Raw genomic sequence first — 57,671 nt, 5'->3', positions numbered from 1 at the left:
CCAGTCAGGCGCTTGACTATCAGGCCGATACCTTAATCTTGGAAAATGTCCAGGACCCTGGCAATGTCGGCACCCTGCTACGCTCGGCTGCTGCAGCCGGCATCCAGCAAATTGTCTGCACCAAAGGCTCCGCCTCGTTATGGTCACCACGGGTATTACGTGCCGGGATGGGTGCGCATTTTTCTTTGCAGACCTTTGAAAATATCCAGCTCGAGGAGATTCTGGAACAGTTTAAAATTCCGGTCTATGTCACCAGCTCACACCGTTCCACCAGCCTGTATGCCAAAGACTTAAGCCAGCCATGCGTATGGATTCTCGGTAATGAAGGTCAAGGTGTATCGGATTACGCACTAGCACATGCCGAAGCCGTTACCATTCCACAACCGGGCGGACAGGAATCTTTAAATGTCGCGATTGCCGGTTCAGTCTGTTTCTTTGAAATGGTACGTCAACGACTCTAATACGTTAATTTATATTAAATAGGCTGGCCCTATTAAAAAAATAGATTACACTAGAAAAATAATAACTTGTAATGTCAACCGAACCATTATTCTTAACGTTAATAGTGCCATGAAGTTAAAAATAATGGTGGGTATCCAATGACAGGATTTTCCATCTCTATGGATTTAGCACCCAAAAAGTCTCAACCTGAAAGTTTGAGTACTCTGAAGAGTACGGCTGAACAACGCCTGAAAACTTTTATGCACGAGGTCACCGGGCGCGCCTTAGTGATGATGGAAAGTGCCACTCAGGGACAGCATGGCATCGCGATGGATCTGGTTCAGGAAGCCTTTATTTCCCTGCACAAATCCTATGCCGATAAAAGCACAGATGAGTGGTATCCGCTGTTCTACACCATTTTAAATAACAAATTACAGGACTGGCGACGTAAAGAAGCCCGTCGTGCACAACCCTTTTCATTTTTCCGCAAAGTCAGCCTGGATGACGATGATGTCGAACAAAATGATCTGGTCGATGAACGTGCACTCAATCCTGCTGAGTTTTTGGACCAAGCCATGACTGCTGAAGAAATTCAGGAGGCAATCGCCAAACTTCCGGTGCGTCAGCAACAAGCGTTTATGCTGCGGGCCTGGGAAGGGTTCGATACTCAGACCACTGCCCAGATTATGAATTGTTCTGAAGGCAGTGTAAAAACCCATTATCATCGTGCTATTCAGGCTTTACGCCAGACCCTGGCACATATGAATCCATATCTGGGAGGATCATCCGAATGAAACAAGATGATTTCTTAAAACAAGTGACTTCCAAACTTGATGGACTCGCCCACCACCACAAAGACAAAGCTGTGGTGATGAATCATGTTCTGGATCAGATTCAGGACCAGCAGACATCACGCTATGGCCTGTGGAAAATGTCCGGTTTTGCACTTGCGGCTGCCATTGCAGGGTTCGTCATTTTACCAAATTCGGTAGAAATGACCGCACAACCGCAAAATCAGGTGGTGGCTACGCCAAAACTTTCACCGCAAATGATGGAAGATCTAGAAATGTTATTGGTGCTGGGTGAGGATAAAGTTCAACATGGCAGCTAAACGTTTAGCATTCGCCTTCTGTGCGCTGGGCTTTTTGCAAACCAGCTTTGCTGGCTTTGAGCGTTTCTGGATTTTCTCCAAAGATGCAGACACAAAAATTGTTGAAAGCTGGGAAACCCTCTCAGATGAAGAACAATTGGCCTTAATCAAACGTTATCAGAATTTAAAAGAACTGCCGTCCGATAAAAGTGCTTCTTTGCAACAGCGTATGGACTGGTTTATTCAGCTACCCGATGCAGAAAAGCAGAAAATGCGTGAAACCTGGCAAAAAATGAGTACCCAGGAACGCAAGGAACTGGGCCAAAGAATGCAGAAGGCCACGCCTGAAGAACGCGTACTGATTCGTGAAGAATATATCAATAAATATATCACGCCGACGGAATACTAAGCGGTTAAGCCAAGCATCAACCCAATGCTGGTCCATAAAAAAGCCTCTTGAAAGAGGCTTTTTTACACTCACTGAATTCATGATTTAGGACTTAAACTGACGGCGTACACGATATACCGCCATGCCCAATAAACCAAATAATCCAGCAAGCCCTAGACTTCCACCACCGCTTCCTTCAGTATTGCTGTTTTTCGCGGTATTGATCAGGCTGATGGTCGCCTCATTAGACAGCTCCTGTTCAGCATCAAATACCGTGTATTTCAGCTCATAATCAAACGGGCTATAGCTGTTACGCACCTGAATCTGCAGGTTTCCGCCATAACAAGTTTCACGCACATAATCCCCTGGACATGGACCACTCCGGTCTGCCGTGACCAGTACACTTGAAGGCACATTGGTTAAACGGATTGGCAATTCAAGTCCATTGCTATCGGTATAAAAGGCCGGTTTATTTTGTCCAGACAGCAGTGTATTGACAGGTCCATCGCCATCATCACTGTCATTTTCCAGCGGATTAACATTAATTTTCAAATCCGAACCATATTCAATGGTGTAGCGGTCGGCTTTGGCAATCGGTTTGATGTTCATGAATTTTGCTTCAAGCAAACCACTCGACTGAACAGTTGGATCCGTCACCGACGTAATGGTATAGGCACAATAGGCAGAATCAATATTCTGGGTCACCTGATCATCGACCCGATAGAACAGAATCCGTTTTACATCGGCATCCCATTCGCATTTCAGGTTTGGATCATGCAGCAGTTTACTGCGGTCAAAGGCCACATCTTCTAAACCACCGCCAATACCATAGACTTCTGTACTGATATTAAAGTGTTCCGGTTTTAGTTCCAGCAATTGTGCCACGCTACCATCGGCATTTGGTTCATCATGCTTGAGGGCCAGTGCAAATGGATCGATATAAATAGTCCGATACTTCTGTTTTTGCTTGGAAAATTTAAGTAAATTTTCATAGTTTTGCAGATCTGCCTGATGTTGGGCCAACAGCTCTTTATTTTTCTCTGGTGCCTGAACCAGCGCTTTTAAACGGTCAATCTCCTGCTGATAGCTGTCAAACAAGGTCACATGCGACACGTTTTTCAGATTGACAATATCTGCTGCGGTCATACGCATGAGTTCAACCGAACCAATTTCACAGCTGTTTTTCTGTTCTGGATCTAAAATCAGGGTGCCATCAGTCACACGCTGTAAACCACGCTGATCTGACACTTCACAGCCAAATCCTTCGACATTGACCAGGTCCGCATCATTGTCCAGATTTTTTGGATAATATAACGGCAGGAATAAGTTATAGGCTGAAGCCGGCTGCATTGGATAGAGCACATCACTTAACTGCTTGCCACTTAAATTCACCGAGCTCATTGAGTTTTCTTCTGTGCTCGCGAGCGTTTCCGGCAGGTCACATACCCCCTGCTCTACACTTTGTGCATTCGGGAAAATTAGCGCATTGCGTGATGAGCTGATATTCGGTTGCCGCTCGGTTAAATTGCCATTATTCAACGCATAACGGCATGATTTTCCGGTATTAAATGCCAGCACATTAAATCTTAATACTTTGATGCCTGAATCATCATAATAGAAGGTGCTGGCGGCCTCATTTTCGACAATGGTATTGTTATTTAAACTGAAGACCGATTGCGTACTGAGGCGGTGCTCCGGGCCATTGGCCAGGTTAAAAATATGCCCCTGCGTTAAGTTCGCTTTATTTTTAGCCACTGTGGTATTGGTTAAAGTCAGACGCGGCTTGCCACAAAAATCAAAGCTACTCAGGCTGTTGCTGTTGCCATTTTGAATGACACTGCTTTGCTGAATGGTGATATTGGCCTGGGTATCTGCCAGATTTGCCGTACAGTCCATCGCCAGCACACTGCCGACACTGGCGCTGTTCCCCTGAATCAGGCTATTCACCACCGTAATTGGCTGTTCCTGATTATGGGCAGCAATATACAGTGCACCACCCCGCGCTGCCTGCGAATCCAGAATTGCGGTATTGGTCAAGGTCAACGGTCCGGCAACCAGTAAAGCCCCGCCCAGCCCATCGCTATAGCCATTTTTAAGGGTCAGATCGTCAAACATGACATTGGCCTGACTGTCGAGCGTATTAACAATACGATGCAACCCCTGGCCGTTAATAATGGTCTGATGTGGTATCAGCGCCGGATAACGGTGGGTGATAGGATCTTTCTTGCTGTAATCAAGCGGTGTCGCCCCCATAATCCGCACATTGGATTGCGGGCGTAATTCAGCATTTAACTTGTATTCACCCGCTTGCAGACGGATATAGTCCACTGCAATATAGTTGGTATTGCCGACACTACAGCCCCCAAATGCTTTGTTCTGTTTGGCCGCCACCAAGGCTTCACGTAGCGAACATTTATCCGGGTTTTCACCATTTTCATCGGCAAATGTGGTGACATAAATAGTACGGTCTTCTGCGGCCATTAATGACATGGCACTGACAATCATGACTCCCAAGAGTGCTTTTTTATAATTTTTCATTCCCTTTCCCTGTTTTTATTTTTTACGGCGCCAAGCTGCCAGTAACATCAACATGAGCACGCCATAGCCAGCCACTGCTCCGCCAGATGTTTTAATTTTGTCACTGTCCATGTGGTTTTCAGGTGCCTGAATCACTTGTACACGAATTTCCACATACGGTTTGGTGGTGTTAAAACGTGTACTGCTGGTCACCAGTTTAATTTTAAAAACATCTGCGCCATGCCAGGCAGAATCCGGGGTATAAATAATCTTGCCCTGCTCATCAATCGTCAGTTGACCCTTGGAACTGGTCTGGGTCTGCTCAATCTGCACACAGCCGGCTTGCCAGGCTTTCCCGGTCGGATTGCTGCTAAACAGGCTATCACAGAACTCGGCTGGTACCAGATCACTATCACCAATTAAATCACTGACCGACATTTCGGCAATTTCACCGGCCAGAATATCCCGACCAATGAGACCTGAGGCATCAGGTACGGTAATTTCAATTGCACCACGGTCACACAAGGTATTATCCGAAGCTCGGTTCACCCCGCGCTGATCTGCCGAGGCACAAGTAACCTGCTCAGTGGTGCCCACTTGTGCATAGCCTTTGTTGACGATTGGAGAATCAGCCAGGGTCTGGTAATTCAGTAAAATACGTGGGCGAATATAGCCCAGGAACTGTTCTTCTTTAACCTGATACGGGCAGAATAATGCGTCCTCATCTTCACTCAGCACCTTACAGGCGCCTTCCAGGATATTCCCGCTAAAAATATGGCTACCCTGCCAGATCTGGTTCGGGTAATTGGCATCGCCCGTTCCACATTCTTCAGAGACCAGATTGTTTTGCAGCACGCTTTGATCGGCTGCCTCTTTGCTACAGTTAGCAGACTGCGCCGTCACAGGATGTGGATTGGCCAGCAGAATACTGTTGGCAATATAGCCTTTTCCTGCCGGGGCTTCTAAACGTACCCCTGCGCTATTGCCCATTAAAGTGACGTTATTGACCCCGATATTGTCTCTCAGGTTCAGCACATAGCCTTCATTGCGGTTAAAGGTCGTACTGCTGATGGTATTGGCAGCGGCCAGCAGCTTGAGATTTTCGACATCTTCTGTAGGTAACTGGGTGTATAGGTTGGCAGATGCCAGATCGCTGGTTTTGTTGTCGCTAAACACCGCTGCATAAATCCGGAAGCTTGGCAGTCGGCTATAGATGGCGCCACCCTCGGTGGCATGGTTGTGCTGGATTAAACTGTTTTTAATTTCAATAAAGGCTGGCGCGATATTCTCTCCCACTTCAGCCAGATTATAGATGGCACCGCCCTGGTTGGCTCGGCCCTGACTCAGCTTGACATAATCCAGCACCAGGTATTCATGGTTCAGAATCAGGCCGCCCTGATTGGGACGGCAACTGTCGCTGCCACAGCCTTGCAGACTGACTTCGCTCAGGTTGACCTGAATACGTTTATCATCACTACTTTCAATATGAAAAATACGTTCATTACCGGCCATTTCGATAATGGCATTGTTCAGGCCTTTGATATTGTTTTCTTTCAGGCCGGTGTCATAGGTGGTTTTAATGCTTAAGGGTTGGGTGATTTTTAACTGCTGATTAAGTTTATAAACGGCGTGTTTTTCTAACAGAATGACATTGGAGGAATTTTCGCCACCGCAGCCATTATGGCCTTCTTCCGGCAACCCCAAATTAATATACTCGACTGCTTCGCGCAGTGAACATTCTTTATCATTGGCTTGAATATCTTCAGTGATGGTGACAACAATATTGCTACTATAAGCATGTCCCGCAATAAACAGCATACCAATGCCGATGCTCCGCTTGAGCATAAGCTTACTCCTTAACCTATTTATTCATTTTTATTTTTAAGTTGCAGCTTCCTTGCAACTAAGACTTATTTTGAGTGTAATTTGTCATAGCTAGAGTAATTACTCAAGTTTTTTTGTATTTTACCGATATTCGTCAATTAATGCGTAGATCTGACGCAAATTCGCACCGCTCAGTTTGATTTTTTCGCCTTTTAGCAGCTGAATCAGTTGTTGCAGGCTTTGTAACAGCATTGAAGTCTGCTGCGGACCATGTAACAGCAAGTAGTCAATAATCTGCTGATCAATCTGAATACCTTTACGTTGCAGCACCGAAGTTACCAAAGCCTGACGGTCGGCAAACAGGCTGCCGGTCGGCACTTTCACACTCACAGCCTGAGTTAAACGGGACTGTAAATCGGGCAATTCCAGTTTCAGTTCAATCGGGGCAAAACGTGATGAAAACACCAATTGCCCGCCCATTTCATTGCTGTAATTGATTAAATGAAATACCGCGCGCTGCCAATGCGGCACGCCGCTAATCGCCTCAATATCATCCAGACAGACCAGATCAAAATGATCTAAAGAGGTAATGGCTTCGGTCGGGGCATCCAGAAGTTCCAGCAAAGAGACTTTAATCGCGGATTTGCCAATTTCCAGATAAGAATCGCAAATCGCCGAAAGCAGATGGCTTTTGCCGGTACCCGCACCGCCATAAACATAAAAACGGTTAACCAGCCCCGCATGCAACTGGCGCACTGCGTCAATTACATGGCCCCAGCCCGGACCAGAAAAATCACTGATTCGGGCATCGAGTTGAGGTTCTATATCAAGCTGCAGTTGACGCATATACAGAATAGGCCTTCGTTAAACATCTTTAGGATCAAGAGGATTCATCTTACTCGATTTTTCAGTCTGTTGCAGTGGCTTTGTCTGATCTTTCTCAAGATCAATATCGACATCCACCTGATCAGTTTCTATGCTGATACTGCCCGTTTGCTGGTCATGATGAATGATAGCCGTCGACTGTCCATACCACTGACTGCGTTCATAGCAATCCCGGGCATGACGCAGCAAGACCACAATTACCGCGGCAACCGGCAAGGCAATTAACATCCCGAGGAAACCGGCCAGTTGCGCACCAGCCAGTACAGCAAATACCACTGCTACCGGTGACAGTCCAATTTTATCGCCCAGTAAAAACGGTTGCAGCACGTAGCCTTCTACCGCCTGACCAATCATAAACACCACCAGCACCAAGAACAGTTGCATCCAGTCGATACCGAACTGCAATAAGGTGGCAATGACCGCAGCAATAATCCCGACCGCAAAACCTAAATATGGGATGATACTGGCCAGACCTGCCACCATCCCGATAATCAGGCCAACGTCCAGACCAATCAGTTGCAGACCGGTGGCATAGACCACACCTAGGAGGATCATCACCAGGAACTGACCTTTGACAAACGCGCCTAATACGTTATGGCATTCATTCACAATATGCAGGGTGCTGCGCTCATACGGACGTGGAATTAAACGGCGCAGACTGTCCAGCATACGGTCCCAGTCGAGCAGAAAATAGAAGGCAATAATTGGAATTAAAACAATGGTCCCGCCAATCTGGATAAAGTTCAGACCGGACTGCGCCACCCGTAAAATCATGGCCTGAATGCTGTCGGCGCTGTAATTGGTCTGCACATAGTCCATGATAATGGTTGACATATGCGTGGTATCAATTTCCATCTCATCGACATTAAAGGTTTCAGAAATCCAAGGCAAAAAGGTGGTATTGATCCAGTTAATTCCGACCGGAATACTGTCGCGGGCAATCATCAGCTGTTTCCAGACCAGCGGAATGATGTACCAGACTGCCACGGTCAGTAGAATCCCGATTCCGACAAAAACGATGCTGATGGATAACCAGCGCGGCACCCCGACCCGATATAAAGTATCAACCAGCGGACTGAACAGATAAGCCACAAGAAAGGCGACAATAAATGGAATAACGACCGGCTTGAGTAAATATAAAATCCAAAAAATTAAAGCTATCCCGGCAAGGATAAAAATGCGACGTAAAGTACGATCTGCCATAGAATCTCGCCTTTTTGCAGTGTAATCGTTATATAAAGTAAAATATTTTAATAAAGATAGCATTTTAGCGCATAAATAACATAAGAGTTTCGTATATTCGGGTTATAATCCCCCGCGCGAATGCGGAGACTTCATTATGAGCAACTCAACTTCTAACCCTACCCCTGGTTTAAGCTATAAAGATGCTGGTGTCGACATCGAAGCCGGTGACGCGTTAGTCGATCGAATTAAATCTGTTGCGAAACGCACCACTCGTCCTGAAGTGATGGGCGGATTAGGCGGCTTTGGCGCACTTTGTAAAATTCCTAAAGGTTATGAAGAACCTGTTCTCGTATCAGGCACAGACGGTGTTGGTACAAAATTACGTTTAGCCCTTAATTTAAACCGTCATGACACCATTGGTCAGGATTTGGTGGCCATGTGTGTGAACGACCTGCTGGTTTGTGGCGCAGAACCACTGTTCTTCCTCGACTACTATGCAACGGGTCACTTAAACGTTGATGTTGCAGCCAATGTAGTTACCGGGATCGGTCAAGGTTGTGAGCTTGCGGGCTGTGCACTGGTTGGCGGTGAAACTGCTGAAATGCCTGGCATGTATGAAGGCGAAGATTATGACCTTGCAGGTTTCTGCGTAGGCGTGGTTGAGCAAAGCAAAATTATTGATGGCTCTAAAGTCAAAGCGGGTGATGTTCTGATTGGTGTTGCGTCTTCAGGTGCACACTCAAACGGCTATTCTCTGCTTCGTAAAATTCTGGACGTGAAAAACGTTGACCTGACTCAAATCGTAGATGGCCGTCCGCTGGCAGATGCAGCGATGGAGCCAACCCGTATTTATGTCAAACCTATTCTTGAATTACTTAAATCTGTTGATGTTCACGCAATGGCGCACATCACCGGTGGCGGTTTACCTGGTAACTTACCACGCGTTCTGCCAAATGGTGCGCAAGCGGTAATTAACGAATCCTCTTGGGAATGGCCAGAACTGTTCAAACTGCTGCAAAAAGAAGGCGGTGTTGAACAATTCGAAATGTACCGTACCTTTAACTGTGGCGTTGGTATGGTATTGGCAGTGGATGCAGCGGATGCTGACAAAACTGTTGAATTGCTGAACCAGTTGGGCGAAAAAGCCTGGGCAATGGGTCACATTGTTGACAATGCAGAATCTGTTGAAGGTGCTGACGAAAAAATCCGTGTGATTTTTGCGTAATTGTCTATGTTGAAAATTGCTGTACTTGTTTCAGGCAGTGGATCGAACTTACAGGCCCTGATTGATGCCCGTCTTTCGGGACAAATTGTCGGGGTCATTTCCAACAAACCTGGAGCCTATGCGCTGGAACGTGCCCAAAAAGCCGGTATTGCCACTGCGGTAATTGAACACAAGCAATACCCAGACCGTGAAAGTTTTGATGATGTGATGCATCAACAGCTTTTAGACTGGGAGGTTGATCTGGTGGTGCTGGCAGGCTTTATGCGCATTTTAAGCGCCAAGTTTGTTAAAGCCTGGGAAGGGAAAATGCTGAACATTCACCCTTCTCTGCTGCCGCATTACAAAGGCATGCATACTCATCAACGGGTGTTAAACACGGGTGATGTCTATCATGGCTGTACGGTACATTATGTGACTGCCGAGCTGGATGCCGGTCAGGCGCTGGCCCAAGGGGTACTTACTGTATCGCATCAGGACAGCGTGGAAAGCTTGGCCAATCGTGTGCATGTGCTGGAACATCTGATTTATCCGCAAGTGGTGGAATGGATTTGTAGTGGTACGCTGCAGCACACACCAAACGCGGTGCTGTATCGTGGTCAGGTGTTAGCGCAACCGCTACAGTTCTGTCAGCGCTAAAATAAAAAGTAATATCTATAAAAAAACGCATCCTCGGATGCGTTTTTTTATGACCTGATTTTTCCCAAAAGTAATCTTAAGGTGCCTGATCCTTTAATAAGGATTTAATCATCTGTGCCACTTGCTCAGGCTGTTCCAGTGGGAACATATGACCGCCCGGCGCAACATGAAAAGGAATCCCGAATTTCTTCTCAATTTGCTGCGGAAACTTGCGGGCCAGAAACGGACCTTTCTCGGCCACTACCAATTGTGCCGGCACCTTCAGCTTGGCCTGTGGCAACCACCATAAAGATGGATTGGTACGGAAAATCTGTACTTCATCCATTTTAGGAATGGTAAGCGTCACTCCACCACGTACAAGATCTTCTGTCAGTGCATGGTCGATATAAGCCTGAAAACAGTCCGGATCAAAATCTTGATAAAAGCCTTTGGGTCTGAGCAGCTCGGCAGCCTGCTGACGTGACTCCCAATGATCACGGCGGCGTTTAGACAATCCCGCCGGTGACATTTTATCGAGGGCTTTCAGCTTCAACAGTTTCGCTACATGCATCACTAAGGCTTCTTTACCCATGATCATTGGCGGATCCAGCATGATCAGCTGGGAAAACAGTTCCGGGCGTTGCTGCGCGGCCTGAAAGCTCAGCACCGAACCAAGTGAATGACCCAGTGCAATCACCTTGCGGCCTTGTGCCTGCCGCACAATACTGTCAATCACCTGCTGGGTCAGACTGTTCCAGTGATTATCGATTGGATAACGTTTATCTGGCCCGAGCAAAGGCACATCAATCACGTCATAATCATCTTGCAGATGCTGAAATAGTTTTTGATAGACCCGTGACGGTACGCCATTGGCGTGAGCAAAATGGATTAATGGTTTCATTGTAATTTGGTACTTTGTTCAGATTGAATCTGCTGCGATACAGCGCTGGCCATCCCCTGACCTACCGCAGTGCCCATACGACCCAGCATCGAATCTAGCGGATTATATTCAATGGTATAGTTGACGGTTTTGTCGACTTTTAATTCACGTTTTAACGTATTCATACTGCCCAGACGGTCAATAATCCCCAGTTTCAATGCCTGATCGCCGGTCCAGAATAAGCCGGAAAACAAGGTTGGATCATTGGCTTTTAACTTGTTGCCACGGCCCTGTTTGACTGCAGTAATGAAATGCGCATGCACATTATCCAGCACACCCTGAACATGGGCTTTTTGTGCCGGATCCACCGGTTGTGTCATCGACAGCAGCGCCTTATTTTCACCGGAGGTCATGGTGCGATCTTCAACACCCAGCTTTTGCATTAAGCCACTAACGCCATAATTCGGCATAATCACCCCAATCGAGCCAACCAGACTGGATGGATTGGCAATAATTTCATCGGCAGCTGAAGCAATATAATAAGCGCCTGAAGCGCCGGTATCGCCAATCACCGCATACAGTTTTTTATCCTGATGCTGCTGTTTTAAATACTGGATTTCCTGCCAGATTTCATCGGACTGAACCGGTGATCCGCCCGGTGAATTAATATTTAGCACCACCGCCTTACTGCCGCTTGCTTCATAGGCTTTACGCAGTGATTTAATGGTATTTTCACTATTGACGCTCTGTTTATCCGCTGCGATGGTGCCCACAATATCGACCACGGCAATATGCGAACTGCTGGTCACGGCCGTAGCAGAATTATTGCTACAGCTTTTACCCATAATCACCAGCAGAATAAAAATATAGGCAAAGGTCAGGAACTTAAAGAAAATTCCCCAGCGTCTGGCGCGGCGCTGTTCTTCAACAGAGGCTAAAACCGCTTTTTCCAGTAACTTCCATTCGTTTCCTGTCGGTTGTTGTGCTGTGGGTGGATGGCTATTCTTGATTTCATTTTCTGGTTTAGGCGGCCAATCGGACATAAAAACAATCCAAAACTCGAGTTAATTTTCCTCCATTATATACGCCGAAAAACTGATTGCTGTCTAAATTGAATGTTTTCCCCTATAATATTTTCATTTTTAACCTTTTCTTTAGATTTCACTATACTGAATGACTGATAAACTCGCCCCAACGACTATCTCTCGTTTACTTCATTTTGTCAGTCGACAACCCCTCAGCCTTTCACGTTGGGCGGCCCGCGTGTTGGCGGCATTTTTGAATGTCTTTCAGCTCAGCAAGACCTCTCAGGTCATTCGCCTCAATTTAAATATTGCCCTGCCGCATTTAGATACGACCCAGCGTGAACAGCTGGCGCGTCAGGCCATTCGCAATGAACTCACCTCTTATTTTGAGTTTTTTAATATCTGGGGCGCAGAAAACCACAAGAATATTTCCCGCATTCATCAGGTGCATGGCGAACAGCTGTTACATGAGGCACTGGCTGCGCAAAAAGGCGTGGTACTGATTGTGCCGCATTTTGGCACCTGGGAAATCATGAATGCCTGGGTGGCGCAGCACACCGAAATGACCATCATGTATAAACCGGTGAAAAATCCATCGGCTGATGAGTTTGTCCGTAACGCTCGCAGCCGTGAACAGGCCAATCTGGTGCCGACCAATGACAGCGGTATTCGTCAGATTTTTAAGGCACTGAAACAAGGTGGAACCACAGTAATTTTGCCGGACCACACCCCGCATTTGGGGGGTGAAATGATTCACTATTTTGGCCTGCCACTTGAATCCAGCAACCTGAGTGCCAAGCTGATTCAAAAAACTAAAGCCGCTGCCCTGTTTCTGTATGCACTGCGCAATGAACAGCAAGGTTTTGATATTTTCATTGAAGCCATGGACGCACGGCTCTACGACTGTTCTGCCAATGAAGGCACCGCAATGATTCACCAGAAGATTGAACAGCTGATTGCCCAGCATCCGGAACATTATCACTGGAGTTATAAACGCTTTAAGGCACATCCAGCCTTAAGACGGATTTATGATATTCCTACGGATGAAGCCTTGGCGTTAATTCAAAATACCAAAGCTAATTCCGCTTAATCACGCCGCAGCCAAACCCGCATATGCCGATACGGTAGCACCTCATTCTCAGTGGGATAAAACTGGATGCTACCCTGCTGCGCGGTCTGCCATAAGGGAATTTTTAAGGCGTTCAGTCGGGCTTTTACCTGCGTGCTCGGATGGCCATAACGGTTATTCAGCCCCGCCGATGCAATTGCCAGTTTAGGCTCCAGCTGTTTTAAAAACTGGTAAGATGAACTGTGCCGGCTACCATGATGGCCAAGCACCAGCACATCCACTTTTAAATCCGGATAATCCTGTAATAACTGATATTCAGTCGGCCAGCCTGCATCGCCCATCAATAAAAAGCGTGAATAAGGCTGAGCCTGTGCAAACTCAACCAGCAGCACACAGGAACTTTCATTTTTCTGCTGTTCTACAGGATTTAACTGCTCCGGTTTCGGAGAGAGTACCTGTATCTGGATGCCCGGTTGCCACTGCCATTGCTGTCCCTGCCGGCAATAGTCAAAGCGACTGTCCGGATGTACCTCAAGCTGAGCATTGGCATAGACCTGTTGCACCTGCAACTGTGGCTTTAAGGTCTGATAGGCACCGCTATGATCCTGATCCAGATGGGTCAACCATAAATAATCTAACTGCTGCACGCCTTTGACACTTAAAAAGGGCTGGATAATCTGCCGGCCGATACTCCATTTCTGTTCATCATAATGACCGCCCATATCAATCATCATACTGTGTTCACGATAGCGTAAAAAGATCGCCTGCCCTTGCCCAACATCCAGCACACTAAGTTCCACCTGCCGAGAAAACTGATCCTGAAACAGCAAAGGCAACAAGCACAGCGCTGACCAGGCTTTAGGCACTAGACCTGCGGGAAGAAATAAAATCATCAGTCCCAGCACCAGACTCAGCAGCATCGGTGGGCTCAGCGCAACCGGAATCAGTTGCGGCACAAACAGCAAATCCAGCAACTGCAAACAACCCAATAACAGACTTAGCGCCAAGTCATTGAGCTGAAACAGCAACTGGCTCAGCGGTTCCGCCAGATAAAAACTTAAACCGGCCAGAATATCCAGCGGTACAGTCACCAGACCGATCCAGGGAATGGCCAATAGATTACTCAGCGGCGCAATCCAGGCAATCTGCTTGAAGAAGATGATCATCAGCGGAAACAGCGCAATAAAAATTTTCCATTGCGATTCAAATAACAGCCGGAAGCCCTGCCACAATTTCTGCATCAACGTCTGCTGCGGATGCACCGGTTGTTGCCGGAGGGTCTGGTAAATCCTTAACAGCACAAAGCAGGCGCCATAAGACAGCCAGAATGCCGCCGACAGCACACTCAACGGATCAAGCAGCAGCAATAACGAAGCACTACCAATCAGCAAAGACAGCGGCTGTATCGGCTGCTTTAGCAACAGGCAGGCGCCTGCCACCAGACAAATCAGTAAAGTCCTGAGCGCAGGAATTTCAAACCCAACATAGGCACAATATACAAATACACAGCCCATAAACGGCAGCAACAGCAGATAACTTCGGGGCAATTGCGCATATAATTCGGGCCAATAGCGAGTGACCAGGCGCTGCAGCACAAAACACAGCATGGCGGCAAAAATCAGCACATGCGGCCCGGAAATCGCCAGCAAATGACTCATCCCGAAACGCTGAAACTGCTGCTCGGTGGCTTCATCGAGTAAACTTTTATCGCCAGTCAGCAGTGCCAGTATTAAGCCGGGATGCTGCAATGCCTGCTGCTGGATAAAGTCACGAATCTGTAAACGCTGTGTTTCGATCCACAATTTAAATTGCGGCCAGAGTTGCTGATGCTGTCTTAAATGTGCCCCAAATCCCAGCCGATACAGTTCCGATTCAGTCAGTTCCACAATCGACTGGACCTGAAAGCCGCTCATGATATTTTGCTGGAGATACCACTGCTCTACATCAAACGCACCCGGAACGGCAAAACTGTGCGCCGGCAAGGTCTGCCCCTGTAAACGATAATAACGCCCCAGCTGTAGTTCCTGTTCAGCCGGCAGCAAGGCCAGCCATTGCACCGGCTGGCTATGCCGGTTCAGCACCTGAACCGGTTGCCGGAGCTGGCTGCTACCCAGCTGATTGATTTGCTGGACATAGACCACCACCTCTGCCGGCTGGCGGGTCAGTTCACGAAATATCAACCGCTCTTGCAACTGGTTTTGGGCAAAATTCAGCCCCAACAAAAATGTAATGACAAATGCCACACAGGTATTAATCAATTGGATGCCCAGATGGGACCAATGTAAAGCAGCTATTTGCTGTAAAAGCAGGATAATCAGTAACAGGCCTGACAACCAGAGCGGGAAATCCAGCATCGGCCATAGCGTTTTGCCCATACAGGCAATGCCTAAAATCCAGCCGGCACCCATGATTTTGAACATGTCGTTTTCTGTCTTATTTTTATTTTGAGCAAGCATAAAGCCCACCGGAGTGGGCTTCAAGGGTCATTGATCTGATAATCGGGTTTTAGTCGGGTACCCAGATGCCATCCTGCATATGCAAAATGGTATCGGCCGATTTGGCCAGCTCTTCATCATGGGTCACAATTAGCATGGCCATATTAAACTCACGGCGCAGCTCGCGTAACAGCTCAAAAATCTTGATGGCGGTTTTACGGTCCAGGTTCCCGGTCGGTTCATCAGCCAGCATGACTGCCGGCTTGGTGACAATGGCACGCGCCAAGGCCACACGCTGACGTTCACCACCCGACAGTTCACCCGGTTTATGGGTCAGTCGATGCGATAAGCCCACCCGATCCAGCAGATATTCGGCCTGCTGTTTCACTTCTTTAAAGTTACTTTCCTTACGCAGCATCAAGGGCATCGCCACATTTTCCAGCGCACTAAATTCAGGTAACAAATGGTGGAACTGATAAACAAAGCCCAGATACTGGTTACGCAAATAACCACGCTCAGCTTCGCCTAAATTGTCAAAACGCTGGCCATTTAAATAAACCTCGCCCTGACTTGGACGATCAAGCCCACCAAGGACGTGTAGCAAGGTACTTTTACCCGAACCACTGGCGCCGACAATCGACACAAATTGTCCCTGTTCGATTTTTAAATCGAGGCCGCGCAGCACATCTACTGTGGTTTTGCCATCAGTAAAATGTTTGGTGACCTGTTTGGCTTCTAGTACAGTTTTATTCATAACGAAGCGCCTCTGCAGGTTGAATTTTCGCCGCGCGTAACGCCGGATAAATTGTGGCCAGGAAACTTAAAATTAAAGACAGGCTGACAATGACCACGACATCTTGCCATCTTAAATGCGATGGTAAGTAGTTAATGAAATAGGCATCAAACAGATTCAAGCCCAAAACATTGTTCAGCCAGGCAATAAAACCACTGATGCTGGAGGCAAAAATAATTCCAAGAATCGCGCCGGAGACTGTCCCGATCACGCCAATCACGGTCCCTTGCACCATAAAGATTCGGGTAATCGTGCCCGGAGATGCACCTAAGGTCCGTAAAATTGCGATATCGGCTTTTTTGTCAGTCACCACCATCACCAGAGATGAGACAATATTAAAGGCTGCGACCAGAACGATTAAGAACAGTAACAGGCTGACCATGGCCTTTTCCATCTGAATCGCACTGAACAGGTTACCATGGGTATAGGTCCAGTCTGAAGCATAGAAATTGGCTGGCAGTTCACTCACAATGTCGTTGGCAACAGTAGGTGCGGCAAAAATATCGTCCAGCTTCATGCGTACGCCTTGTGCGCCATCCGGCAGACGTAACAGGGTCGAAGCATCATTCAGGGCGATATAGCCCATCATCGAATCAACTTCGGCACCAATGCTGAAAATCCCCACAATGGTAAAACGTTTAAAACGTGGCACCACACCGGCCGGTGATGGCGTTGCTTCAGGCAAGACCAAAGTAATACTGTCATTTAAACTGAGGCCCAAGGCATCGGTCATTTGCTTGCCCAGCACAATCCCAAACTCGCCTTTTTTCAGGTTATCAATGCTGCCTTCCACCATATGCTGATGAATAATCGAAACTTTCTTCTCATATTCCGGCTCGATACCGGTCACCATAATGCCGGAAACCTGACCGTGTGCGGTCAACATCCCCTGTAATTGGGTAAACGGTGCAGCACCTGTAACATGCTCATGTTGCTCAACTTTTTTTGCAAGTTCAGGCCAATCTGTTAAAATCTGGGTAGATGAAACAGTCGCTTGCGGAATCATCCCCAAGACCCGGTTCTTCAATTCACGGTCAAATCCGTTCATCACAGATAACACTGTAATCAGAACAGCAACACCTAAAGTGAGACCGATCATTGAAACCAGAGCAATAAAAGAAATAAAGTGATTACTGCGCCGAGCGCGCGTATATCTCAACCCTATATATAGCGAGATTGGTTTAAACATACCATCTAGTCCGAGGTAATACATTATGGAAAATTTACAGCATCAAAACGCTCAAAATGAACGTCGCGTGATGTCACGTATCGATGCTGCGTTGAGAATCAACTATCAGCTTATTTCTGATCAAGTTGCTCTTAATGATCCTTACGATCCTAATTTTATGTTGCCGCGTTATTTTCTACTACTCGCTGAATTAGATCAATTTGATCATGCGCTTAACTACGAATTAGAACAATTATCTGAAAAAGATCAACAAATTGCTCGAATCTTATCCTTATTCAACCAAAAATTAAACCTGATTACCGGTTCTTTATACGATGCAATTGTACAAAGCATGTTACCTGTACCAGAACAGGTCAACTTTTCCGAAAGCGGTTTAAGCTTCTACAGCGAGCGTGAAATTGCCGATGGCAGCTATATTCACGTGACCTTAAGTCATCCGGAAAATTTCTTTCATATTGCTGCAACTGCCCAGGTGGTCTATAGCAATGCCGAAGATAATGGCCGCTATCGTACCGGGGCCTATTTTATTACTTTACACCCGCAAGACCGCAGCAAACTGGCCGAAGTCATCCAGCAGTGTCAATCTAAATAAGTTTCAGGATGTGCCTGTTTACGTGCCAACGCCCGGCTTGCACGTAAATCATGGAAGAAATATAAGAACAAGCCAAACAATAAGACCAAAGCTCCGATCAGCACTGTCAAGCTCAGGGCTTCCTGATTCAGAAATGCACCAATTAGCAGGGCCAGCATTGGGGTCATGACAGTGGTCAGTGACAATGTGGTCGCCTGAATATTCTGTACCAGCTTAAAATAACAGAACATGGCAATCAGTGAAGCCATCACCACCGTATACAGTAAAGAGAATAAAGCCTTGGTTTCCGGAATTTCAGTCGGTGCATAAGGCCAGATTATTGGCAACATCAAAATTGCCATCAAGGTTGAAATCAGGATTGAACCAGTGGCCTGTGCCACAGGTTCCACCTTGGCATTCACTTTTTTGACCCAGAAAATGGACATGGCATAAATCAGCACGCTCAGCAGCATCAGACCAATCCCGACCGGCTGTACATGCTGGTTTTCTCCGCCCAGACAGATAATACCCAGTCCCAGCACTGCAACCAGCATCCCGAACCATTGCAGTTTTTTCAGACGCTGCTGAAAGGCAAAACGCCCAATCAGGCCGGCAATAATCGGCGCCAGACCAAACATCAGTGCAATCATGCCCGAACTTAAATAGCTGGTGGCCAGATAGGTAAAAATCTGGGAACCAAACAGGCTGCAGGAACCGGCCACATAACTGTGCAATGCCGTCTGATCAACCGGAAAACGCACTTTGAGTAGCAATAAAAAGACAAAGGCCAGCGGCAAGGCAATAAAAAAACGTAAAGCCAGCGCCCACAGCATATGCAAATCCGACACACTCCAGACAATCGCCAGCGGTGTCGAGGCCCAGATAAACACCAGCAGCATATAAGTCAGGGCAATATTATTTTTTGAAGGCATGTAATTCAGCCGGTTTTACGTTTTTGTTTTTGAATGGTCTGATCCAGACTGCTGGAAAATTCACGTTTATCGCGCTCAGAAATTGGCGGTGGCCCACCGGTCTGCACGCCAGCGCCGCGTAGAGTATCCATAAAATCACGTAAATGCAGCCGCGCTTTAACATTGGCAGTGGTATAGATTTCACCACGTGGATGAATCGCAATACCGCCCTTTTCAATCACCTGCGCTGCCAGTGGAATATCCTGAGTTACCACAATATCGTTGGCCTGCATCCGCTCAACAATTTCCTGATCGGCCGCATCTGCGCCGCTCATGACCTGCAGGGATTTAATCCGCACCGATGGAGTAATGCCCACATTCTGATTGGCTACAAAAATTACTTCGAGCTGATAGCGGTCAGAAGCCCGGATAATCACATCTTTTAAAATTCTTGGTAAGGCATCGGCATCCACCCACAGCTTAAATGGCAGCACTTTCAATTCCGGCAATTTTGATGTCCCTAGTGTAGCAAAATTCACTCAACGCCGCGGCGGGAAATACAGGCTTTTTCACCAAGATGCTGCTAGAGTAATAACACGCTGGATCAGCTGATTGTGCTTAAGCAGCTTAAGCTCATCTTTTGACTTTTCTCATCATTTCGGGCATTTTCAAAGGAGAAATCGGTGCCCAGACTTGAAAAATTTAAAACACCCTCGATTAAATAGATTAAGGCCACTCGACATTCTCTTAACGTGCTTATGAAAAATCAGAACAGACCAGACATCATTACCATTGAAGATCAAAGTTTTGGCAGCCATGTAGAGCATTGGACGCTGCTCACCGATCAGCCGAATGTTGATGTTCCCAAATGGTTAGGTCAGGCACTGGATGCACCCATCATGCCAATGGGGCTATGCGCACAAGAATGTGATATGGATGACAGCACCTGGCTGATTCAGGGTCCGGTCAAACAGCCGATTCAACTGGCGCAGGTCATTGCCGTAGAGGCCAATCAGCCGAAAGCGGTTAAAACGGCCTTTCCATGTTTTGAAAGCCCGTATAAAACCCCGGTGACCATTGAACGGATTATTAGCTGCCCTTCCAATACCCAGGCGGTTTTGGGATTAAATCTGGGTGAAAACACCACGGTCTATGCCTTTGACAGTCTGTATAGCGTCAATCACCACCAGTACCAAAAAGACCAGACTTATATCGCGCATCTGAATGGTTGGGCTTACGAGCTGGAAGCCGTGGCAGAAGATGAGCAACTGATTGTTGATGATCCTGCCTCGATTAAACATCACCGTGCCTTAAATGATATTCTGGCGGCCAATAATGGTGTTGCCCCGGCCAATTTGCAGGAACAGATTGACGCCTGGGAGCCAAAATCTGAAGAAGATAAAGCCCCGGTGACCGTGAATTTCTCCAAAATGGTGGCCTATTTATATGGTGAAGTCTTAGGACAGGAAGATGAAGCCTGGTTCCAGGGCAATGTGGTCGGTAAAACCCAAGCACAGTTTATGAATCAGGATTACACCCTGTATGATGTCTGCCTGATTCATGAAGACAACCAGCCAGCCACTTTAATCCGTATTGCGACCAAAGAACCCAAGTTTGCTGATTTTGAAATTGGCCAGTTCATTCGCGGCAATATCTGGATTCAGGTCAGTATTTACGCGAAAAAACAATAATTTATATTTAAAGAAAGACCTGCTTCAATATGAGCTTTCAGCTTGAAGCAGGTCTTTTTTGTATCTTTTGAATTTATTTGATTATATTTTATCCACAGTTTTATTCTAAATAGCACTATTTTAAATTCAAAAATCACTTATTTATCCACAGTTTTAAATTTTAAAGCTTATTATTTAATCTCTATTGATTTTCATAGACTTAGATTAAATCTGTTTAAAAATTGAATATTGAATAAATCCGGTCAACAGAATGAAGAGATGATGTTCTGATTTTAAATCGGCTGAAAAGTTTATTAAGGAAAATGTATTTAGTACTTTATTTAACCAATTTTTTATGTTAATAATATGTGACAAATCGAAAGTATCAACGATAAATAGATCACTGGAATATAATATCTATGAAAATCGTGCAAGAAGAAAACTTACAATCTGTTGAACATCAAATGGGTCAGCGTTATCGTCTGGATAAAATGTCCTGCCTGTTTTTTGTTCTGGGCATGATGATTTCTGCCTACCTGCTGCATCAATTTATTTTTTAATCCGTATTCCATATCCCATAAAAAAAGCCCATCCTGATGATGGGCTTTTTCGTATACGCTGGATTAGCCGTTGCGTTTGGCAAAGTCATCCATAAAGTTAACCAGTGCCTGAACACCTTCAAGTGGCACGGCATTATAAATGCTGGCACGCATACCACCAACTGAACGGTGACCAGCCAGATTCAACAGATGATTGGCTTCCGCTTCTTGCAGGAACTGTTTTTCCAGATCGGCATTGGCCAACGTAAATGGTACGTTCATGATCGAACGGTTGGCTTCAACAATCGGGTTGGCGTAGAAATCGCTTGAATCGATATAACCATAAAGCAGTTTGGCTTTTTCAAGGTTGGTCTGATGCATGGCATCAACCCCACCATTTTCCAGTAACCATTCAAAAACCAGACCAGATAAATACCAGGCATAGGTCGATGGCGTATTCACCATTGAACCATTTTTCGACTGATCTGAATATTTCAGGATGCTTGGAATTTCCGGCTTGGCCTGATCCAGTAAATCTTCACGGATAATCACCAGGGTTAAACCTGCCGGGCCAATATTTTTCTGTGCACCCGCATAAATTAAACCAAACTTGCTAACATCTAGCGGTGCAGACAGAATGCTAGATGAATAGTCACACACCAACGGCTTGTCGGTTTCAGGAATGCTGGCAAATTGCAGACCACCAATGGTTTCATTGTCGGCATAATGCACATAAGCTGCATCTGCAGATAAATCCCACTCGCTTTGCGCGCTAATCGCATGTTTACCATCAATCTGAATACCTGCGTTCACGACATGAATATCGCCATAACGCTGTGCTTCTTTTAATGCTTTTTCAGACCAGATACCGGTATGGATATAATCGGCCTTGTTATTTTTACCGAGCAGGTTTAATGGAATTGCCGAGAATTGTAAGGATGCCCCACCCTGCAAGAACAGTACTTTATAGTTCTCAGGAATGTTCATGAGTTTGCGTAAATCGGCTTCTGCTTTTTCTGCAACCGCAACATAATCTTTGCTACGATGGCTCATTTCCATGATCGAAAGGCCTTTGCCGTGCCAGTCCAGCATTTCTGCTTGAGCTTTTTCTAATACGGCAGTGGGTAATGCAGCAGGGCCAGCACAGAAGTTGTACGCGCGCATGATTTTTCCTTGTCAAGGTGAAACACAATAAAATAGGCATTTAACCACATCTTGCTCAGGCTTGCACAAAATTATTTCAATCTTGGCACGCAGATACAGTCGAAAAATCAATATAGATTCACAAGATAATTTGAAATTTTCCAGCAGATTGGAAACCTATCTCACTCTATATCTAGCCCAATGTGGATGACCTCTTTCTATTACTTAAATACATTTTGCACTGATCTTGAATATATATGCAGTAATACGCAGCGATCTGGTAAAGCTTAGTAAAATGTAGTGATTAAGAGTGCACTCACTCACCAAATACCTGAATATTCAAGTTGCGGATTTTACTGCTACCGCCCGGCTGGTCAAAGCTGACGTCATATTGCACCAGATTTTTCGGATATGCATATTCATAGCTAATCTTGTACTGACCCGGCTGATTACTACCGGTTTCAATACTTTTGGTCATTAGGGTACGCGATTTATATTCGCCTTTTGGAATCACCTTGGCAAAGCGTTTCATGACTTTCTGGTTGTCCTGAAAATGGCTTTTGAGTTCTGGTTCGAGATGATTCAGAAACTGCTCGAACTCGCCATCACGTAAATTGTCATAGGCCGCCTGTGCCACCTGTTCCTGCTGCGGACTCGGATTTGGAATGGCGTCCATGGCTTTTTGACCCAGCTGATCACATCCGGCCAAAGCCAGAACACTCAAGCCTATCCATAATTTAAGCTGCATATCGGGTTATTCCTGTACGGTACTGTGTAAAAAAGGACGCCGAAGCGTCCTTTTCATGAGAAGAAAAATTATTCTTCAGCCGGTTTTTCATCCTGCTCAGCAGCTGCTGCATCGGTCTCTAGCGTATCTAAAGCTGTATTTTCATCAGCTAAATCTTCAGAAAATTCATCTTCTTCCACGGCTTCAATCGCTTCTACACCCACCAAGGTTTCATTTTCACCTAAACGGATTAAACGTACACCTTGCGCATTACGACCAGTTTCTGCCACTTCCGAAGCACGGGTACGTACCAGCGTACCGCCATCCGAAATCAGCATCAATTCTTTCGAAGCATCAATGGCCACCGCGCCGACCAGTTCACCGTTACGTTCAGAGGTCTTGATTGCAATTACACCCTTACCGCCACGTTTTTTGGTCGGGAAGTCATCGACCGGAGTACGTTTACCATAACCATTGGCGGATGCACACAGCACTTCACCGGTTTCTGGTACCACGACCAGCGATACAATCCGGCTCACAAAATTGCTGTCGGTTGCATCATCTTCGCTATCGGCTGTATCGTCTTCGGCTTCTTCCGCTTGCGCTGCCCCAATGGTGACACGCATACCACGCACACCCTTGGCTGAACGGCCCATGGCACGAACATCAGTTTCAGCAAAACGGATCGCCTTACCTTCATTCGAGAACAGCATGATTTGCTGTTCGCCATCGGTAATCGCCACGCCAATCAGGGTGTCTTCTTCGTTCAGTTCAATAGCACGTAAACCGTTAGAACGCACATTGCTGAACTGCTCCAGCTCGACACGTTTAACCGTACCAGACGCTGTTGCCATAAACACATAGAAGTTTTTGCGCAGATTTTCAGCCTGCTCGGCAAATTCTGCAACAATTTCATCATCCAGGTCTGTGGCTGACAGCTCTAGGCCCAGCTGCTTTAACTGAACACGCAAGGCATCCGACAGATCATCACCATCTGCCAGTTCTGCAAATGCGGCTTCAAGTTCGGCATAATGGCTAGCAATTACTTGATTTTGCTGTAATTGTACTGAGTTGGCTTTCACAAAACTACGGAAATCGGCCAGACGCTCTTTGAATTTCTTCGGTGCATCAATTACTGGCAGAATCGCGGTAATGGTTTCATTGGCATCTAATGGCAACAGGTTGACCATTGGACGGCCTTTCGAACCACGTGAAGCTTGTGGCACTTCAAATACTTTCAGGCGATAGACCTTACCGACATCGGTAAAGCACAGTACGGTCGCGTGGTTCGAGGTGACAATCAGATGCTGGATATAATCATCTTCTTTCATGCTTGTGGCAGACTTACCACGACCACCACGGCGCTGAGCCTGATAATCGGACAATGGCTGAGTCTTGGCATAACCGGATTGTGAAACGGTTAACACCACCTGCTCTTCAGGAATTAAATCTTCACGCGAGAAGTCGATGCGGGATTCAACAATTTCAGTGCGACGTGCATCGCCATATTGCTGCAATACCAGCGCCAGCTCTTCACGAATCACCGCCATCAATAAATTAAAGTCATTTAAAATAGCAGTGTATTCAGCGATTTGCGCCAGAATTTCAGAATATTCTGCATGTAACTTGTCTTGTTCCAGACCGGTTAAGCGGTGTAAACGCAGTTCCAGAATCGCACCGACCTGCGCTGGAGAAAGACGATAAACATCTCCATCCAAACCAAATGGACGGCTTAAATCTTCACCTTCAATTTCATCCGGGCGAATAGACACGGAACCGGCTTTTTCCAGCAATGCCACCACACCACCAGCGGCCCATTCGCCAGCCTGTAAACGCTCACGCGCTTCGGCCGGGTTGGCAGAAGTTTTAATGGTTTCGATGATGGCATCAATATTCGCCAAAGCAACGGTCAGACCTTCCAAGATATGACCGCGTTCACGTGCTTTGCGCAGTTCATACATGGTACGGCGAGTCACCACTTCCTGGCGGTGACGGATAAACGCAGCAATGATGTCTTTCAGGTTCATCAGTTTTGGCTGGCCGTTGTCGAGGCAGACCATGTTGATACTGAACGAGTTTTCCAGCTGCGTGTTCAGGAACAGGTTATTGACGATGACTTCGGCGTTCTCACCACGTTTCAAGTCAATCGCAATGCGCATACCGTCTTTATCGGACTCGTCACGTAACTCCGAGATTCCTTCCAGTTTTTTCTCTTTAACCAGTTCAGCAATACGCTCAATGGTTTTGGCTTTGTTAACCTGATACGGAATTTCAGTAAAGACAATGGTGGTACGACCAGATTTCTGGTCTTCTTCAAAATGATATTTACCACGGATATGCAAACGGCCTTTACCGGTACGGTAAGCATCGACAATGCCCGATTTACCGTAAATGATGCCGCCTGTCGGGAAGTCTGGACCACTGATGTGTTCCATCAGGCCTTCAATGCTGATATTCGGATTATCGGCATAGGCCAGGCAGGCATTAATCACTTCGGTAAGGTTATGCGGTGCCATATTGGTCGCCATACCGACGGCAATACCGGCAGAACCATTCACCAGCAGGTTTGGAATACGGGTTGGCAGAACGTCAGGAATACGCTCCGAGCCATCGTAGTTATCGACCCAATCTACGGTATCTTTTTCCAGATCGGCCAGGAGTTCATGGGCCAGCTTGGTCATACGTACTTCGGTATAACGCATTGCGGCCGCACTATCGCCATCAATCGAACCGAAGTTACCCTGACCATCCACCAGTTGATAACGCAGACTGAAGTCTTGCGCCATACGAACGATGGTTTCATAGACTGCGAAATCGCCGTGTGGATGGTATTTACCGATCACATCACCCACAACACGGGCAGACTTTTTGTAGGCTTTGTTGTAGTCATTGCCCAATTCGTGCATTGCATAAAGCACACGACGATGAACAGGTTTTAAACCATCTCGTACATCTGGCAATGCCCGTGACACAATCACGCTCATTGCATAATCGAGATATGAATGCTTGAGTTCATCCTCAATGGCAATCGGTCTAATTTCCGATACGCTCATGCATACTCCTTGTTATACAAGCAGATTTCTGCCCGCATTTTATATCGTAAATTTGGCAAAAAATTTAACTCAAAACTTGAGTTAAAAAACGAAAATTTAGCTGGGAATTATAGCATAAATAGTCCTATTTTTGTGTCATCCTGTTCATCTTAATCTTGTTAATTTTCTAATGTTTAAAGATGAGTTTTTGGTACATTTTTAAGCTATTTTTGCCAATCGGTCTTGCAGCTACTTTTCATCAGCATATCCAGCTGTGAAATCCATCGCGCCACATGGCATTTCTGCTCATTTGATCAATATTGCGCTATGCATAAAATATACGCTTTGCGACAAAATTGGCCTTGGATCAAGCAATCTTCTTTTTTGAAATAAAAGACATAAAAAAATCATGCCTCGGACAAGGCATGATTTATATTTGAGAGCATGATGTGAAACCCACTTAGTTCTTGGCCACCGCTTCGTGATCATCCAGCTCCAGATATACTGGCTCGGCCACCACTGGCGGTTTATCCTGCTTCATAATATGCAGAGTCATCATGAATAAGCCCAGGATTAACGGGAATTCATACATTTCTTCCATAAAATCTTTATAAGCCACATCGTGCAGGAAAATAAAGCTGATGGCACGGCCATGTTCGATAGAATCTGCGGCAATTAGACCGACTACACTCAAAATTAAAACCCAGAGCGGCAAGGATACCGACTTAAATTTACGCACAATTTCGGCACGCAAATGACGAGAGAACAGCATAAACACCACAGGCGCAATCAGCACAATTGAAATCGCTCTGAAATACACTTTCGGCACTTCCGGAAAATAATCTCGCCCCCAGCTGATACTGCGGCCAAACAACAATAGCCACCAGCAAATTGCCCATAACCAGAACTGCTTTTGTCCATCCGCCAAATCAAAAGGACGGATATAAAAATAACTGAATATTGCACAGAACAATAATAAGAAAGCCTGAACATTTTCAACGCCACGCACGAGCTGACCATCTAAAACTGGCAGATGCAAATCGACCAGGAATGGCAAACCTAGACACAGCAGAAATAAGATAAAGACTTGATTGGACAATCGGGTATCAAAACTCAATGGGAGACTCCGGCTGACGAAATCAGAGATTTCAAAAACCGGCATACTAGCATAATTTTTAGACTCTTCTGCTGTTTATTGAATTTAACAATACTAAAAATGTTAAATTTTGATGAATTCCGATAAAAAATTACAGAATAAAAAACGCCCCTGAACAAAACAGCAAAGTAAAAACTTTTACTGCTTGCGCAAGAGCGTCTTTTTAACCGAAGTTCAGGAATTAGATTTTAGAAACCAATTCTGGAACTACAGTGTTCAAGTCACCTACTAACCAGTAGTCAGCTACTGCGTTAATTGGTGCTTCTTCATCTTTGTTGATCGCAACGATCACTTTAGAATCTTTCATACCGGCCAAGTGCTGGATCGCACCTGAGATACCCACAGCGATGTACAGATCAGGCGCAACAATTTTACCTGTTTGACCAACCTGCATATCGTTTGGAACGAAGCCCGCGTCAACCGCTGCACGAGATGCACCTTGTGCTGCACCCAGTTTGTCTGCCAGTGGATCAAGTACTTTGTGATAGTTCTCACCTGAACCTACACCACGACCACCAGATACTACAATACGCGCAGCTGTTAATTCAGGACGTTCAGATTTCACGATTTCTTCGTTCACAAACTTAGAAATACCTGCATCGCCTGTAGAAGCTGCTGCTTCAACCGCAGCTGAACCACCTTCCGCAGCAACCGCATCAAATGCTGTACCACGTACAGTACCTACAACAATTGCTTCTGAAGATTCAACAGTTGCAATCGCGTTACCTGCATAAATTGGACGCTTGAATGTGTTTGGGCTGTCCACTGCAATAATGTCAGTAATCATGCTGACATCCAGCAATGCTGCAGCGCGAGGTAAAATGTTTTTACCTGTCGTTGTAGATGCTGCAAGGATATGGCTATAGCCTTTACCCAATTCAGCAACCAGTTTTGCGACATTTTCAGCCAGCTGATTTGCATAGGCAGCATCATCAGCCAGTAATACTTTGCTCACGCCCGCAACTTTAGCTGCCTGATCAGCAACTGCTTGCGCGCCAGAACCAGCAACCAATACAGTGATATCACCACCGATTTTTTGAGCTGCAGCCACAACGTTTAACGTTGCACCATTTAGTGCTTTGTTGTCGTGCTCAGCGATAACTAAAATACTCATGATTTATATCCTTCTGTATTAGATCACTTTCGCTTCATTTTTTAATTTTTCAACAAGCTCATCTACAGACTTCACTTGTACGCCCGCTTTACGTTCAGCTGGTGACTCAACTTTTACAGTTTTCAGTTTAGTCCCGGCTGATACACCGTAATCTGCAGGAGACTTGGTATCCAGCGGTTTTTTACGCGCTTTCATAATGTTTGGAAGTGCCGCATAACGTGGCTCATTCAAACGCAAGTCAGTCGTGATGATTGCTGGCAGTGATAATTCAACAGTTTGTAAACCGCCATCGATTTCACGTGTCACTTGTACTTTGTCGCCGTCTACTTTCACTTCAGAAGCGAATGTACCTTGACCTGCGCCCAGTAAAGCACCCAACATCTGACCCACCTGGTTTGAGTCATCATCGATTGCCTGTTTACCTAAAAGGATCAGTTGTGGCTGCTCTTGCTCAACAACACCTTTTAAAATTTTAGCCACTTCAAGTGCGCCAATTTCATCTGCAGTTTCAACTAAAATACCGCGGTCAGCACCAAGCGCCATAGCAGAACGGATTTGTTCCTGCGCTTCTTTAGGACCGATAGAAACAACAACGATTTCTGAAACTGTTCCTTTTTCTTTTAGACGAACCGCTTCTTCCACGGCGATTTCACAGAATGGGTTAATTGACATTTTAACGTTAGTAAGGTCAACCCCACTATTGTCCGGTTTAACGCGAACTTTAACGTTGGCATCAACCACACGTTTTACAGCAACAAGAGCCTTCATGTAATCCTCGGCTGTTTTAGTAAATGTAAAAGATGAGAAAAGTTAAGATAACTCTTCACTTAAATTTTTGTAGGTGTCTTATCTTGCAATGGGTTTGGCATTTCGGTCAAGTCACAATTGCCCAAGAAGCTGTAAAAATGCGTAAAAATAGCTGAACGTTGCGTTCATACTTTTTTCATCCAGCTTAACCCAGCTATATTTCAGCCAGATTAAGCTATATTTTAACCATTGATTTATATTATCTTTTTATCTTATGTATCACATCAGTTGTTCTGATTAACTAGCCAGCACAATAAAATGAATTATTATTCATTTTTTAACATAGCAGACCGAAACCTGGCTATTTTGATGTCATTTAGGATAGCAGTTTGTATCCCCTGCCAGACTTTGGTCTAAGATGACCATCGGTTCATTTCTGTTTTTGTAACAATTCTCTTTTTCACGCTCTCCATATAAAAAAGCATGTCGACCTAGGACATGCTTTTTCTAAATTTCACAGCTTAATTGACCATTAACCAGCTGGCCGCCAGCGCCAGTAAACCACCAGATGTACCATCAATCCACTTCTGTTTACGTTCATCCAGCTGGGTTTTCTGGGTGATTTTGGCAAAGATCAGACTTAACGCGCAGTACACAATAAAAATTAGCCCAATAAAAATGCAGGACAATAACAAGCCTTGAGTAACGGTATTTCCAGTTTTATCAATAAACTGCGGCAAAATCGCAAAGTAAATCAGCATGCCTTTTGGATTCAACAGTGCCGTAAAAAATCCTTTGCGCACCGGATGACTGCTGCTGCGACTTTCAATCGCCAGCTTTTTCTTGCTCAATACCGACTTGAATAAACCCACCGCCAAATACAGCAAATATGCAATCCCTAACCAGCGAATCGCTTCAAATAATAGCGGAAAGGACACAATAATCGCGGCAATTCCCAACGCCACCAGAATCGAATGCACCAGATAACCACTACACACGCCGACTGTGGCCATCATGCCTGCTTTTGCATCTTTACCCATCACTTTCGACAAAATGAATAACATATCCGGCCCCGGCGTAAAAATCAGCGGCAACACAGTCAATGCAAAAAGTACCCATACAGACATTTCCTTTTTCCCGTCGTACTTGAGAAAGTGAAAATTAGTATCTGCGAAACGCTATAAAATAGGATTTCAAATATTCTATAATTTAAATAATTTTTCAAATTATCCTCTAATTTATGAAGCAATATCCAAAGTCTGTTCGAATAAAGCTGGATCGCATCGATAAAAATATCATTCGAGCTTTACAGAACAATGGCCGCATTCAGAATAACGATTTGGCCCGTGAAATTGGCCTGTCGCCGTCCTCCTGCTTAAGACGGGTGAAAATTTTAGAAGAAGCCGGAGTAATCCAGAATTACACTACGGTGGTGGACCCGCATAAGATTGGGTTTCAACTGATTTTATTTTCCCGGATCTGGCTGGTCGGGCAGGATGCCGAAACTATTGATACCTTCATTGAGGCGATGAAAGAATTACCGCAGGTGATGGAGTGCTATATTATTTTGGGGGAATGCGATGCGATGCTGAAAGTGGTGGTGCCCGATTTAGAAAGTTATCGTAAATTTCAGTCCACCCATTTAACCAAAAAAAATGGCATCACCAGTGTCAAAACCGATTTGCCAAGTCAAATTATTAAACAGAGTTTTCAGCTGCCGCTGGAAGATTTATAAGCCTAGCCGGCGATTTTGAAGATTGTTAAGTTGCAGCACGCAAGATAACCTTCTCTTGCTATGCTGCACGCAGTACTTATATTTAAGCCTGCTGACCATCCAAAAAGTCGCGGTGCACGTGGCTTAAATCAATCAGGTCATATTCAGCCAGATTAAACACTTTCCAGACCTGCATAAAATCTTCAGTTGCATCGACGGTTTGGGTCAATTGCTGGCTTTCCTGCCACTGACGATCGGAAATCCATAAATAGCCTTGACCTGTTTCCGTATGAACTGCCTGCACCTTACCTTGTGCGTTAATGCCTTGAATCACGGCCTGTTCAGGTAAAATGGCCTGCATGGCTGGCAGGTTAATTTCCACAAAGTGTTTCACCTGTCTTAAACCATAACCGGCAAAAATTTCTTTTTGCGCCGGACTCAGCTGTTCATATTTTTGTTGAATATCCGAAATCATATCTATGCCTTTACATTTTTCCCAAATCATCAATCAGGTTGGGTCCTCGGAATTTTTGTGCTCGTTCTGAATATTACTCGAGTCAAAAATTAACCCTCTTTATACGCCATCTCCACCTTTATTTTTATTCTACAATGGTGGCACATGCTCATGCCTGACACCTCTATTCTAGTCTTTCACCCGTGAATTGAAAGTCCTTTTCACTTGCCTCAATTCAGCCCTGCTCTTTGCGCTGCGCCCTTGGATGAGCCTGATCATAAACCTGCGCCAAATGATCAAAATCGACATGAGTATAAATTTGCGTGGTGGTCAAATTACTGTGCCCCAACATCTCCTGCACCGCACGCAAATCACGGCTATTAGATAACATGTGGCTGGCAAAACAATGTCGCAATAAGTGCGGATGCAAATCGACATTGACACCAGCACGCTGGGCCTGCAACTTGACCCGGTTTTCAATTTGCCGCGCACCGAGTGGCTGACCTTTTTCCGTAATAAACAGCTGCGCATCCGGGACAAAATCACCCTGCCACAGCGGATAAATCTGTAGCCAGCGCATCACACTGTCTTTGGCTTTAGAACCAAACGGTACCACCCGGGTTTTATTGCCCTTACCGGTAATCCTCAATAACTGCCGGTTAAAATCCAGATCTTTAATTCTTAAGCCCTGTACTTCCGCCAGGCGCAATCCACTGGAATACAGCAGCTCTAAAATCGCTTTATCACGGACCCAGAGCTGTTTTTGCCGCTCTGACTCCGGCTCTGGCTGATCTAAAATCTGCTGTACCGTTTCAATATCGACCATGCCCGGCAAAGGACGTGGCTGACGTTTTAACTGAAAATCATCAGCCGGATTAAACGCCAAATAACTCCCCTGTTCAGCCCATTTCATAAACTGGCGAATAGAAGACAACATGCGCTGCAAACTGCTGGAACTCAGCTGCTGCGCTTCGACCTTATACGCCAGAAACTCACGTAAGTCAGCGGTTTCCACATCGGCCAGCGGCATGTTTTTCTGCTGACAAAAATGAAGGAAATCACCAACATCACGTGCATAAGCATGCAAAGTATGTGCCGACTGATGCTGGATTTCGCGTTGTTTCAGCCACATCTCCAGTAACTGTTCAGCACTTAACTTCATCACACCATCCTATGTTCTGGTAAAAAATTGTCTTTTAAAAAGTAGCTTTGCAAAAATAGTCGTGTAAAAAACGGTTGATCTCCCCGGCGACACGTTCAGCCTGCGAGGATGCAAACCAGTGATCAGCATCGGGCATAATCACCAATCGGGCATTCGGCAACTGCCGGGCCAGAAACTCACCAACGGCAACCGGACTCAATTCATCCTGATCGGCCCAAAGCAATAACACCGGCAGATCAATACTGGCCAATTGTTCCGGATGATAATAGGTCTGATCTTCCACAAACCACTGCGGCAGCTTGGCCCATTGCAGGGGCTCAATCTCACGCCAGTCTTTGGCCTGAAACGGAGTTAAATCCAGCCCGCCCGAAGTAGCCATTAACACCAAGGCCCGAAGTCTATTCGGCTGCTGCAATGCAGCGGCTATGGCCAACACTCCGCCCATTGACTGGGCAATCAGAATGCTGTCCTCTTCAATCTGACTGATCACCCGCGTTTTCAGATCGGCCAGACTCTGAATGCTGGCATCGGCTTCTACCCCATCAAAACCGGGATAAGCAATCACGGTTTTCCGGGCCGATGCTGGCAACCGGGCCATTAACGGCTGCCAGAATTGCTGACTACCTGAGGCACCCGGCAGAAAAACAAGTTTATGCATCATCATGGCTCTGCAGGCAAAACTCAAATCATCCTAACATAAAAAAGCACCGTGAATAGAACGGTGCTTTTGTATAGGAGATAGTCAGATTAGCCCTGGAAATAACGTAAATCCAGACGGCCTTCATAGACATTGGCAGTTGGACCGGTCATCCAGACCACATCGCCTTCTTTCCATTCGATCTGTAACTTGCCACCCGCCAGCTCAATTTCAACTTTGCTGGCCAGTAAGCCACGGCGCATCCCGGAAACCGCTGCCGCACACGCGCCCGTACCGCAGGCCAACGTTTCACCGACACCACGCTCAAACACACGTAAACGGGCATGCTGCTCATCCAGAATTTGCATAAAGCCGGCATTCACGCGCTGCGGGAAACGCTCATGCGATTCAATTTGTGGACCTAAACGTGCGACATCAGCCGTCAGAATATCCTGCACAATGGTCACAGCATGTGGATTACCCATATTGACCACATCAATGCTCAGCTTCTCTTCATTGGCCAGCATCAGGTCATATAAGTTATCCGGTTCATCGGCAATAAACGGAATTTCTTGCGGCAGGAATTTCGGCTGCCCCATATTTACCCGCACCCAGCCATTTTGACCCAGTTCCGGCTCGACAATCCCGGCTTTGGTTTGCACCTTGATTTTGGTTTTGCTGGTCAGCTGGCGCTCATGCACAAAACGCGCAAAACAGCGTACGCCATTACCACACTGCTCGACTTCTGAGCCATCGGCATTAAAAATACGGTATTTAAAATCGGCATTCGGAACATCAGGTGGCTCAACCACCAGCAACTGGTCAAACCCGACACCAAAGTGACGGTCGGCCAGACGCTGAATGATCAGACTATCGAAATAGGCGCGCTGGCTGATTAAATCAACCACCATAAAGTCATTGCCCAGACCATGCATCTTGGTAAATTCTAAAAACATCCTGATTTACTCCTTAAGGCAATAAACGCTCACGTTCCCAGAGTGATTCAATGGTTTCACGTTCACGAATCAGATGTGCCTGATCACCATCGACCATCACTTCTGCAGCACGGCCACGGCTGTTGTAGTTGGAGCTCATCACAAAACCATAAGCGCCGGCACCCAGCACTGCCAGTACATCGTTTTCCTGAATGGCAAGATCACGCTCTTTACCAAGGAAATCACCTGTTTCACAGATGGCACCGACTACATCCCACTGTTGGGTTTCGACATCGGTACGTGGCGTCACCGGCTGAATGTCCATCCACGCTTCATATAAAGCAGGACGAATCAGGTCATTCATTGCCGCATCAATAATTGCGAAATTACGGTGATTGGTCGGTTTGAGTAAATCGACTTTGGTCAGCAGCACACCGGCATTGGCGGAAATACTACGGCCCGGTTCCATATACACTTTCAGGCCCAGTTTTTCTAAAGCCGGGCGCAGTGCATTGGCATATTCTTCAACCGATGGCGGAGTTTCATCTTTATAGGTCACGCCCAAGCCACCACCAATATCAATGTGTTTGAGTGTGATGCCCATCTGTTTCAGCTGCTCGATCATCAGCATGACCCGATCCAGCGCATCAACAAAAGGCTGGGTTTCGGTCAGCTGTGAACCGATATGGCAGTCAATCCCGACAATGTCCAGATTAGGTAACGATGCTGCATATTGATAGGTATCAAATACACTATCTGATGGAATACCGAATTTGTTTTCTTTTAAACCGGTTGAAATATAAGGATGGGTTTTGGCATCGACATCCGGATTCACACGTAAAGAAATTGGCGCTTTAACCTTCAGTTCAGCCGCCACTTTCTGAATCCGATCCAGCTCTGCATAGGATTCAACGTTAAAGCAGGCAATGCCCACTTCCAGTGCTTTTTTAATGTCAGCTTCGGTTTTGCCTAAACCTGAGAATACAATTTTCGAAGCATCGCCACCGGCTTTCAACACGCGCGCCAGCTCGCCGCCGGTCACGATATCAAAACCCGCACCGAGCTTGGCCAATACATTCAGCACCGCAATATTGGAGTTTGACTTGACCGCAAAACAGATTTGATGGTCGATAAAGCCAAAAGCACGATCCATATCTAAATAATGCTTTTCAAAAGTTGCTTTTGAATAAACATAAAGTGGTGTGCCAAATTGCTGCGCCAGCTGTTGTAAAGAACATTGTTCGGCGTGCAAAACCCCATTGATGCGGGTGAAACTCATGAATGTATCCTTTCTATGAACGTTAAGGTGTCGTCGTGGAATTCGAAGCTACAGGTGCAGCAAACTGTTGCTGTACCGGTGCAGGTGTCGGCTCTTCAGGATGTTGCTCTGAATCGACATTGGGATATAACAGATATTTGGCACGTTTGTCGTAATTTGGATCACTCGGCAACTGTAAAGCTCCCGATTGACCACAACCGACCAGTACAAAACTGGCTGTCAATAAACTGATGCAGCAAATGACAGAACGCATCTGACCACCTATTTAAAATTTTCAATGAAGTATAACGCGATCACTGCTGTGACCAAAGTGTTAAACGCTAGAGATTAGCTTGTACCATAAAAAAACGCCAGTTGGACACTGACGTTTTTTGTTGTGCAATGGCTTATTTCTGTTTTGGCTTATAGAAACCGAAATAGCCAATCAGCAGAATCACAAACCAGATCGGACTGATCATTAAGGCTTGCAAGGTATCTGGCTCCAGGGACAGCACATAGATCATGCTAATAAAGAAGATAATCACCATCCAGCAGGTAAACAGGCCACCCGGCAATTTAAAAGTCGACTGGGCATGCAGTTCCGGACGGGTTTTGTAATAGACAATATAGCTCCAGATAATAATCAGCCAGACGCAAATAAATAGAATGGTTGAAAGCGTGGTCGCCAACGTAAAGGCTTTCACGGTATCGGGTACGAAATATTGCAAGGCCGCACCCAACAGCAGACACACCGCCGAGAAATACAGCGCATTGGCTGGTACGGCACGTTTATTTAAACGGCCAAAAGCTTTAGGGCCCTGCTGCTCACGTGACAGACCAAACAGCATCCGGCTGGTTGAGAATACACCACTGTTCATCGACGACATCACCGAAGACAGCACCACCAGATTCATGATAATCGCCGCGGCCGCAATACCCGCCTGACTGAACAGGTTTACAAACGGTGAGATATTTGGATCAATCTGGTTCCATGGCGTTACCGACATCACAATTAATAAGGCCAATACATAGAAAATGATGATACGTACCGGAATCGAGTTCACTGCTTTCGGCAGGTTTTTCTCTGGATCTTTGGTTTCAGCCGCTGTGGTACCGACCAGTTCTACCCCAACAAAGGCAAAAATCGCAATCTGGAAACCGGCCAAGAAGCCCATAGTACCTGTCGGGAACAGGCCGCCATGACTCCAGATATGTGTAAAGGATGCGACTGTGCCGGCATCTGAGGTAAAACCGGTAAAAATCATCCATAAACCGACTGCAATCAGCACAATAATGGCAATAATTTTAATCAGCGCAAACCAGAACTCCATTTCACCAAACAGCTTCACGGTCACCAGGTTTAAGCCCATAATGAAGACAATAGCTGCAATACTGATCATCACCCCTTCTTCAGGCGTAAACGGCATCCCGCCATTAAAGAATTGCAGGTAATAAATAATCGCCGACAGGTCTGCAATGCCGATGGTGATCCAGCACAGCCAGTAGGTCCAGCCGACGAAATAGCCGGCCCACGGGCCAATCAGGTCGGTGCTGAAATCAATAAAGGATTTATATTGCAGATTGGACAGCAACAGTTCGCCCAGCGCCCGCATCACGCAGAACACCATAAAACCAATAATCATATAAATAATCAGGATCGATGGCCCGGCCAGGCTGATGGTTTTGCCTGAGCCCATGAACAATCCTGTTCCAATGGCGCCACCAATGGCAATCAGCTGTAAATGCCGGTTAGATAAGCTTCGCTGCAGATCGCCTTTTTCTTGTGACGAATTTGTATTTTGATACGACATTATTGAATTCAACTTCAGTGTTAACCACGACAAACTAACGTAAAAGAAATCAGAAAACAAAAAGAAATGCCGCTTCATCTATATTTTCTGCGGAATAATTAAATTTAATTTATTTTTCTTATAACAAAAAGTTATCAATTTATCCAAAGGGAGGATTGACAAGGTTTATATCAATTTTCTTGTCAAAACATAAATTCTGTGTAACAAATAAAAATGCAGCACGCAACTATATCTCTTGCTCAGGATGAGCATGGCATATCAATTGCTTATATAGAAAACAAAATATCTATTTTGAGACATAAGAAGAAACAATGATGCAAGATTTACAAACACTCATGGAAACCCTTAGTGGCTGGGTCTGGGGCCCATATATGCTGGTGCTGATTGTCGGTACCGGGATATTCCTGACCTTCCGCCTGCTGTTCTGGCAATTCCGGATGCTGCCGTTGGCCTTTAAACAGGTTTTTGGCAAACACCCGGACAAACATTCCGGCGATATTTCCCAATTCGCCTCCCTCATGACCGCACTTTCTGCCACCATTGGTACCGGTAATATTGCCGGTGTGGCCACAGCCTGCGTACTCGGTGGTCCGGGCGCCGTATTCTGGATGTGGATGACCGCCCTGTTCGGGATGGCGACCAAATATGGCGAAGGTGTTTTGGCGGTCAAATACCGGGTAAAAAACGAGAAAGGTGAAATGTCCGGTGGTCCAATGTATTACATTGAACGTGGCCTGAAATGGAAATGGCTGGCGCTGATTTTCGCCTTTTTCGGTGCAGTGGCCTCCTTCGGGATTGGTAGCTCGGTGCAATCCAACACGGTAGCACTGGCCGTTGAAAATGGCTTTGGCCTGGAAACCTGGATTACCGGCATCATCATTACCGTATTTTCAGCCCTGGTAATTCTGGGCGGGATTAAATCCATCGCCAAAGCCTCTTCGGTTATTGTGCCGATTATGGCGGTTGGTTATATGGCCGGTGGTTTGGTCATCATCCTGAATAACCTTGAACTGGTGGTGCCAGCACTCAAAATGATTGTCACCTATGCCTTTACCGGTGAAGCTGCCGCAGGTGGTGCGATTGGTGCCGCGATCCGTTATGGTGTTGCGCGCGGGGTCTTCTCCAATGAAGCCGGTATGGGTTCTGCGCCAATTGCTGCCGCTGCGGCCAAAACCGACCATCCGGCACGTCAGGGTCTGGTTTCAATGACTGGTACCTTTATTGACACCATTATTGTCTGTTCAATTACCGGTATTGTGCTGGTCATGGGCTTTATTATGGCCGGCCAGTCTTTTGGTGATCAGAACGGTGCAGTACTGACCATTAGCGTATTCGACAAACTGCTGCCGGGAATCGGGGGCTGGGTGGTGACTTTCGGGGTGATCTTCTTTGCCTATTCGACTATTTTAGGCTGGAGCTATTACGGTGAAAAATGTGCGACCTATCTGCTTGGTGAGAAATTTGTACTGCCGTATCGCCTGATTTACATTGCGTCGGTGTTTATTGGCTGTGTCGCAACCCTAGATCTGGTCTGGCTGTTTGCCGATACCTTTAACGGTTTAATGGCGGTACCGAACTTGATTGCCTTATTGCTGCTGTCGGGTGTGATTGCCAAAGAATCGAAAGATTTTATTGCACGACGCAAATCCGGCGAACTTTACTAAACCGTTTAGACAAAACCACAAGATTAACCACCTGCGGGTGGTTTTTCTTTGCCGCTGTATCAACAATTTGAAAATCGGCATTTCCTCTGTATGCTGTGGGGCAAGATTTAAAAAACACATTCCAGACGTTTATTTATGGCAAAAGCAAAAAGTGTCTATCGCTGTGAACAATGCGGCGCAGATCATCCCAAATGGGCCGGTCAATGTTCAGACTGTGGTGAATGGAACTGTTTAACCGAAGTCAGCATTGCCCCTGCGGTGACCCATCGAGCCCAGCCACGCATGGGCGGTGGCTATGCCGGTCAGGCTTCAACTGTAACTACTTTAAACCAGATTTCGGTCTCTACCGAAACCCGCCTTGCCACCGGTATTGGCGAATTTGACCGGGTACTTGGTGGTGGTCTGGTCACCGGTTCAGTGGTGCTGATTGGCGGTGATCCCGGAATTGGTAAATCGACCATTTTGCTGCAAACCGCGACCCATATGGCCGCCAGCAACAGCGCTGCCTTATATGTCACCGGTGAAGAATCCTTATCACAGGTGGCCTTACGCGCGCAGCGTCTGGATTTACCGACCGATCAGCTCAAAGTGATGGCTGAAACCTGTGTGGAACGGATTTGTGAGGTACTGGCCCAGCAACGTCCTGCGGTGGCGATTCTGGACTCCATCCAGACCTTATATACTGAAACCTTGCAGTCTGCACCGGGCGGCGTATCGCAAATCCGTGAATCGGCGGCGCTCCTGACCCGTTTTGCCAAAAATAGTGGCACAGCCTTGTTTATTGTCGGTCATGTGACCAAAGAAGGTGCATTGGCCGGGCCACGTGTGCTGGAACATATGGTGGACTGTGTGCTGTATTTTGAAGGTCAGTCCGATTCCCGCTACCGGATGATTCGTGCGGTCAAAAACCGTTTTGGCGCGGTCAATGAACTGGGCGTGTTTGGCATGACCGATAAAGGCTTGCGTGAAGTGGCCAATCCGTCAGCGATTTTCCTGAGCCGTTATGATGAAGCCATTCCCGGCTCAATTGTGATGATTAGCCGCGAAGGCACCCGTCCGCTGTTGGTGGAAGTACAGGCACTGGTCGATGATGCACATGGTCAGCCGCGCCGGGTCGCACTTGGCTTAGAACAAAACCGGCTGAATATGCTACTGGCGGTGATGCATCGCCATGGCGGCGTGCAGACGTCCGGTCAGGATGTCTATGTCAATATTGTCGGCGGGCTGAAAATTACCGAAACCGGCTCCGATCTGGCAGTGCTGCTGGCCTGTGCTTCGAGTATTCGCGGCAAAGCCCTGCCCCAGCAACTGGCGGTGTTTGGTGAAGTCGGTTTATCCGGTGAAATCCGTCCGGTGCCGAATGGTCAGGAACGTCTAAAAGAAGCGATTAAACATGGCTTTAAATATATTATTTTGCCACGTGCCAATGCACCGCAAAAAGCGATTCCAGGGGTGCAGGTGATTGCGGTGGCCCGTTTGCATGAAGCCCTGAGCGAGGCCATGAGTTTAAGTGAAGAACTGCACTAGAGCCTTTGCCCTATTTTTTGAGCTTTTCATGTGAAAAAAGCTGAATTCTGTATTGAAATTCGGGACAAATGCCTGCATAAATACAAGGCGATAAATTTCTTTTTTTAAATAGGAAAAATTGATGGAAGTTCGACAGCGTGGTTTGATGGCTGGTATTTTAACAGCTGCCCTCTTGGTTGCCCCTTTAGCAGCCGAAGCAAAACGTGCCGGTGGTGGTAAAAGCCATGGCATGAGCCGTTCAGCAACACCAACTCAATCTTACCAACAGCCTCGTCAAGCTACTCCTGCACAACAGCCCGCTCCAGCTACTGCGCCTGCGCAGCAAAAATCTGGTCCGGGTGTCGGTGGTATGGTCGCTGCGGGTGTTGCAGGTGCTGCGATTGGTGCAGTGGCTGCCAATGCCTTAGCAGATGATCAGCCAGCCAGCCAGGCACAGGCTCAACAGGAGGAAGAAGGTGGAATCCCAGGCTGGATCTGGATTCTCCTCGCTGCAGCAGTCGCCTTCTTCATTTTCCGCAAGATGGGCGCAAAAAAAAAATTAGCAGCCAATAACCCGTATGCGCCAAATAACGGTGCCAATAACGCACCGTTTGGTCAATCTGCTGCTGCACCACGTGCCGGTGGCGATAACACCAATATCTTTGGCCAGAACGTCGGTGGTTCCGCCCCAACCAACAATGCGCCATTTGGTGCAGCACCAGTGAATAACGCTGCCTTTGGTACCGCGTACACCAACAGTGGTAACCAGTTACCAGATGGTACGGAGCCAGCAGCCTTTCTGCGTGTTGCACGTCAGCGTTTTAACCATATTCAGTCTATGAATACGGCCAGCAATATTGCTGAAATTCAGCGTTATTTAACCCCTGATCTGTACCAGTCGATGTATCAGGACATTATGGCCAATCAGGATCAGGACGTGGCTGAGTTTTCTAATCTGAATGCGATGGTGGTCGATTCTGCTACCGAAAATGGTCAGTATGTGGTGAGTGTGCGCTTTACCGGTACGGTGAGTGAAGATTTAAACAGCTTGCCACAGCCATTCACTGAAATCTGGCATTTTGTTAAGCCAGCAGGCTCTAGCCAGGACTGGTTGGTTGCGGGTATCCAGCAAGAACACTAATTAAACCTAAGATCAAAAACAGCGGCTTCGGCCGCTGTTTTTGTTTTTGCACCGCCTGCGGAATGTTATTCATTTAGTTGCTTTATTTTGTCCCCAACCGATTATCTCGAGGGATGGAAAGACCTAGAGATGTGATACAGCGATCATCTCTATAAGACGGTATGTCTGCTCTGCGCCATTTAGTACGTTCCTACGTATTTTCGCTTGATCTTACAATATCGCTCTTCACTAACAGACTGCTGATAAAATTCACCCATTAAAAAAAGCCCCGACCTGCGGAGCTTTTTCATGTTTAATTTACAGCGCGTACTGCGAGCTTATTCTGGTAATGGAATAAACTGTTTATCACTGTTTTGCACTTTACGCTCACCAACCACCACTTGCAGCTCTAAAGACTGTTCTTCACGTTCAATCAGGATATTCACCGGCTGGTTCGGTTGCTGCAGCGCCACATAATTAATCAGGTGTGATGTTGAGCTAATCTCTTCATCATTCACTTTCAGGATTTTATCGCCACGGCGAATACCGGCTTTGGCCGCAGGACCATTGGCCAAGACATCTGCCACCACCACGCCACTTTGTTTTGGCTCCAGAATATTCTGTTGCTGTACCGGCAATAAGCTAATACCTAACCAGCCACGTACCACGCGACCATCTTTTAAAATCGAGTTCAGTACCTGCTGACAGACCTGTGCCGGAATAGCAAAGCCAATGCCCAAAGAACCGCCCGATTGCGAGAAAATTGCGGTATTAACCCCAATTAAGTTCCCGGCCACATCAATTAGCGCACCGCCGGAATTCCCCGGGTTAATGGCAGCATCAGTCTGAATAAAGTCTTCATAGGTATTAATGCCTAAATCCGAACGACCGGTCGCGGAAATAATCCCCTGAGTGACGGTTTGGCCTACCCCAAACGGGTTACCAATCGCCAGCACCACATCACCGACTTCATTGCCACTGAGTTTAAATGGTAAAACCGGTAACTGATCCAGCTCAATTTTAATTACCGCCAAGTCGGTATCCGGATCGGTGCCGACCACTTTTGCCTCGGCACGACGGCCATCATGCAAGGCCACCACAATCTGATCGGCCTGGGCAATCACATGGTTATTCGTCAAAATGTAACCATCGGCACGTACAATCACCCCGGAACCGAGGCTGTTTTCATTAGGTCCCTGGCGATATTGTTCCGGTAACTGATCACCAAAAAATTCACGGAATGCCGGATCATTAAACAAAGGATGATTAGGCTGCTTGATTTTCTGGGTGGTAAAAATATTGACCACGGCTGGTGCTGCCACTTTTACGGCAGCACTATAAGACACCACCCCGCCAGTACGGGTGGTATCAATCAGCGGTTCTACTTTTTCAGCAGGCATTTTCACCCCATCCGGGGCAACAGGAGCTTTCGGTTTTTGAAACTGTTGCCAGCCCAAAAAGCCAATAATCACAATAATAAGTAACACCCAAGGTAACCATGTAAAGGTCCGGCGCACAGCTCTATCCTCTAAAATTTTTTAATTCATTGATGACTAAGTAATTTATGACCTATTGTAAAGCGAAATACATAAGGAAACATAAAAATCACTAAAGAGTTTTGTGCTGCTTTAGTTACAATTCAAAATATGTTTTGATGACAACAAAATTTAAGGCTTTTGAGAGATTTATGGCTAAGCTGCATGACCTGATCCGCTGGTGTGATCAAACCTTAAAATCAGCCGAGTTTAAAGACTATGCCCCAAACGGCTTGCAAATTGAAGGCAAACCGGAAGTCAAAAAAATTCTGTGTGCGGTAACTGCATCACAAGATGCAATTGAAGCCGCCATTGCCGAGCAAGCCGATGTGCTGCTGGTGCATCATGGCTATTTCTGGAAAGGTGAACCCTACCCGATTACCGGAATGCGCGGTAAACGCATTAAAAGCCTAATCCAGCATGATATTTCACTGGTAGGTTATCATTTACCGCTCGATTCACATCCTGAACTGGGCAATAATGCGGCCATTGCTGATATTTTGGGACTGGAGCAACTGGAAGCACTGGACCCGAGTGAACGTCATCCGATTGGCAATATTGGCTATTTAAAACAGGCCATGTCACCAGAAGCGTTTAAAGCCCTGTTAAGTGAAAAACTGGGGTTTGATACCATTCATTTACCGGCCAATCCAACCGAAATCCGCAAAGTCGGTTTCTGTACCGGCGGCGCGCAGGATTATATTCATAAAGCCGCAGCGCAAGACTGTGATGCCTATATTTCTGGCGAAGTGTCAGAACGTACCTTTTATGAAGCCAAAGAACTGGGCGTCCATTATTATGCCTGTGGCCATCACGCGACTGAACGCTACGGTGTACAGCGTTTGGGACAGGCGCTGGCACGCGAATTTAATCTCGAATATGTCTATTTCGAATTGAATAATCCGATTTAAAACTTGGGAGATGAATTGAGGCTGGCTTATACGTATAAATTAAGGATTTATTGTGTAATGTTATTTATAAGCAATGCGCAATTTTGTTGAATAATCTATTACAATAAGCCGACTTAAACTCAAAACCCAGCATAAGCAAGGAATTGAAAACATGACAACGATTACTTTACCAGCATTACCATATGGTTACGAAGATCTTGCGCCGCACATCAGCAAAGAGACTTTAGAATTTCACCATGACAAGCACCACAACACCTATGTTGTGAACCTGAACAACCTGATCGCAGGTACTGAGCTTGAAGGTAAAACTTTAGAAGAAATCATCAAGGCAAGTGCTGGCGATGCTTCTAAAGCAGGTATTTTCAACAATGCTGCACAAGTATGGAACCACACATTCTACTGGAACTGTATGGCGAAAAACGGTGGTGGTAAACCTACTGGTGCAATTGCAGCGAAAATTGATGAAGCTTTTGGTTCATACGAAAAATTTGCTGAAGAATTTGCAACTGCTGCTGCAACTCAATTCGGTTCAGGTTGGGCATGGTTAGTGGCTGACGACGTAAACGGCAAACTGTCAATCATGAAAACTTCAAATGCAGATACGCCAATGGCGCACGGCAAAATTGCAGTATTAACCATTGACGTTTGGGAACACGCTTACTACATCGACTTCCGTAACGCACGTCCTAAGTACATCTCGACTTTCCTTGAAAGCCTGGTGAACTGGGATTATGCCAACGCGAAACTTGCAGGCCAACCAGCTGGCGTAGAAAAATAATTTTATTTTTCTATGTAAAAAATCACCCTTTAAGGGTGATTTTTTTATTTTTAGGGAATAACTGCATAAATCTAAGGCAAATGATTCATTTGTTTAAATAATCTGGTTGACGACCGGCGCATTCCTCCCTAAAATGCGCATCAGATTCTCCAATAGCTCAGTCGGTAGAGCGACGGACTGTTAATCCGCAGGTCCCTGGTTCGAGCCCAGGTTGGAGAGCCATCTAATCTCCCATAGCTCAGTCGGTAGAGCGACGGACTGTTAATCCGCAGGTCCCTGGTTCGAGCCCAGGTGGGAGAGCCAAGATTCTAAAAACCCACTCCAGTTGAGTGGGTTTTTTTATGGTGTTTAGATTGGGGGATTCAATGAGAATCATCATCCTAAAATAGCCCCTACCTGTACCACGGCACCCTGCCCGTCATAGACCAGTAAAAGCCACACACCAAGCTTTCTGCTTCCAAACGCCTTCATTCGTTTATTTTTAATTCAGTTAAACTGAAAAACTACATTTTTTCAGGCCGCGGACTTGACCACCTGCCCTTTGCCGCCTAGAATGCGTTTCAGATTCTCCCATAGCTCAGTCGGTAGAGCGACGGACTGTTAATCCGCAGGTCCCTGGTTCGAGCCCAGGTGGGAGAGCCAAGATTCTAAAAACCCACTCCAGTTGAGTGGGTTTTTTCTTTATACAAGTATGTGTTGTGTTCAATAGCGCTCAGTCGACTTTCTTCTTTATTGGCTGCCTGGCCACACTGGTGCTGATGCTGCTGGTGGTAGCTTCCTATTTGCGCCCCAAACAGAAATATTTTCCAAAAAAAGTCATTACCCCGTTTGAAGCCAAGATGTTTGCCCGTTTAAAGCAGGCTTTTCCCGAACATCATATTCTGGCTCAAGTTGCTTTTAGTGCGTTAATTACCAATAGTAACTACAAGATCCGTTCCCGCTTTAATCGCAAGGTCACCGATTTTGTTTTGCTGGATCAGCAGATGAATGTGGTGATTATTATTGAACTGGATGATCCCACTCATATTGGCAAAGAAAGTGAAGATGCCGAGCGGGATGCCATGTTGCTTGAGGCGGGCTATCAGGTGATCCGATACACGGAGATTCCGAGTATCAGACAATTGCAGCAGGATATTCTTTAATTAAGGCGCTACAGCTTCAGAAGCTGCTGGTTTCGCATTGGCCTGTTGTTGAGCTTGTTGCTGCGCCTGCTGCTGTTCAGCCGCTTCACGCGCTTTAATCCGCGCAATCATCTCTGCCTGCTGCTGTTTGTATTTTTCCTGATTTTTAGCATCGCTGTTGACAGCCAGAAACGCCATACTGACCAGAAAAACAGGAATCAGCAGACCTAAACTGGCCAACAGAATAATCTTTTTGGTATTGGGTGGCTGATTCGGTCGTTGCTGTTCAGGCGCGGTCATGAGAGAGTCCTCTGTCAGATGCATCAAAATGACGCTCAATATAACAAAATCATTTTCGAGGACAAAGCCTCTGTTGATGTTTGCTTGAACCTGAAGATACAACACAGCCGCCTGTACGGCTACAGACGGCTGCGTTACAGATCACGTCAGACTGCTCATCTACCCGATTAGAGGTTCAGCTGAATCTCGCCAAAAACCTGAGTTAAACAGGCCAGATGATCAAAGCCTTGTTCTGGTGTGTCCTGCATCCGCCAAGCCACATAGCCATCCGGACGTACCAGCACGGCACCGGCATCGGCAATTTCCGATTTTTGCTGCCAGGTGGCATAGACATCGCGATGTTCACGTGAACCAATCTGAATCACATCCAGATAGTCCAGCTTTAACCGGGCCGCTGCCGCTTTCCATGCTGCACCCGATAAACCGGTCAGTAGCGTAAAGCGCCCTTTACCGACAATATCCAGGGTGGAATGTTTATAGCCCTGCGCATCAATCAGCCAGGTATGCGGTAGTTTGGCACCCGGACGTGTGGTGGCTTGCAAATACAGCTGCGGGTCCTGTACAAAGATTTCTTCATCTGTTTCTGCCAGCACGGCATTGGACAGATAACGCTGGTTTAGCTCCACCCCTTGAGCATTAAACTCATAATGTTTAATCGCCAGCGCCTGATACAGCTTTTCCCGAATCTCGGCCGCTTCCGGTGTTTCCGCAAAAATCCGCTGCAACATCTCGGCCTGGGTCTGCACGCCCTGATCAAAACCAAATACTGCTTTTAAGTGCTTATAGTCAAAACGGGACTGGTTGGCACGCGCCACAATCTGCTTGCCCACCGGCGCCCGTTCATCACTATAAGAGTCCAGTAGCGCTGGCTTGGCCCAGCCTTTAAGCACATAAGCCAGCTTCCAGCCCAGGTTAAACGCATCCTGCATACAGGTGTTGGAACCTAAACCACTCGATGGCGGATGACGATGTACCGCATCGCCACCACAGAACACACGCCCCACCGAATACTGGGTGGCCCAGGTCTGATTGACATACCAGTAAGATACTTTTTCAATTTCGACCTGCTGCACCTCTTCACCCACAAAGGTGTTCAGTCGCGCCCGAACCTGGGCTTCGGTGACTTGCGGCTCGCCTTTGCTGATATCAAAGCCCCAGCCCATAATCCATTCATTCCAGGGCTGAATGGCACGTAGCAATCCCATGCCCAAGTCACCAAAACTGGCTTCCGGATTCACAATCCATTGTAAAATGGCCGGACGATGCGCCACGTATTTGGACAGGTCGGCTTTAAAAGTGACGTACACGGTTCCGGCACGCGCCATCACTCCTTCTAAGGGCAGCTTCAACTCTTCGACAATTTTCGAACGCGCCCCATCCATACCAATTAAATATTTGGCTCGCAGGCTAAATTCAGTTTGGGTCACCCGATTCAGGAAGGTCGCGGTTACGCCGTGCTCATCCTGAGTATGTGATAAATATTCGGTATTGAAGTTATAAATCGCACCACGTTCGGCCGCATTCTTGACCAGCAGTGCTTCCATTTTCGGCTGGATCAGATCGACAAAGGGACATGGACTGCCTTTGATGTAATCGCCATGACGTTCATCGCCCGTGCCCCAGCAGCTCATCCGGGCAATTTCTTCCCCGACCAGACTGGTGGTGAGTAAACTTTCGCCCATCTGCTGCCACGGCGTGGCAATGGCTTTGACCTGCTCTTCAATGCCCAAGTCACGCAGAACTTCCATCGCACGCTGATTGGTAATATGCGCACGCGGACTGTTGGCCAGCCAGTTAAACTGGGTAAACAGCTGTACCCTGATGCCATAATTGGCCAAGGCCAGCCCTAAAGTAGAACCCGCCGGCCCCGTACCAATCACCAGCACATCAGTATCATAGTGTGTAGACATTCCGGACTCCTTTCACCGCTGTATCTGTTGCAGAATATTTGTATGCAGTGTAATCCGCTCCATCCAGCCCGCCTATTTCTATGCGTATAAACGATAGTGCTATTGGTTTTAGCTCTAGTCAGCTGCTGGATAAAACACATCGGCTGATGTGAAATGCAGTTCAGACTGTGTTGGGTTACACTAGGGCGATGATCTGCACGGTGGATGAAAGTCATGGAATTACGGCATTTACGCTATTTTGCAGCGGTGGCAGAAGAACAGAGTTTTACCAAAGCAGCCGATAAACTCTTTACCGCCCAGCCCTCTTTAAGCCAGCAGATTAAGGATTTAGAAGAAGAAGTCGGGGTTCGTTTGCTGGATCGCTCCGCGCGGCAGATTCAACTGACCGATGAAGGCCGGGCCTTTTTACCTTATGCCTTGCAAGCGATTGAAAACGCCAAACTTGCAATTGCCGCAGCGCGTCAGGTGGCGCATCAGAAAAACAACCAGATTCATATTGGCTTATTGAACGTGGCCGAGCTGAAAGTGCTGCCGCTGATGCTAGAACGCTTAAAACAGGCCATTCCCAATCTGCAGATTCATATCCAGAGCCTGACCTGTCTGGAGCAGATTCAGCGCCTGAAAAATGCTGAGCTGGATTTAAGCCTGACCCGCTATGCCATTCAGCAGGATGATTTTGTCGATCTTCCCATTTTGTCAGAGAAAATCTATCTGGTGTCAGGGCAAAAATCTACACCGACCAAGTCGCGGATGAGTGCTGAAGCCTTGCTGCAACAGCGGCTGATTATGTGCGAGCAAACCGCTTCTCCGGTGTTTTATGAACAGGTCACCCGGCAGGTGCCGATTGAACAGATGCCGGCCGAGCAGTTACTCTGGGTCACCAATGTATTGCAGCATATTAATCTAATTAATCTGGGGATGGGCTACAGTTTTGTGCCGGAATATCTGCTGCGCTTTCTGAATGAGCATGTGGCGATCATTGAAACCGATTTTGAAGTTCAGCCGCTCCATCTATATGCCAATTACCGTAAAAATAACCATAATCTGGCACTGCAGCTCATTACTCAGGAACTGGCCAAACTCGAAATCTCGGTCACTGAGAGCTGATCAGCCCCGATCTTCCGGACTGATCAGCGAGTTTTAGGAGGATATTATTGCGCAGGCATGTGGGTTTGAATAAAGCGCACCAGCTCGGCATTTCTCTGCACAATGGCCTGGGTATGCGAGGCACCCGGGACCAATTCATATTCAACCGTCGTCCCCATTTCTCTTAAGTTATCTACCAGTGCCGTGGTGACAGCTGCCGGTACAGCAGTATCTGCCTCACCCTGAATCACCATAATCGGTTTATCCAGCTTTTTGGTGGCCGGCTGGTTAATGGCCAGGAAGCGCTTAATGGTTGCATTGTCCTGGAAATTTGCCGTCAGCCCCGGATAATCAGCCACAGCAAGACCACTATTTTCAGTAAAGGCATCTATATCTTCTCTAAAGGACTGCATCAGCTCGTCCAGACATTGGCCATTTTCACCATTGTTGCCTTCGGCTTCTGGCACAATATCCTGCGATTCCGGCTGGAAGATGCTGAGGTAATTAAAGTCCGGTTCATAGGCTTTAATGCCGACCGCGACATAGGCAGCATAGGCCATCAGTTCTGCATAGACATTACGGGCCGTTCCAACCGGATACAGACCAACACTCTCTGCCAGTTCCAGATCACGAATGGCCGCCGGCGCGACTTCCGCAATGATATAACCCAGACTCGAAGCCGGTGCTGCTGCCACTGCACCTTTATAATTGGCATCCTGATTGGCAAATTCCGCAGTACCTAAAGAGGCATGACCACCCTGTGACTGCCCCACCGACATCCAGGCACCATGCATGTGTGCACCCAGATCTTCTTTTAAGGCGCGTACTGAATAAATAGCAGACTGGGCCGCACTTTCTAAATGTAAATACGGATGAATGCCCGGCGTGCCCAGCCCTTCATAATCTGGCGCGACAATCACATAGCCTGCGGCCAGTAAACTTTCCGCCATGGCCTTAAAACGCGGATTTAAACTGTTGCGACTCGGTGCACAATGATCAGCAATGCCCACTGTTCCATGTTCCCAGACCACCACACGCCAGCCATCTACCGGACGAGGTGCGGACGGATAAAATACCATGGCGGTAGCTTCTGTTTTCTGGTCACGTACATTTGGCATTTTATAGGTCATGACCCGGATGATCGCACCTTCAATACCATCTTGGGTATAGGCAGCATCAGATACAAAAGTTTTGTCACGGATAAAGTTAAAGTCATTATCATCGCCACCACATGCTGTAAATAACAGCGCCGAGGAGCAGGTTACCGCCAATAACAGTTTTTTAAATGTCGTTGTCATCTTGAATTCCTCTTTATCTTCTTGTTGTTAAGTACTCAGCCTGAGTTCTTTGAATTAAGCATAAAAAAAGCATCCTGCTCGGATGCTTTGTTGGCTTTTTGCAAGATCAGACCAAATGCATAAACCTAGAGAAGTGCAAGAAAAATTCCGGCAAAAATCATCAGCCCAACCCAACGGTTATGCCGAAAAGCCCAGAAACATTGCTGCGGATTGCGGTCTTTGGTTTTGTGCCATTGATAGATAAAATCCAGTGCCACCACAGCCAGTGCCACCAGACCAAATGGCATGAACAGATTTTCGATCCACAACGCCGCGCCAATCAGGAGCAGACTGATCAGCTGCAAGGCAGAAATAATCTCAATATCATAACGGCCAAATAAAATGGCGGTCGATTTCACCCCAATTTTGAGATCATATTCGCGGTCAGTAATCGCATATTGAGTGTCATAGGCCACAGTCCAGGCCAGGTTGCCAAAGTACAATAACCAGCAGGTTAAATCCGGGGTTGCACCCACCGCGGTATAGGCCATAGGAATAGACCATGAAAATGCGGCGCCCAGAAATACCTGCGGTAAATGAGTATAGCGTTTCATAAACGGGTAGATAAAAGCCAGAAATAACGCCCCAAACGACCAGTAAAAGGTTTCAAGCGGCAAGAACAACAACAGGCAGGCACTGGCAGCAACCAGCACCAGAAACACCATCACCGCTTCTTTGGCGCTAATGATGCCTGTGGCCAAAGGACGGGTTTTGGTGCGCTCAACATGGGCATCGACTTTACGGTCGGCAAAGTCATTAATGGCACAGCCTGCCGCACGCATAAAGATCACACCCAGAATCATTGGAATCAGCACACCTATGGTCGGTGTTCCCTGAGCAGCAATCCATAAGGCCCACATGGTTGGCCAGAACACCAGTTCGGTGCCAATCGGCTTATCAAAACGGCATAAATAGTAATAGGCTTCCAAGCGCTCACGCCAGGTAATTGAATGTGCAGTTGCCATGACTGTCCTTAACCACGTTGCTGTTGAAAAGAAGAATGTAGAAATTGCTCAAAGCTGGGCAAGAAACTTTCTTGCACAATAAATTTACAGCCATGCCAAGTATAGCAGCTCTGTCTGGTCCAGCCTTCGGGCAATAAAATCACCCGGCGCTCACAGGCCGGATTGGTACGTTGAAACAAAAACCGGCCAATCGGCTTTTTACCAATATGCTTGAACAGGCGTGCTTTTTTTTGCAGGCTTAAAATCGGAAAAATACTTTTGGCTTGAACCCAGGGCTGCTCTTCACAGCCATATAAATAGCTTTCCCGCACCCAGGAGGTATGCTGATGCGGCATGCCCAGCCATTTGGCATCTTCAAAGCTCAGGCGCTGGAAACTTTCGCGCAGTGGCTGTACCTGAAACTGGCCACCGGCCAGATCGGTTAATTGTTGTGTCAGAGAGCCCGGTGCATACAGCCATGTCTTCAATCCTGCAGGAATGGTCTGATCCTGAAATTGACAGGTCTGTTGGCCGCGCATCACTTATTCCCCTTTTATCGCTTGGCCTAGTGTAACTGAAATCTGTTACTAAACCATGGGCTTTTCAGCCAAAAAGCGCAAATGTCATATTCACTATCAATCTACCTCACCTAAATGAATATGAAGGCCATAAAAAAATCCGCGACAAGCGCGGATTTTCTGAGCATGAATCTGAGGTCAAATTACAGGCTGTAGTACATGTCTAATTCAACTGGGTGAGTAGTCGTGTTCAGACGACGAACTTCTTCAGTTTTCAGCTCGATATAAGCATCGAGCATTTCTTTTGTAAACACGCCACCTTTTAACAGGTAGTCATGGTCAGCGGCCAGTGCTTCCAGCGCCATTTCAAGGCTGTGAGCAACGGTTGGAATTTTTGCTTCTTCTTCCGGTGGAAGATCGTACAGGTTCTTGTCCGCAGCTTCACCTGGGTGAATCTTGTTCTGGATACCGTCAATACCCGCCATTAACAGTGCCGCGAAACCTAAGTACGGGTTCATCATTGGATCTGGGAAACGTGCTTCAATACGTTTGCCTTTCGGGCTAGACACGTAAGGAATACGGATAGAAGCAGAACGGTTACGCGCTGAGTAAGCCAGCATAATCGGTGCTTCGAAGTGCGGAACCAGACGCTTGTACGAGTTAGTCGAAGGGTTAGTAATCGCATTCAATGAACGGGCATGCTTGATGATACCGCCAATGAAGTACAGTGCCATTTCAGACAGACCAGCGTATTCATCACCCGCGAACAGGTTTTTGCCGTCTTTAGAGATCGACATATGCACGTGCATACCTGAACCGTTATCGCCTACCATTGGTTTAGGCATAAACGTCGCAGTTTTCGCGTATTGGTGCGCTACGTTCCACACCGCATATTTGAACTGTTGCACTTCGTCAGCTTTACGCACCATGGTGTTGAAGCTCACACCAATCTCTAACTGGCAAGATGCAACTTCGTGGTGATGTACTTCTACACGACCTGGGCCCATGATCTCTTCGATTTTTGCACACATATCTGCACGCATATCGTGGTGAGAATCAACTGGAGGAACCGGGAAGTAACCGCCTTTAACGCGTGGACGGTGGCCAGAGTTACCAGACTCGTAGTCTTTACCTGTAGACCAAGCCGCTTCTTCAGCAATTAAAGTGTGGCGTGCGCCAGACATATCGATGTCCCATTTCACTTCGTCAAATACGAAGAATTCTGGTTCTGGGCCAAAGAATGCAGTATCACCAATACCGGTAGACTTTAAGTAATCTTCTGCACGGCGAGCAATCGAGCGTGGGTCACGTTCATAACCCTGACCTGTAGATGGTTCGATGACATCACAAGTCACGACAACTGTTGGTTCCGCAAAGAATGGGTCGATGAAACCAGTTTCAGCGTCTGGACGTAAAATCATGTCAGATGCTTCAATGCCTTTCCAACCAGCAATTGAAGAACCATCAAACATTTTACCGTCTTCGAAGGTATCTTCATCGATACTGTCTGCAGGGTAAGTTACGTGCTGCTCTTTACCCTTAGTATCAGTAAAGCGGAAATCGACCCATTTTGCACCACTTTCTTGTATGAGTTGAAGGACCTTGTTCGCCATGCTCATTTTGCTCCAATGATATTTTGTTGCACACCCAAGTGCGTGTTAGTAGTTGGCAGTTATTAAGCAATTACCGTACCAACTTTTAAAAGCAAAGTTAAAATATTGAATTTCTTATGAGAAATTAAGATTTAGGGATTTTGCTTTGTGCCTATTATACTAGGGCTATACTGAAATGCACCATATTCAAGCACTCTTTGCGATTTTTCCTGCAAAAGATTTCTCGTGTGTATCAAAATAGTGCAAATAATCAGGTTTCATTTTAACACAGCTTAATAATACTGCTGTTTATTTCGCCAATTTCGCGCTTCATGCAATTTTTCTAATGAATTTCAGACTGGATTAATTGAGTGATTTATAGATAAAAACTCTTTTTTCCAGTAAAAATCAGATTTTCATTTATTTCTGCTTATTTTTTCTTCAAGTGCTTTTCTGTGCGCTTTTCGCAAGTCGTGCTCAGCTAAATTTTTATGCCCATTTTAAAATGCGCCATTTTGGTGAATCTGCGTCATTATGCATCATTTTAGGGGTTTGGCAGCAAGAGGGGTCAACATCACAGCGGACACGTAAAAGCCACAAGCTGAATGCAGCTCAGCCATAAACTTAAAAGATTTCATCTGTATAAAAGCTATTCTGCTTGAAAATGTTCAGCCGCACATGTTTATTTTTTGCTATGATGATTTGCACTGCGTTTTCCCCGCATTTTTTCGCTCGAAAAATAGCCGTGTTGTGACCTCCCTCCACTTTGGAAAACCAGGCATTTCAGGGAATTCTTCAAGCACAGTCAGGTGCATAAATTTTGACAGGTTAAGCTCATGCTTTTGATGATCGATAATTACGACAGCTTTACTTACAACATCGTCCAGTATTTTGGCGAGTTAAATCAAGAAGTTAAAGTCGTTCGCAATGACAGCGTCACATTAGAAGATATTGAGCGATGGCAACCGAAGTATTTGGTGATTGGTCCCGGTCCGTGCTCGCCATCTGAAGCCGGCATTTCCATTCCAGCGATTCAGCATTTTGCCGGCAAAATCCCGTTATTGGGCGTATGTCTGGGCCATCAGAGTATTGGTCAGGCCTTTGGCGGCAACATTGTACGGGCCAAAAAAGTGATGCACGGCCGTTTATCGGATATGTATCACAGCGATCAGGGAATTTTCAGCAATTTGCCCTGCCCGTTTTCTGCGACCCGTTACCACTCGCTGGTGATTGATCAGGCGACTTTACCGGAATGCCTGGAAGTCACCTGCTGGACCAATGAAGCCGATGGTTCCATGGAAGAAATTATGGGCGTGAAACATAAGACATTGCCGGTTGAAGGCGTGCAGTTCCACCCGGAATCCATTTTGAGCCAGCATGGCCACAAAATCTTCCAGAATTTTTTAGAAATTTATGCCTAATTTAAACAAAGTGAACACCATGAATATTCAACAAGCTTTAAATCATATTACAAAACAGATTCACCTGACTCAGCCACAAATGGAAGATGTGATGCGTGCCATCATGTCGGGCGAAGCCACCGATGCGCAAATTGGCGCCCTGATGATGGGTCTGCGCCTGAAAGGTGAAAGCATTGATGAAATTACCGCAGCCGCGCGCGTGATGCGCGAGTTCGCGATTAAAATTGACGTTAGCGATATTCCGTATCTGGTCGATATTGTCGGTACCGGCGGTGATGGCCAGAACCTGTTTAACGTATCGACGGCATCCAGCTTTGTGATTGCAGCCGCTGGCGCCACCATTGCCAAACATGGTAACCGCGGCGTATCGACCAAATCTGGTTCCTCTGACCTGCTGGAACAGGCTGGAATTAACCTAGACTTAAACATGCAGCAAACTGAACGCTGTATCCGCGATATGGGCGTAGGTTTCCTGTTTGCGCCGAACCATCATAAAGCCATGAAATATGCAGTTGGCCCACGTAAAGAACTGGGTATTCGCAGTATTTTTAACCTGCTCGGCCCGCTTACGAATCCGGCCGGAGTTAAACGTTTTGTGATTGGCGTATTCTCCAGCGAACTCTGCCGCCCGATTGCTGAAGTGATGAACCAGCTGGGTGCTGAACACGTGCTGGTGGTGCATTCACGTGATGGTCTGGATGAAATCAGTCTGGCATCTGCCACGACCGTAGCAGAACTGAAAGATGGGGAAATCACCGAATGGACCATTACTCCAGAAGAAGTGGGCATTGAATCGCAAACCCTCACCGGTCTGGTGGTGGAAAACTCGGCAGAAAGTCTGGCCCTGATTAAAGATGCACTTGGCAAAAATAAATCTGAACGCGGTGAAAAAGCGGCCAACATGATTGCCCTGAATGCCGGCGCCGGGATTTATGTGTCTGGTCTGACCAAAACCTATCAACAGGGTGTGGCACTGGCGCATGACATTATTTATGGCGGTCAGGCACTGGAAAAAATGGGCGTACTGGCCGAATTTACCAAAACCTTAAAACAGTACGAAGCTTAAGACGGCAGGATAAAATCATGGTGGATATCGCAAATACCATTTTAGGTAAAATTGTTGATCGCAAACAGGAAGAGTTTGCTGCACGTCTGAAACAGCGCAGTCTGAATGATCTGGAACAACTGGCCCAGGCCGCCACACCGGTGCGCGGTTTTACCCAAAGCTTGAAAAGCAAACGTCCGGGCGTGATTGCAGAAATAAAAAAGGCCTCGCCATCTAAAGGGATTATTCGTGAAAACTTTAATCCGGCTGAAATTGCCCAGCAATATGAAGCTGCCGGTGCTGCCTGTCTGTCTGTACTGACCGATGTCGATTTTTTCCAGGGCGCTGATGAAAATATCGCGCTGGCCCGCAACCATTGCAGCCTGCCTGCACTGCGGAAAGACTTCCTGATTGATCCTTATGGTGTGGTTGAAGCTCGTGCGCTACATGCCGACTGTATCTTGCTGATTGTGGCCTGCCTGTCAGACCAGCAACTGGAAGAAATGTCGAAAACCGCGTTTGAACACAATCTGGATGTACTGGTTGAGGTGCATGACGAAGAAGAGCTGGAACGCGCTTTGCGTTTAAGTGATCGCTGTCTGCTTGGCGTGAACAACCGTAATTTAAAAACCTTTGATGTGGATTTAAACACCTCATTGCGTCTGAAAAAATTACTCGATCCAGCACGTTTACTGGTAACCGAAAGCGGTATTGCCACCCCGGCAGATGTCAAGATGATGCAGGAGCATGACATTCATGCCTTCCTGGTCGGTGAAAGCTTTATGAAACAACCGTGTCCGGATCAGGCCTTTAGCGAGCTGTTTGGTACGCCGCAAAAGGTCTAAGTCTTGGTGCAGTTCAGGAGGCAGGTTTATCCTGAACTGTGCGATTGTACTGCCCTACTTTCATAGGGCGGTCATCTTCCTATATCGCCCCATCTTAACATCTCTCATTTCAAGCCAGATGCAGCGCCAAGCTGAATCCGTTTCAGTTCAAATCAGGCGTAATTCAGACTATACTGGATTGAAATTTTATCCTCCTATTTTCGATTATGAGCAAACACGATTCTTCGCTATCGAAAGAACAGTTTAAATTACTCAAAGACTTTAAAAAGCAGATCAGTAATCCGCATCCGCGCGTAGAGCCGGCAGCGCCGGCCATCAAAACTGCCGAACAGGAACAGGCCGAAGATTTTGAGCTGTTTCAAAAAGAAATGCGTGGGGTCCAGAAAATGGATCATGGCAATATCGCGCCAGTGGCCCAACCGGCCAAGAAAAAGCTGGATGCCCAGACGCTGGCTAAACGCGCAGCCGCCGAAGGCCCCATGCAAACTGATGAGACCATTTTGTCGGACACGCAAGCCATGCTTAATCCGGTGGGCAGTCAGGCCAGTTTAAGCTACCGCATTGCCACCTTGCAGCATAAGGTGTTTGAAGATTTAAAAGTTGGCAATTTGCGCTGGTTTGAAGCGGTCGACCTGCATGGCTGTACCGTGGAAGAAGCCCGGGTGGCGGTGCTGCAAATTATCCAGATGGCCAAAGATGAAAACCAGAACGTGATTAAAATTGTGCATGGTAAAGGCCCGGAAGCCATTTTAAAAACCTATGTCAATGGCTGGTTACGTCAGCATCGTGATGTTCTGGCCTTTGTCAGTGCACCGGAAAAACAGGGCGGCACCGGTGCGGTGCTGGTTCTGCTAAAACGTGCAGAAAAGAATCCAAAGTTTAAACAATAAGCGGAT

At 46.6% G+C, this 57,671-nt stretch carries 54 protein-coding genes and 3 tRNA genes (1 of these 57 cut by a window edge); 25 read left to right on the top strand and 32 right to left on the bottom strand.

Annotation, left to right across the window (positions count from 1 at the left end; genetic code table 11):
* The 4 genes from FTU67_RS01075 to FTU67_RS01060 all read left to right on the top strand — a co-directional run.
* Positions 1-461, top strand: partial view of an RNA methyltransferase gene (locus FTU67_RS01075; RefSeq protein WP_168369657.1) — the 3' portion only. The gene continues 316 nt to the left of window position 1, outside the view; the window shows 461 of its 777 coding nt (coding positions 317-777); its start codon lies off the left edge, out of view; its stop codon occupies positions 459-461.
* A 159-nt stretch (positions 462-620) separates the two neighbouring features.
* Positions 621-1,235 (top strand): RNA polymerase sigma factor, encoded by a 615-nt coding sequence (locus tag FTU67_RS01070; protein ID WP_005176588.1) that lies wholly within the window; start codon positions 621-623, stop codon positions 1,233-1,235.
* Positions 1,232-1,552 carry a hypothetical protein gene (locus FTU67_RS01065; protein WP_016660007.1) on the top strand — a complete coding sequence of 107 codons (321 nt, stop codon included), beginning with the start codon at positions 1,232-1,234 and terminating at the stop codon, positions 1,550-1,552. Before FTU67_RS01070 ends, FTU67_RS01065 begins: the two co-directional genes overlap by 4 nt.
* Positions 1,542-1,940 (top strand): DUF3106 domain-containing protein, encoded by a 399-nt coding sequence (locus tag FTU67_RS01060; protein WP_005176585.1) that lies wholly within the window; start codon positions 1,542-1,544, stop codon positions 1,938-1,940. Before FTU67_RS01065 ends, FTU67_RS01060 begins: the two co-directional genes overlap by 11 nt.
* A gap of 84 nt (positions 1,941-2,024) precedes the next feature.
* Here the strand turns inward: FTU67_RS01060 and FTU67_RS01055 are convergent, their stop codons facing one another.
* From FTU67_RS01055 to cxpE, 4 genes are all read right to left on the bottom strand, one after another.
* A complete protein-coding gene (locus FTU67_RS01055) occupies positions 2,025-4,457 on the bottom strand; it encodes a CSLREA domain-containing protein (RefSeq protein WP_160243425.1) in 2,433 nt (810 codons plus the stop codon).
* A gap of 15 nt (positions 4,458-4,472) precedes the next feature.
* The gene (rbtA, locus tag FTU67_RS01050; RefSeq protein ID WP_168406943.1) at positions 4,473-6,281 is read right to left on the bottom strand and encodes a rhombotarget A; all 1,809 of its coding nucleotides are present in this window, start codon (positions 6,279-6,281) and stop codon (positions 4,473-4,475) included.
* A 120-nt stretch (positions 6,282-6,401) separates the two neighbouring features.
* Positions 6,402-7,106: a DnaA regulatory inactivator Hda gene (hda, locus tag FTU67_RS01045; protein WP_180006700.1), complete on the bottom strand. Its 705-nt coding sequence runs from the start codon at positions 7,104-7,106 to the stop codon at positions 6,402-6,404.
* Positions 7,107-7,124: 18 nt separating this feature from the next.
* A complete protein-coding gene (cxpE, locus tag FTU67_RS01040; protein ID WP_005176578.1) occupies positions 7,125-8,348 on the bottom strand; it encodes a chloramphenicol efflux transporter CxpE in 1,224 nt (407 codons plus the stop codon).
* A 136-nt stretch (positions 8,349-8,484) separates the two neighbouring features.
* Between cxpE and purM the strand changes: the two genes are divergently transcribed.
* A complete protein-coding gene (purM, locus tag FTU67_RS01035; RefSeq protein ID WP_005176576.1) occupies positions 8,485-9,555 on the top strand; it encodes a phosphoribosylformylglycinamidine cyclo-ligase in 1,071 nt (356 codons plus the stop codon).
* 6 nt (positions 9,556-9,561) lie between these two features.
* Positions 9,562-10,191 carry a phosphoribosylglycinamide formyltransferase gene (gene purN, locus FTU67_RS01030; RefSeq protein ID WP_016660003.1) on the top strand — a complete coding sequence of 210 codons (630 nt, stop codon included), beginning with the start codon at positions 9,562-9,564 and terminating at the stop codon, positions 10,189-10,191.
* Positions 10,192-10,267: 76 nt separating this feature from the next.
* Here the strand turns inward: purN and FTU67_RS01025 are convergent, their stop codons facing one another.
* Both FTU67_RS01025 and sppA read right to left on the bottom strand, forming a co-directional pair.
* Complete coding sequence (locus FTU67_RS01025; protein WP_160243427.1) at positions 10,268-11,071, bottom strand: alpha/beta fold hydrolase; 804 nt, start codon at positions 11,069-11,071, stop codon at positions 10,268-10,270.
* Entirely contained in the window at positions 11,068-12,093 is a 1,026-nt protein-coding gene (gene sppA / locus FTU67_RS01020; RefSeq protein WP_016660002.1) for a signal peptide peptidase SppA, read from the bottom strand. The genes FTU67_RS01025 and sppA overlap by 4 nt, the downstream gene beginning before the upstream one ends.
* A gap of 130 nt (positions 12,094-12,223) precedes the next feature.
* Here sppA and FTU67_RS01015 point away from each other — a divergent pair, with 130 nt between their 5' ends.
* Positions 12,224-13,165, top strand: a complete 942-nt coding sequence (locus FTU67_RS01015; protein ID WP_160243428.1) for a lysophospholipid acyltransferase family protein — start codon at positions 12,224-12,226, stop codon at positions 13,163-13,165.
* Here the strand turns inward: FTU67_RS01015 and FTU67_RS01010 are convergent.
* The 3 genes from FTU67_RS01010 to FTU67_RS01000 form a co-directional block, all read right to left on the bottom strand.
* Entirely contained in the window at positions 13,162-15,564 is a 2,403-nt protein-coding gene (locus tag FTU67_RS01010) for a DNA internalization-related competence protein ComEC/Rec2 (RefSeq protein ID WP_168416285.1), read from the bottom strand. The genes FTU67_RS01015 and FTU67_RS01010 overlap by 4 nt on opposite strands.
* 85 nt (positions 15,565-15,649) lie before the next feature.
* Complete coding sequence (gene lolD, locus FTU67_RS01005) at positions 15,650-16,333, bottom strand: lipoprotein-releasing ABC transporter ATP-binding protein LolD (protein ID WP_005176563.1); 684 nt, start codon at positions 16,331-16,333, stop codon at positions 15,650-15,652.
* Positions 16,326-17,561, bottom strand: a complete 1,236-nt coding sequence (locus FTU67_RS01000; protein ID WP_005176562.1) for a lipoprotein-releasing ABC transporter permease subunit — start codon at positions 17,559-17,561, stop codon at positions 16,326-16,328. Before FTU67_RS01000 ends, lolD begins: the two co-directional genes overlap by 8 nt.
* 25 nt (positions 17,562-17,586) lie before the next feature.
* On the opposite strand from FTU67_RS01000, the gene FTU67_RS00995 reads away from it, so the two are divergent.
* Complete coding sequence (locus FTU67_RS00995; RefSeq protein WP_005176561.1) at positions 17,587-18,153, top strand: PilZ domain-containing protein; 567 nt, start codon at positions 17,587-17,589, stop codon at positions 18,151-18,153.
* On the opposite strand, the gene FTU67_RS00990 is transcribed toward FTU67_RS00995, so the two are convergent.
* Positions 18,141-19,064, bottom strand: a complete 924-nt coding sequence (locus FTU67_RS00990; protein ID WP_104471252.1) for a DMT family transporter — start codon at positions 19,062-19,064, stop codon at positions 18,141-18,143. The two genes, FTU67_RS00995 and FTU67_RS00990, sit on opposite strands and share 13 nt — an antisense overlap.
* A gap of 5 nt (positions 19,065-19,069) precedes the next feature.
* Positions 19,070-19,537, bottom strand: a complete 468-nt coding sequence (locus tag FTU67_RS00985) for a YaiI/YqxD family protein (RefSeq protein WP_005176559.1) — start codon at positions 19,535-19,537, stop codon at positions 19,070-19,072.
* A 264-nt stretch (positions 19,538-19,801) separates the two neighbouring features.
* Between FTU67_RS00985 and FTU67_RS00980 the strand changes: the two genes are divergently transcribed.
* Complete coding sequence (locus FTU67_RS00980) at positions 19,802-20,734, top strand: hypothetical protein (protein ID WP_075168247.1); 933 nt, start codon at positions 19,802-19,804, stop codon at positions 20,732-20,734.
* A 398-nt stretch (positions 20,735-21,132) separates the two neighbouring features.
* Complete coding sequence (locus tag FTU67_RS00975; protein WP_005176552.1) at positions 21,133-21,273, top strand: hypothetical protein; 141 nt, start codon at positions 21,133-21,135, stop codon at positions 21,271-21,273.
* Positions 21,274-21,336: 63 nt separating this feature from the next.
* Here FTU67_RS00975 and serC read toward each other — a convergent pair whose 3' ends face one another.
* From serC to FTU67_RS00940, 7 genes are all read right to left on the bottom strand, one after another.
* The gene (gene serC / locus FTU67_RS00970) at positions 21,337-22,416 is read right to left on the bottom strand and encodes a 3-phosphoserine/phosphohydroxythreonine transaminase (protein ID WP_180061314.1); all 1,080 of its coding nucleotides are present in this window, start codon (positions 22,414-22,416) and stop codon (positions 21,337-21,339) included.
* Positions 22,417-22,711: 295 nt separating this feature from the next.
* A complete protein-coding gene (locus FTU67_RS00965; RefSeq protein WP_104488818.1) occupies positions 22,712-23,143 on the bottom strand; it encodes a DUF3887 domain-containing protein in 432 nt (143 codons plus the stop codon).
* 68 nt (positions 23,144-23,211) lie between these two features.
* On the bottom strand, positions 23,212-26,175 hold the full coding sequence (gyrA, locus tag FTU67_RS00960; protein WP_180061313.1) for a DNA gyrase subunit A: 2,964 nt from the start codon (positions 26,173-26,175) through the stop codon (positions 23,212-23,214).
* Positions 26,176-26,614: 439 nt separating this feature from the next.
* Entirely contained in the window at positions 26,615-27,316 is a 702-nt protein-coding gene (locus FTU67_RS00955) for a hypothetical protein (RefSeq protein WP_180061312.1), read from the bottom strand.
* 175 nt (positions 27,317-27,491) lie between these two features.
* Positions 27,492-28,424: an FAD-binding protein gene (locus FTU67_RS00950; protein WP_005176532.1), complete on the bottom strand. Its 933-nt coding sequence runs from the start codon at positions 28,422-28,424 to the stop codon at positions 27,492-27,494.
* Positions 28,425-28,442: 18 nt separating this feature from the next.
* On the bottom strand, positions 28,443-29,192 hold the full coding sequence (locus FTU67_RS00945) for an electron transfer flavoprotein subunit beta/FixA family protein (protein WP_005176529.1): 750 nt from the start codon (positions 29,190-29,192) through the stop codon (positions 28,443-28,445).
* A gap of 500 nt (positions 29,193-29,692) precedes the next feature.
* Entirely contained in the window at positions 29,693-30,298 is a 606-nt protein-coding gene (locus tag FTU67_RS00940) for a LysE family translocator (protein ID WP_180061311.1), read from the bottom strand.
* Between the two features lie 113 nt (positions 30,299-30,411).
* Between FTU67_RS00940 and FTU67_RS00935 the strand changes: the two genes are divergently transcribed.
* Positions 30,412-30,906, top strand: a complete 495-nt coding sequence (locus FTU67_RS00935; protein WP_045795165.1) for an Lrp/AsnC family transcriptional regulator — start codon at positions 30,412-30,414, stop codon at positions 30,904-30,906.
* 82 nt (positions 30,907-30,988) lie between these two features.
* Here FTU67_RS00935 and FTU67_RS00930 read toward each other — a convergent pair whose 3' ends face one another.
* The 7 genes from FTU67_RS00930 to FTU67_RS00900 all read right to left on the bottom strand — a co-directional run bounded on the left by FTU67_RS00930 (position 30,989) and on the right by FTU67_RS00900 (position 37,142).
* The gene (locus FTU67_RS00930) at positions 30,989-31,360 is read right to left on the bottom strand and encodes a hypothetical protein (protein ID WP_034597425.1); all 372 of its coding nucleotides are present in this window, start codon (positions 31,358-31,360) and stop codon (positions 30,989-30,991) included.
* A gap of 214 nt (positions 31,361-31,574) precedes the next feature.
* Entirely contained in the window at positions 31,575-32,501 is a 927-nt protein-coding gene (locus tag FTU67_RS00925) for a tyrosine recombinase XerC (protein ID WP_075167151.1), read from the bottom strand.
* Between the two features lie 34 nt (positions 32,502-32,535).
* Positions 32,536-33,159 (bottom strand): alpha/beta fold hydrolase, encoded by a 624-nt coding sequence (locus FTU67_RS00920; RefSeq protein ID WP_164844958.1) that lies wholly within the window; start codon positions 33,157-33,159, stop codon positions 32,536-32,538.
* A gap of 89 nt (positions 33,160-33,248) precedes the next feature.
* A complete protein-coding gene (dapF, locus tag FTU67_RS00915; RefSeq protein WP_180006706.1) occupies positions 33,249-34,094 on the bottom strand; it encodes a diaminopimelate epimerase in 846 nt (281 codons plus the stop codon).
* A gap of 13 nt (positions 34,095-34,107) precedes the next feature.
* Complete coding sequence (gene lysA, locus FTU67_RS00910) at positions 34,108-35,352, bottom strand: diaminopimelate decarboxylase (protein ID WP_016659989.1); 1,245 nt, start codon at positions 35,350-35,352, stop codon at positions 34,108-34,110.
* 22 nt (positions 35,353-35,374) lie between these two features.
* Positions 35,375-35,605 carry a lipoprotein gene (locus FTU67_RS00905; protein ID WP_016659988.1) on the bottom strand — a complete coding sequence of 77 codons (231 nt, stop codon included), beginning with the start codon at positions 35,603-35,605 and terminating at the stop codon, positions 35,375-35,377.
* A gap of 133 nt (positions 35,606-35,738) precedes the next feature.
* A complete protein-coding gene (locus FTU67_RS00900; protein ID WP_075174816.1) occupies positions 35,739-37,142 on the bottom strand; it encodes an amino acid permease in 1,404 nt (467 codons plus the stop codon).
* A 314-nt stretch (positions 37,143-37,456) separates the two neighbouring features.
* On the opposite strand from FTU67_RS00900, the gene FTU67_RS00895 reads away from it, so the two are divergent.
* The 3 genes from FTU67_RS00895 (at position 37,457) to FTU67_RS00885 (ending at position 41,453) form a co-directional block, all read left to right on the top strand.
* Positions 37,457-38,806 (top strand): sodium:alanine symporter family protein, encoded by a 1,350-nt coding sequence (locus FTU67_RS00895; RefSeq protein WP_034597619.1) that lies wholly within the window; start codon positions 37,457-37,459, stop codon positions 38,804-38,806.
* A gap of 135 nt (positions 38,807-38,941) precedes the next feature.
* Complete coding sequence (gene radA / locus FTU67_RS00890; RefSeq protein ID WP_016659986.1) at positions 38,942-40,333, top strand: DNA repair protein RadA; 1,392 nt, start codon at positions 38,942-38,944, stop codon at positions 40,331-40,333.
* 121 nt (positions 40,334-40,454) lie between these two features.
* The gene (locus tag FTU67_RS00885) at positions 40,455-41,453 is read left to right on the top strand and encodes a Tim44 domain-containing protein (protein WP_005176505.1); all 999 of its coding nucleotides are present in this window, start codon (positions 40,455-40,457) and stop codon (positions 41,451-41,453) included.
* A 317-nt stretch (positions 41,454-41,770) separates the two neighbouring features.
* Here FTU67_RS00885 and FTU67_RS00880 read toward each other — a convergent pair whose 3' ends face one another.
* Complete coding sequence (locus tag FTU67_RS00880; protein WP_005176504.1) at positions 41,771-42,949, bottom strand: trypsin-like peptidase domain-containing protein; 1,179 nt, start codon at positions 42,947-42,949, stop codon at positions 41,771-41,773.
* Positions 42,950-43,119: 170 nt separating this feature from the next.
* On the opposite strand from FTU67_RS00880, the gene FTU67_RS00875 reads away from it, so the two are divergent.
* The 6 genes from FTU67_RS00875 to FTU67_RS00850 all read left to right on the top strand — a co-directional run bounded on the left by FTU67_RS00875 (position 43,120) and on the right by FTU67_RS00850 (position 45,798).
* Positions 43,120-43,878 (top strand): Nif3-like dinuclear metal center hexameric protein, encoded by a 759-nt coding sequence (locus FTU67_RS00875; protein WP_005176501.1) that lies wholly within the window; start codon positions 43,120-43,122, stop codon positions 43,876-43,878.
* Positions 43,879-44,029: 151 nt separating this feature from the next.
* Entirely contained in the window at positions 44,030-44,656 is a 627-nt protein-coding gene (locus FTU67_RS00870) for a superoxide dismutase (protein WP_005176500.1), read from the top strand.
* A gap of 146 nt (positions 44,657-44,802) precedes the next feature.
* Positions 44,803-44,878 (top strand) — tRNA-Asn (locus FTU67_RS00865).
* 5 nt (positions 44,879-44,883) lie between these two features.
* Positions 44,884-44,959 (top strand) — tRNA-Asn (locus FTU67_RS00860).
* Positions 44,960-45,222: 263 nt separating this feature from the next.
* Positions 45,223-45,298 (top strand) — tRNA-Asn (locus FTU67_RS00855).
* Between the two features lie 56 nt (positions 45,299-45,354).
* Positions 45,355-45,798 (top strand): DUF2726 domain-containing protein, encoded by a 444-nt coding sequence (locus tag FTU67_RS00850; RefSeq protein ID WP_160243433.1) that lies wholly within the window; start codon positions 45,355-45,357, stop codon positions 45,796-45,798.
* On the opposite strand, the gene FTU67_RS00845 is transcribed toward FTU67_RS00850, so the two are convergent.
* The gene (locus tag FTU67_RS00845) at positions 45,799-46,077 is read right to left on the bottom strand and encodes a hypothetical protein (protein ID WP_127800411.1); all 279 of its coding nucleotides are present in this window, start codon (positions 46,075-46,077) and stop codon (positions 45,799-45,801) included.
* Between the two features lie 167 nt (positions 46,078-46,244).
* Positions 46,245-47,987 (bottom strand): FAD-dependent monooxygenase, encoded by a 1,743-nt coding sequence (locus FTU67_RS00840; protein WP_180061310.1) that lies wholly within the window; start codon positions 47,985-47,987, stop codon positions 46,245-46,247.
* A 213-nt stretch (positions 47,988-48,200) separates the two neighbouring features.
* Here FTU67_RS00840 and FTU67_RS00835 point away from each other — a divergent pair, with 213 nt between their 5' ends.
* Positions 48,201-49,094, top strand: coding sequence for a LysR family transcriptional regulator (locus tag FTU67_RS00835; RefSeq protein WP_180061309.1), 894 nt, complete (start codon positions 48,201-48,203; stop codon positions 49,092-49,094).
* A gap of 44 nt (positions 49,095-49,138) precedes the next feature.
* Here the strand turns inward: FTU67_RS00835 and FTU67_RS00830 are convergent, their stop codons facing one another.
* The 4 genes from FTU67_RS00830 to glnA all read right to left on the bottom strand — a co-directional run bounded on the left by FTU67_RS00830 (position 49,139) and on the right by glnA (position 53,491).
* Entirely contained in the window at positions 49,139-50,371 is a 1,233-nt protein-coding gene (locus FTU67_RS00830; RefSeq protein WP_168383298.1) for a S9 family peptidase, read from the bottom strand.
* A gap of 125 nt (positions 50,372-50,496) precedes the next feature.
* Entirely contained in the window at positions 50,497-51,375 is an 879-nt protein-coding gene (ubiA, locus tag FTU67_RS00825; RefSeq protein WP_005176488.1) for a 4-hydroxybenzoate octaprenyltransferase, read from the bottom strand.
* Positions 51,376-51,383: 8 nt separating this feature from the next.
* The gene (locus tag FTU67_RS00820; RefSeq protein WP_016659978.1) at positions 51,384-51,893 is read right to left on the bottom strand and encodes a chorismate lyase; all 510 of its coding nucleotides are present in this window, start codon (positions 51,891-51,893) and stop codon (positions 51,384-51,386) included.
* A 182-nt stretch (positions 51,894-52,075) separates the two neighbouring features.
* A complete protein-coding gene (gene glnA / locus FTU67_RS00815) occupies positions 52,076-53,491 on the bottom strand; it encodes a type I glutamate--ammonia ligase (RefSeq protein ID WP_171065055.1) in 1,416 nt (471 codons plus the stop codon).
* An 809-nt stretch (positions 53,492-54,300) separates the two neighbouring features.
* Between glnA and FTU67_RS00810 the strand changes: the two genes are divergently transcribed.
* The 4 genes from FTU67_RS00810 (at position 54,301) to FTU67_RS00795 (ending at position 57,665) form a co-directional block, all read left to right on the top strand.
* Positions 54,301-54,885, top strand: a complete 585-nt coding sequence (locus FTU67_RS00810; RefSeq protein WP_005176479.1) for an aminodeoxychorismate/anthranilate synthase component II — start codon at positions 54,301-54,303, stop codon at positions 54,883-54,885.
* A 19-nt stretch (positions 54,886-54,904) separates the two neighbouring features.
* Complete coding sequence (trpD, locus tag FTU67_RS00805) at positions 54,905-55,951, top strand: anthranilate phosphoribosyltransferase (RefSeq protein ID WP_016659977.1); 1,047 nt, start codon at positions 54,905-54,907, stop codon at positions 55,949-55,951.
* 17 nt (positions 55,952-55,968) lie between these two features.
* The gene (gene trpC, locus FTU67_RS00800; RefSeq protein ID WP_180006712.1) at positions 55,969-56,775 is read left to right on the top strand and encodes an indole-3-glycerol phosphate synthase TrpC; all 807 of its coding nucleotides are present in this window, start codon (positions 55,969-55,971) and stop codon (positions 56,773-56,775) included.
* A gap of 206 nt (positions 56,776-56,981) precedes the next feature.
* The gene (locus tag FTU67_RS00795) at positions 56,982-57,665 is read left to right on the top strand and encodes a Smr/MutS family protein (protein WP_180006713.1); all 684 of its coding nucleotides are present in this window, start codon (positions 56,982-56,984) and stop codon (positions 57,663-57,665) included.
* The last annotated feature ends 6 nt before the right edge of the window (positions 57,666-57,671 follow it).

It is taken from the genome of Acinetobacter sp. YH12132 (assembly GCF_013418645.1).
Lineage (GTDB): Bacteria > Pseudomonadota > Gammaproteobacteria > Pseudomonadales > Moraxellaceae > Acinetobacter > Acinetobacter indicus.
This window is presented reverse-complemented; position numbering and strand designations above follow the sequence as displayed.

Excerpts from the sequence above, each read along its gene's own strand:
- trpD (WP_016659977.1), top strand. The coding sequence starts at position 54,905 with ATGAATATTCAACAAGCTTTAAATCATATTACAAAACAGATTCACCTG.
- lysA (WP_016659989.1), bottom strand. The coding sequence starts at position 35,352 with ATGAGTTTCACCCGCATCAATGGGGTTTTGCACGCCGAACAATGTTCT.
- FTU67_RS01060 (WP_005176585.1), top strand. The coding sequence starts at position 1,542 with ATGGCAGCTAAACGTTTAGCATTCGCCTTCTGTGCGCTGGGCTTTTTG.
- FTU67_RS00955 (WP_180061312.1), bottom strand. The coding sequence starts at position 27,316 with ATGCCGGTTTTTGAAATCTCTGATTTCGTCAGCCGGAGTCTCCCATTG.
- cxpE (WP_005176578.1), bottom strand. The coding sequence starts at position 8,348 with ATGGCAGATCGTACTTTACGTCGCATTTTTATCCTTGCCGGGATAGCT.
- radA (WP_016659986.1), top strand. The coding sequence starts at position 38,942 with ATGGCAAAAGCAAAAAGTGTCTATCGCTGTGAACAATGCGGCGCAGAT.
- FTU67_RS00990 (WP_104471252.1), bottom strand. The coding sequence starts at position 19,064 with ATGCCTTCAAAAAATAATATTGCCCTGACTTATATGCTGCTGGTGTTT.
- FTU67_RS00840 (WP_180061310.1), bottom strand. The coding sequence starts at position 47,987 with ATGTCTACACACTATGATACTGATGTGCTGGTGATTGGTACGGGGCCG.
- FTU67_RS00905 (WP_016659988.1), bottom strand. The coding sequence starts at position 35,605 with ATGCGTTCTGTCATTTGCTGCATCAGTTTATTGACAGCCAGTTTTGTA.
- FTU67_RS00900 (WP_075174816.1), bottom strand. The coding sequence starts at position 37,142 with ATGTCGTATCAAAATACAAATTCGTCACAAGAAAAAGGCGATCTGCAG.
- purN (WP_016660003.1), top strand. The coding sequence starts at position 9,562 with ATGTTGAAAATTGCTGTACTTGTTTCAGGCAGTGGATCGAACTTACAG.
- gyrA (WP_180061313.1), bottom strand. The coding sequence starts at position 26,175 with ATGAGCGTATCGGAAATTAGACCGATTGCCATTGAGGATGAACTCAAG.
- FTU67_RS00835 (WP_180061309.1), top strand. The coding sequence starts at position 48,201 with ATGGAATTACGGCATTTACGCTATTTTGCAGCGGTGGCAGAAGAACAG.
- rbtA (WP_168406943.1), bottom strand. The coding sequence starts at position 6,281 with ATGCTCAAGCGGAGCATCGGCATTGGTATGCTGTTTATTGCGGGACAT.
- FTU67_RS00995 (WP_005176561.1), top strand. The coding sequence starts at position 17,587 with ATGGAAAATTTACAGCATCAAAACGCTCAAAATGAACGTCGCGTGATG.
- glnA (WP_171065055.1), bottom strand. The coding sequence starts at position 53,491 with ATGAGCATGGCGAACAAGGTCCTTCAACTCATACAAGAAAGTGGTGCA.
- FTU67_RS00930 (WP_034597425.1), bottom strand. The coding sequence starts at position 31,360 with ATGATTTCGGATATTCAACAAAAATATGAACAGCTGAGTCCGGCGCAA.
- lolD (WP_005176563.1), bottom strand. The coding sequence starts at position 16,333 with ATGAATAAAACTGTACTAGAAGCCAAACAGGTCACCAAACATTTTACT.
- FTU67_RS00885 (WP_005176505.1), top strand. The coding sequence starts at position 40,455 with ATGGAAGTTCGACAGCGTGGTTTGATGGCTGGTATTTTAACAGCTGCC.
- FTU67_RS01015 (WP_160243428.1), top strand. The coding sequence starts at position 12,224 with ATGACTGATAAACTCGCCCCAACGACTATCTCTCGTTTACTTCATTTT.
- FTU67_RS00920 (WP_164844958.1), bottom strand. The coding sequence starts at position 33,159 with ATGCATAAACTTGTTTTTCTGCCGGGTGCCTCAGGTAGTCAGCAATTC.
- FTU67_RS00935 (WP_045795165.1), top strand. The coding sequence starts at position 30,412 with ATGAAGCAATATCCAAAGTCTGTTCGAATAAAGCTGGATCGCATCGAT.
- purM (WP_005176576.1), top strand. The coding sequence starts at position 8,485 with ATGAGCAACTCAACTTCTAACCCTACCCCTGGTTTAAGCTATAAAGAT.
- FTU67_RS00820 (WP_016659978.1), bottom strand. The coding sequence starts at position 51,893 with ATGCGCGGCCAACAGACCTGTCAATTTCAGGATCAGACCATTCCTGCA.
- FTU67_RS00950 (WP_005176532.1), bottom strand. The coding sequence starts at position 28,424 with ATGAGTATTTTAGTTATCGCTGAGCACGACAACAAAGCACTAAATGGT.
- FTU67_RS01055 (WP_160243425.1), bottom strand. The coding sequence starts at position 4,457 with ATGAAAAATTATAAAAAAGCACTCTTGGGAGTCATGATTGTCAGTGCC.
- FTU67_RS01025 (WP_160243427.1), bottom strand. The coding sequence starts at position 11,071 with ATGAAACCATTAATCCATTTTGCTCACGCCAATGGCGTACCGTCACGG.
- FTU67_RS00975 (WP_005176552.1), top strand. The coding sequence starts at position 21,133 with ATGAAAATCGTGCAAGAAGAAAACTTACAATCTGTTGAACATCAAATG.
- FTU67_RS00980 (WP_075168247.1), top strand. The coding sequence starts at position 19,802 with ATGAAAAATCAGAACAGACCAGACATCATTACCATTGAAGATCAAAGT.
- FTU67_RS01065 (WP_016660007.1), top strand. The coding sequence starts at position 1,232 with ATGAAACAAGATGATTTCTTAAAACAAGTGACTTCCAAACTTGATGGA.
- FTU67_RS00875 (WP_005176501.1), top strand. The coding sequence starts at position 43,120 with ATGGCTAAGCTGCATGACCTGATCCGCTGGTGTGATCAAACCTTAAAA.
- FTU67_RS00795 (WP_180006713.1), top strand. The coding sequence starts at position 56,982 with ATGAGCAAACACGATTCTTCGCTATCGAAAGAACAGTTTAAATTACTC.
- FTU67_RS00810 (WP_005176479.1), top strand. The coding sequence starts at position 54,301 with ATGCTTTTGATGATCGATAATTACGACAGCTTTACTTACAACATCGTC.
- FTU67_RS00945 (WP_005176529.1), bottom strand. The coding sequence starts at position 29,192 with ATGAAGGCTCTTGTTGCTGTAAAACGTGTGGTTGATGCCAACGTTAAA.
- FTU67_RS00925 (WP_075167151.1), bottom strand. The coding sequence starts at position 32,501 with ATGAAGTTAAGTGCTGAACAGTTACTGGAGATGTGGCTGAAACAACGC.
- trpC (WP_180006712.1), top strand. The coding sequence starts at position 55,969 with ATGGTGGATATCGCAAATACCATTTTAGGTAAAATTGTTGATCGCAAA.
- FTU67_RS01000 (WP_005176562.1), bottom strand. The coding sequence starts at position 17,561 with ATGTTTAAACCAATCTCGCTATATATAGGGTTGAGATATACGCGCGCT.
- FTU67_RS00830 (WP_168383298.1), bottom strand. The coding sequence starts at position 50,371 with ATGACAACGACATTTAAAAAACTGTTATTGGCGGTAACCTGCTCCTCG.
- FTU67_RS00895 (WP_034597619.1), top strand. The coding sequence starts at position 37,457 with ATGCAAGATTTACAAACACTCATGGAAACCCTTAGTGGCTGGGTCTGG.
- FTU67_RS01070 (WP_005176588.1), top strand. The coding sequence starts at position 621 with ATGGATTTAGCACCCAAAAAGTCTCAACCTGAAAGTTTGAGTACTCTG.
- hda (WP_180006700.1), bottom strand. The coding sequence starts at position 7,106 with ATGCGTCAACTGCAGCTTGATATAGAACCTCAACTCGATGCCCGAATC.
- ubiA (WP_005176488.1), bottom strand. The coding sequence starts at position 51,375 with ATGGCAACTGCACATTCAATTACCTGGCGTGAGCGCTTGGAAGCCTAT.
- sppA (WP_016660002.1), bottom strand. The coding sequence starts at position 12,093 with ATGTCCGATTGGCCGCCTAAACCAGAAAATGAAATCAAGAATAGCCAT.
- dapF (WP_180006706.1), bottom strand. The coding sequence starts at position 34,094 with ATGTTTTTAGAATTTACCAAGATGCATGGTCTGGGCAATGACTTTATG.
- FTU67_RS00845 (WP_127800411.1), bottom strand. The coding sequence starts at position 46,077 with ATGACCGCGCCTGAACAGCAACGACCGAATCAGCCACCCAATACCAAA.
- serC (WP_180061314.1), bottom strand. The coding sequence starts at position 22,416 with ATGCGCGCGTACAACTTCTGTGCTGGCCCTGCTGCATTACCCACTGCC.
- FTU67_RS00870 (WP_005176500.1), top strand. The coding sequence starts at position 44,030 with ATGACAACGATTACTTTACCAGCATTACCATATGGTTACGAAGATCTT.
- FTU67_RS01010 (WP_168416285.1), bottom strand. The coding sequence starts at position 15,564 with ATGTTCAAAATCATGGGTGCCGGCTGGATTTTAGGCATTGCCTGTATG.
- FTU67_RS00940 (WP_180061311.1), bottom strand. The coding sequence starts at position 30,298 with ATGTCTGTATGGGTACTTTTTGCATTGACTGTGTTGCCGCTGATTTTT.
- FTU67_RS00965 (WP_104488818.1), bottom strand. The coding sequence starts at position 23,143 with ATGCAGCTTAAATTATGGATAGGCTTGAGTGTTCTGGCTTTGGCCGGA.